Here is a 57,671-nt window from a genome sequence, read left to right on the forward strand (position 1 = left end):
CGCGACGGCAGGCGCGACCAAGGCCGCCGCCGCGCCGTCCCGCGCGGGCCGGCCCGTCGATGCGCGCGTCAACGGCACGCTCACGGCGAGCGGCGCGCTCGCGCCGGCCCTCACCACGAAACTGCAGTTCCGGCTCGGCGACAGCGTCTACGACGGCGTGCCGATGACGGGGCAGGGCACCGTGCAGGTGGCCGGCACGCGCCTGTTGCCGAGCACGGCCGAACTCTCGGTGGCGGGCAACCAGGTCTCGCTGAACGGCAGCTTCGGCGCGCCGGGCGACCGGCTGCGCTTCGCGATCGACGCGCCGCAGCTCGACCGGCTCGGCTTCGGCCTGCAAGGGCTGGTCGCCGCGCACGGCGAGGTGACCGGCAGCATCGCGCATCCGAACCTCGCGGCCGACTACCGGGCCACCGGCGTGGTGGTCGGCAGCAACCGGATCGGCTCGGCCGAGGGCAGCGCCGAGATTCGCGACGGCGCGAATGGCGCGCTGTCGCTGACGGTCGATGCCAGCGACCTGGCGCTCGGCTCGCTCGACCTGAAATCGGTCAAGGCGAAACTGGCCGGCACCCGCGCGCGCCACACGCTGCAGGCCTCGGCGATCGGCAATGCCGAAGGGCGCGTGATCAACCTGCAACTGGCCGCGGCGGGCGGCCTGGTCGAGACGGGTGGCGGCAGTCGCTGGGACGGCACCGTCTCGCAACTGGTCAATCGCGGCACGCCGGCCGTTTCGCTCGACGCGCCGCTGACGGTTTCGGCCGGCGCCGATCGCGTGATCCTGGGCGCCAGCAAGCTGACCGTCGAGGGCGCGGTGCTCACGCTGCGCAGCTTCGCGCTCGACCACGGCACGATCCGCACCGCCGGCACGCTCAACAACCTGTCGATCGCGCGTGCCCTGCAGGTGCGCGAGTTCCTGACCGGCGAACGCGCGCCGGTGCGCACCGACCTCGTGCTCGACGGCGACTGGGACCTGACGCTGGCCGCCAACGCCAGCGGCCACGTGCAGATCCGCCGCCGTGCCGGCGACGTGACGATCGAGGCCGGGCGCGGGATCGCCTCGCTCGGCATCACGGCGCTGGAGGCGCGCGCCGAGTTCGGCGCGGGCAACCGGCTCAATGCCACCGTGCATGCCAAGGCGAGCCGGATCGGCACCGCCGACGCGACGCTCGGCATCCCGTTCGCGATGCGCGACGGGGTGATCGGCGTGGCCGAGAACGGTCCGCTGTCGGGCAAGATCGACGTCGACGTGCCGGCGCTGCGCACCACCGGCGGCCTGCTCGGGCCGAGCTACCTGTTCGACGGGCGCGCCGCGCTCAAGCTGAGCGTGGACGGCACGCCGGCCAAGCCGGACCTGTCGGGCATGCTGACCGGCGACAATCTCTCGGTGACGGTGGTCGACCAGGGCGTGCAACTGAAGGACGGCATCGTGCGCGTGAAGCTGACCGACAACCTGGTCGATTTCCAGCAGGTGGAGTTCCACGGCGCCGACGGCACGTTGCGCGCGCTGGGCCGCGTGCGGCTCGACGGCAGCGCGCCGGATCTCGCCGCCAGCGTGGTGGCCGACAAGCTCGAGCTGTTCGCCTCGCCCGATCGCAAGCTCTCGCTGTCGGGCAGCGCCAGCGTGAAGAACGACGGCCCGCGCGGCCAGCTCGCGATCGACGGCAAGTTCACGGTCGATCGCGCGCTGTTCGACCTGCCGGAATCCTCGGCGCCCTCGCTGTCGGACGACGTGGTGATCGTGCGCCCGGACGGCACCGTGCCGGGCGAGGTCAAGACCGTGGCCGGCGTGCCGAAGTCGATCGGCGAGAAACCGGCGCCGGCGCTCGGGCCGCGCGCCAACGTCGATATCGACCTGGGCAACCAGTTCCGCTTCAAGGGGCACGGCGCCGACCTCGGCCTGCGCGGCACCATCACCGTGATGAGCGCGCCGGGCACGCCGCTGCGCGCGGTCGGCAATGTGCGCGTGACCGAGGGCTCCACTTACTCGACCTTCGGCCGCAAGCTGTCGATCGAGAACGGCTTCTTCACCTTCAACGGGCCGATCGCGAACCCCGGCATCAACATCCTCGCGATGCGCCGCAACCAGGAGGTCGAGGCCGGCGTGCAGGTCACCGGCACGGTGCAGTCGCCGACCGCCAAGCTGGTATCCGAGCCGAACGTGGCCGACAACGAGAAGCTGTCCTGGCTGCTGTTCGGGCACGGCACCGACCAGGGCAACAACCTGGGCCAGCAGAACACCATGACCACCGCGCTGGCCCTGCTCGGCAGCGCCACCGGCAAGCGCGTGGCGCAGACGGTCGGCCTCGACGAGTTCACCATCGGCCGCAGCGACGTGGGCCTGACCGATCCGCAGGTGGTGCAGCTCTCGAAGGCGATCAACGAGCGCTTCGTGCTCGGCTACGAACAGGGCCTGCAGTCGGCCAGCAATGCCTTCAAGGCGACCCTCAACCTGTCGCGCTTCTGGGCCGTGTCGGCCTATGGCGGCACCTTCCAGGGCGTCGACCTGAACTACACGCGGCGCTTCGATCGCTGGTGGTGGGCGCGGCGACGCTGAAGCGCGGCCTCGATCCGGCAAGCCCGCAAACCCGCAAACCCGACCCGCTCGCTCGCGAGCGGGTTTTTTGTTGGCTGCCTGTGGGCCTTCCGTGGCGTATTGGTAAGGAATTCGAAAAAACGATCCGAGGCGGAAATATTGCGTAAATTTGCGCCGGCCGCGCGGCCGCGGCGTGTAACGAATGTGTCACGGCAGCAGGAGAAGAATCGCGGTTTTCCATCGGGAGATCGAGAACAACATGCCGCTTCAGCCAACCCGCCACCACCTGCTCGGCCTGACGACGATCGCCGCGGCCTGCCTGCTGGCCGCCTGCAACGGCTCCGACGATTCGTCCGCGCCCGCGGCTTCCGCGCCGCCGTCTTCCCCAAGCTCGCCGTCCACGCCCGCGACGCCGGCCGCGGCCGCCTTCGCCGCCGGCAACCTGGTGGTGGCGCGCACGGTCTACGACCCGGCCCTGGTGGTGAGCGGCGCGCTGCCCTTCGACGCCACGCCCGAGGCGAGCAATCCGCCGGTCTCGACGGTCAACGCGGTGACGCCCGGCACCTTCCCGAATGTCTTCACCAACGACAGCAACGACGCCGACTTCGGCGTCACCACCAGCATGTACCTGGACCAGTGGGTGCCCGCCGCCGCGAGCCCGGCCCAGACCACCAACGTGACGGCCGCGGCCGCCGCGCTGCCCGCGCCGGAGAATTTCTCGGTGAGCTTCGCCTCGCAATCGGGCATGGGCCTGAACGTCTCGCAGGACGGCAAGTCGCTGGTCTTCATGGGCTACAACGCGGCGACCGACCGGCTCGACGTCTCCAATTCGAACACGCCCGGCGTGGTGGATCCGAGCAACAACGACATCCAGGCCGCGACCTACCGCAGCGTCGGCCAGCTCGCCTTCGCCACCGGCCAGCTCGCGTTCACGCATACCAATGCCTACAGCGGCGACGATGCGCGCGCAGCGGTGCTGGCCAACGGCGTGTACTACATGGTGGGCGCGGCCGGCAACTCGGGTTCGAGCCCGAACCCGACCTACGGTGCGCTCGACACGCTGTCGATGGACACCGGCCTGCAGAGCATCGTGCCGGGCAGCGCCTGCGCCTTCACCCAGGTGATCGGCGCGTTCCAGACCGGCAACGGCAGCAGCTACGCGCCGGCCGCGGCGGGCAGTTGCGCGCTGGGCACCGTCACCGACGCGCTGGCGAGCCAGACCTACGCCAAGAAGACCAGCATGGGCGGCAACCAGTTCGGCTTCACGCTGGCCTCGCTGAGCGGCCAGAGCTTCGACAAGACCAGCAAGGACGACAACCTGCGCGGCCTGTTCGTCGACGCGAACGGCACGATGTACGTGTCGAAGGACAGCGGCAGCAACGGCGTGGACACGGTCTACCAGGTCGGCGCTGCGGGCGCGCTGGCCGGCGGCAACACGCTGGCGCAGAACACCGCGATCACGATCGCGCCGGGTTTCCCGACCTCGACGCTGAGCGCCGCGCAGGGCGAATCCTCGTTCCCGAATCCCTGGCCGCTGGCCAACGGCGTGGGCTTCCCGTCAGGCATCTGGGTGCCGTCGAACAATACCGGTCTGATGTTCGTGGCCGACGAGGGCGACTACGACGACAGCGGCACCCAGTCCTACGCGGCGCTCGGCAGCGGCGGCCTGTGGGTCTATCGCAACCAGGGCGGCACCTGGAGCCCGATCGCGCATCTCACGGCCGGCCTGAACCTCGGCACGCCCTATACGGTCACCGATACCGCGGGCACCTACGGCACGCCGGGCGCCAGCTATACCACCGCGCCCGACGGCCTGCGCCACGTCACGGGCCGCATCAACGCCGACGGTTCGTACACGCTCTACGCCACCACCTCGACGATCGGCAACAGCCTCGGCAAGGCCTTCGATCCGGGCGCGGACTCGAACCAGCTGGTCGCCGTCACGGTATCGGTCAGCGGCTCGACCGTCACCGCCACGGGCGGCGGCTTCGCCGTGATGCAGACGGCGCCGTTCGGGCAACTGCTGCGCGGCGTGGCCGTGGTGCCGGGCGCGGCCTCGTAGCCAGGGCGCGCGCCATCCCGCCGGGCCGCTCGCGGCCGGGCGGGGCGCGATGGCGGCGCGGCATGAAAAAAGCCCGCTCACGAGGAGCGGGCCTTGCGTTTCGACCAGCCTGGCGGCGTGTCGATCAGCTCACGCGCATGCCGGGCTTGGCGCCGCTGTGCGGCTCGAGGATGTAGAGACCCGGTTCGGCGTTCTCGTCCTTCGACGAGGCGGCCAGCACCATGCCTTCCGACATGCCGAACTTCATCTTGCGCGGCGCGAGGTTGGCGACCATCACCGTCAGCTTGCCGACCAGGTCTTCCGGCTTGTAGGCCGACTTGATGCCCGAGAACACGTTGCGGGTCTTGTCCTCGCCGACGTCGAGCGTCAGTTGCAGCAGCTTGTCCGAGCCCTCGACGGCCTGGCAGGCGACGATCTTCGCGATGCGCAGGTCGATCCTGGTGAAATCGTCGATCGAGATGGTGCCGTCGCCGGCCGGCGCGGCGGCTTCCTTGGCAGGCTTCTTCTTCGCGTCCTTGGCGTCCTTCGAGGCCTTGGCCGCGCCCTCGGCGCCGGCGGCCGCGTCGGTGGCGCCCAGCGAGTCGCGGTTGGCGGCCAGCAGTGCGTCGATCTGCTTCGGGTCGACGCGCGTCATCAGGTGCTGGTAGGCGTTGATCGGCTGCGTCGAGGACAGCGGCGTGGCCGCGCTGGCCCAGCTGAGCGGCGCGATGCCGAGGAAGGCCTCGACGGCCTCCACCAGCGTCGGCAGCACCGGCTTGAGCGCGAGCGACAGCAGGCGGAACGCCTCCAGGCTGACGCTGCAGGTCTCGTGCAGGGCCACCGCGTTGGCCGGGTCCTTGGCCTGCTCCCAGGGCTTGGCGGTATCGACGTAGCCGTTCACCGCGTCGGCCAGCTCCATGGTCTGGCGCAGCGCGCGGCTATACTCGCGCGCCTCGTAGTGCGCGGCGATCTGCGGGATCGCCTCGCGCAGCGAGGCCAGCAGCGGGTGGTTCATCGCGCTGTCCTGCACGCGGCCCTCGAAGCGCTTGATCAGGAAGCCCGCCGCGCGGCTCGCGATGTTCACGTACTTGCCGACCAGGTCGCTGTTCACGCGCGCCTGGAAGTCCGCGAGGTTCAGGTCGAGGTCTTCCATGGTCGCGTTCAGCTTGGCCGCGTAGTAGTAGCGCAGCCATTCCGGGTTCATGCCGGTGTCGATCACGCTCTTGGCGGTAATGAAGGTGCCGCGCGACTTCGACATCTTCGCGCCGTCCACCGTCAGGAAGCCGTGCGCGAACACGTTGGTCGGCGTGCGATGGCCCGAGAACTCGAGCATCGCCGGCCAGAACAGCGTGTGGAAGTAGAGGATGTCCTTGCCGATGAAGTGGTACTGCTCGGCGGTCGAGCCGGGGCGCGTCCAGGCCTCGAAATCGAGGCCGAGCTTGTCGGCGAGGTTCTTGAAGCTCGCGTAGTAGCCGACCGGCGCGTCGAGCCAGACGTAGAAGTACTTGCCGGGCGCGCCGGGGATCTCGAAGCCGAAGTAGGGCGCGTCGCGCGAGATGTCCCAGTCGGCCAGCCTGGCCTCGCCTTCGTCGCCGAGCCATTCGCGCATCTTGTTGGTGGCCTCGGGCTGCGCCAGGCCGCCCACCCAGCCGCGCAGGAAGTTCTCGCAGCGCGGGTCGGACAGCTTGAAGAAGTGGTGCGTCGAGGTCTTGCGCACCGGCGTGGCGCCGGACACCACCGAGTAGGGATTGATCAGCTCGGTGGGCTGGTAGGTCGAGCCGCAGACCTCGCAACTGTCGCCGTATTGATCCTTGGCGTGGCACTTCGGGCACTCGCCCTTGATGAAGCGGTCCGGCAGGAACATCTCCTTGACCGGGTCGTAGGCCTGCTCGATGTCGCGCTCGGCGATCAGGCCCGCTTCCTTCAGCGCGAGATAGATGTTCTCGCTGAGGACGCGGTTCTCCTCGGAATCGGTGGTGTAGAAATTGTCGAAGGAGATCCCGTAGCTGTCGAAGTCGCGCTTGTGCTCGCCCCAGACGCGCTCGATCAGCTGCTTCGGGCTCAGGCCTTCCTGCTCCGCGCGCAGCATGACCGGCGTGCCGTGCGTGTCGTCGGCACCGATGTAGTAGACCTCGTGGCCGTGCATTCGCAGCGTCCGCACCCAGATGTCGGTCTGGATGTACTCGACCAGGTGGCCGATGTGGATTTGCCCGTTCGCATAGGGCAGTGCGGAGGTGACGAGGATCTGGCGGCGGCTCGAAGGCGCGCCGGCCTGCACGGTATTGAGGTCGGATGCGGACATAGGGTCGTCTGGAAAGCCGCGAGGTGCGCGGCGGTACGGGGAAACGCGTAGGAATCTGCGATTCTAGCAGGCGGGCGGGAATCGATCGCCGCCTCGCGCGCGGGCCGCCGGAATGGGCCGTTTTCGTGCTGTTTTCAGCCCGGAAACGCGGCAAAGCGCGGATTCTTCCGCGACGGCCGTGACAGTCTTACGACGTGCTTTCGTCGATGCCGGGCTCGACGGCGGCAGTGGTTCGCCGGCACCTGGCAGCCAGTTCGGGAAGGGAAAAGCCTGGAGGGAATCGATGCGCCATCGCCCGAATTGCTGCATTGCAGCAGGCGAGCGGCAGGCAAAAAAAACCGGGGCGACTTTTGCCCCGGAGCAACAACGACAAGAGGAGAATGGTGACGCGTCTGCAAAGCAACAGTCGCGTACCGTAAGGAAAGACCCGGCGCTTTCGAATAAGTTCGAAAAAATTTGCGAATCTTCACAGACAGCCGCGAAAGCCTTGCCGGGCGGGCCTGTGTGCATCGCGCACGGCGGCCCGCCCGTCCTCCCGTGAGTCGTCCTCGCTTACTGCTGCTGCTGTTGCGGCGCGCGCAGGTAGATCTCGACGCGACGGTTCTGCGCGCGGCCAGCCTCGGTGGCGTTGTCGGCCACCGGGTTCGAGGCGCCCATGCCTTGCGCGCCCAGGCGGCCGCCCGCGACGCCGCGCTGCACCAGCGCGGTCACCACGCTGGTCGCGCGGTTCTGCGACAGCGACTGGTTATGCGCGGCCGAACCGGTGCTGTCGGTGTAGCCGACCACCGAGGCGGTGACCTGCGGGTTCTGGTTCAGCGTCGAGGCCAGGTCGTTGAGCAGCGGGGCGAAGGCCGGCGTGATCGCGTACTGGTCGGTCGCGAATGTCACCGAGCTCGGCACGTTCAGCTTCAGCGAGCCGTCCGGCTGTTCCGTCACCTGGGTGCCGGTCTTCTGGGCCGACGGTGCCAGGCGGTTCTTGATCGCCTGCCAGTTGTAGCCGGTCACGCCGCCGACCAGGGCGCCCACGCCGGCGCCGATCGCCGCGCCCTTGCCGCCGCCCGCGAGAGCGCCGATGCCTGCGCCGAGTGCCGCGCCGGCACCCGTGCCGACGGCGGTGTTGTTGCCTTGCGGCGAGGCGCAGCCAGCCAGCAGGGCGCCTGCGAGGGCGAAGACGGACAGGCGCGTCGCGATTTTGGTATTCATGTCGAGTTCCTCTCTGAAGTGAACGAGTCGGTCACTACGCGGTGGAGCGCCTCGCGTTGACGAGGCGCCTCAGGCGGGCCGCATGCCCCGTTCGGGACCAAGGCTGTTCGGACGGAGCGGCGTCCAGCCTCTACAATATAGGCGCTGCGGGGCCGATGTGGCCCCGACCTGCGCCGCTCGCGATCATTGCGCCGCGGCCGGTTTCGCGCAATGTCGTGCAATAAATTCTTTCACTTTTCCCGCCCGCCGCGCCGCAATCTGACGATTGATGACGTTTCGTCGGCAGAATCGTCGGTATCGAGGCGATTTCGTGACATGCGGGCGAGGTGGTACCCACGGAGTTTCGATGAGTATTGAACGGGCCACTGTCGACGCCGCGCTCGCGGCGCTCGTCGACCCCAACACCGGCCGCCCCTATGCGGCCAACAAGGGCATTCGCGAGGTCTCGATCGACGGCGACACGGTTTCCGTCAGCGTGGTGCTCGGTTACCCGGCGCTCAGCCAGCACGAGGACGTGCGCCAGCGCGTGGCCACCGCGCTGGCCCAGGTGCCGGGCGTGCGCGCCGCGCGCGTGGCGGTGAGCCAGGACATCGTCGCCCATACCGTGCAGCGCGGCGTGAAGCTGCTGCCGAACGTGAAGAACATCGTGGCGGTGGCCTCGGGCAAGGGCGGCGTGGGCAAGAGCACCACCGCCGTCAACCTGGCCCTGGCGCTGTCGCAGGAAGGCACCTCGGTGGGCATCCTCGACGCCGACATCTACGGCCCCTCGCTGCCGACCATGCTCGGCGTGCACGGCCGCCCCGACTCGCCCGACGACAAGTCCATGAACCCGCTGGTGGGCCACGGCCTGCAGGCCAACTCGATCGGCTTCCTGATCGACGAGGACAATCCGATGGTCTGGCGCGGGCCGATGGCGACCTCGGCGCTGGAACAGTTGCTGCGACAGACCAACTGGCAGGACCTGGACTACCTGATCGTCGACATGCCGCCGGGCACCGGCGACATCCAGCTCACGCTGGCGCAGCGCGTGCCGGTGACCGGCGCGGTGATCGTCACCACGCCGCAGGACATCGCCCTGCTCGACGCCAAGAAGGGCCTCAAGATGTTCGAGAAGGTGGGCATCCCGATCCTCGGCATCGTCGAGAACATGAGCATCCACGTCTGCTCGAACTGCGGGCACGAGGAACACGTGTTCGGCGCGGGGGGCGCCGCGCGCATGGCGGCCGACTACGGCGTGCCGGTGCTCGGCAGCCTGCCGCTGGACATCGCGATCCGCGAGCAGGCCGACAGCGGCACGCCGACCGTGGCCGCCGCGCCCGATTCCGCGGTGGCGGCGCGCTATCGCGAGATCGCGCGGCAGGTGGCGATCGCGATCGCCGAGCGCGCGAAGGACATGAGCGCGAAATTCCCCTCGATCGTGGTTCAAAATACGTAAAACCAGGCGCGCGGCGATGTTTCACGCGGGGCAGCCGGGGTATGATGACGACTTTTCCCCTGGTCCCCTTTTTCTGTACGGCCAGCGCGGCTGCCTACCCGGCAAGCGCGCCGGCGTGAGGATCGCATGAAACAACGATTCGACGGGACGGCTGGCGTCACCGCGCTCGCCGTCCTGGCCGCGACGGTCCTGCTCAATGGCTGCACCTCCTTCGCGTCGACCCACGAGAAGCGCGCCGACGCGATGCTGCAGCCGACCGTCGGCAGCCAGACGCGCGGCGCGGTGAGCTTCGTCGAGCGCCCCGACGGGGTGCAGGTCACCTACAACATCGTCGGCCTGCCGCCCAACAGCGACCACGCGCTGCAGATCCACGAGCGCGGCGACTGCAACGCCGTGGACGGCTCCAGCGCCGGCCCGGTGTTCGCGCCCGCGGCCGACCGGCTGCGCGCCGGCGCGCGCGTGGCGGGCGACCTCGGCAACCTCCATGCCGATTCCACCGGCGTGGCGGCCGGCTTCATCGTGGCCCCCGACCTCGCGCTCGACGGCGTGCGCTCGGTGCTCAACCGCTCGGTCCTGATCCATCGCGACGCCAGCGACCCGGCCTTCCCCCAGCACGGCGCGGGGCCCGGCCTCGCCTGCGGCGTGGCGCGCCAATGACGCGCCGCCGCGCGGCGGCCGCGATCGCGTAAAATGTGCGCCTTTCCCAGCCGCCGGCCCGCCCGGCGGCGCGACCCCGATCTGTAGCCCTATCTGGCGCCTTTTTATGAGCATCAAGTCCGACAAGTGGATCCGGCGCATGGCCGAGCAACACAAGATGATCGAGCCCTTCGTGCCCGACCAGGTCCGCGCGTCCGAGGACGGCCGCAGGATCGTCAGCTACGGCACCTCGAGCTACGGCTACGACATCCGCTGCGCCGACGAATTCAAGATCTTCACCAACATCAATTCGACCATCGTCGATCCCAAGAACTTCGACGAAGGCTCCTTCGTCGACTTCAAGGGCGATGTCTGCATCATCCCGCCGAACTCGTTCGCGCTGGCGCGCACCGTCGAATACTTCCGGATCCCGCGCACCGTGCTGACGGTCTGCCTGGGCAAGTCCACCTACGCGCGCTGCGGCATCATCGTCAACGTCACGCCCTTCGAGCCCGAATGGGAAGGCTACGTGACGCTCGAGTTCTCGAACACCACGCCGCTGCCGGCCAAGATCTACGCGAACGAGGGCGTCGCGCAGGTGCTGTTCTTCGAGAGCGACGAGGTCTGCGACGTGTCCTACGCCGATCGCGGCGGAAAGTACCAGGGCCAGCGCGGTGTCACGCTGCCGAAAACCTGATCTGGTTGTTTACCCGCTACGCCAACCAGTGACCGGGTGACCGCTGTGCTTCGCGCGCCGCGGTCGTTCTTTTTGGAGATTCGCCCATGAAGTTTCGTTTTCCCGTCGTCATCATCGACGAAGATTTCCGCTCCGAGAACATCTCGGGCTCCGGCATCCGGGCACTTGCCGAAGCGATCGAGAAGGAAGGGGTGGAAGTCCTCGGCCTGACGAGCTACGGCGATCTGACCTCGTTCGCGCAGCAGTCGAGCCGCGCGTCGTGCTTCATCCTGTCGATCGACGACGACGAGCTGATGCTCGGGGAAACCGGCCCGGACGGCGAACTGCCCGAACTGGCCACCGCCATCCTGGAACTGCGCGCCTTCGTGACCGAAGTGCGCCGCCGCAACGCCGACATCCCGATCTTCCTGTACGGCGAGACGCGCACCTCGCGCCATATCCCGAACGACGTGCTGCGCGAGCTGCACGGCTTCATCCACATGTTCGAGGACACGCCGGAGTTCGTGGCGCGCCACATCATCCGCGAGACCAAGGTCTACCTCGATTCGCTGGCGCCGCCGTTCTTCAAGGAGCTGGTCAAGTACGCCGACGAGGGCTCCTATTCGTGGCATTGCCCGGGGCACTCGGGCGGGGTGGCTTTCCTGAAGAACCCGCTCGGCCAGATGTTCCACCAGTTCTTCGGCGAGAACATGCTGCGCGCCGACGTCTGCAACGCCGTCGACGAGCTCGGCCAGCTGCTCGACCATACCGGCCCGGTGGCCGCCTCGGAGCGCAATGCCGCGCGCATCTTCAGTGCCGACCACCTGTTCTTCGTCACCAACGGCACCTCGACCTCGAACAAGATCGTCTGGCACGCCAACGTGGCGCCGGGCGACATCGTGCTGGTCGACCGCAACTGCCACAAGTCGATCCTGCACGCGATCACCATGACGCATGCGATTCCCGTGTTCCTGACGCCGACGCGCAACCACTTCGGCATCATCGGGCCGATCCCGCGCGACGAGTTCAAGCCGGAGAACATCCGCAAGAAGATCGAGGCGAACCCGTTCGCGCGCGAGGCGCTGCAGAAGAACCCGAACGCCAAGCCGCGGATCCTGACGATCACCCAGAGCACCTACGACGGCGTGATCTACAACGTCGAGCACATCAAGGACCTGCTGGGCGACCTGCTCGACACGCTGCACTTCGACGAGGCCTGGCTGCCGCACGCGGAATTCCACGAGTTCTACCGCGACATGCACGCGATCGGCGCGGGCCGTCCGCGCACCGGCTCGCTGGTGTTCGCCACGCACTCCACCCACAAGCTGCTGGCCGGCATCTCGCAGGCCTCGCAGATCGTGGTGCAGGACTCGGAGAACCGCACCTTCGACAAGCACCGCTTCAACGAGGCCTACCTGATGCATACCTCGACCAGCCCGCAGTACGCCATCATCGCCTCGTGCGACGTGGCCGCCGCGATGATGGAGCCGCCCGGCGGCACCGCGCTGGTCGAGGAGTCGATCGCCGAGGCGATCGAGTTCCGCCGCGCGATGCGCAAGGTCGACGCCGAATACGGCGACGACTGGTTCTTCTCGGTGTGGGGCCCGGACACGCTGCCCGAGGAAGGGATCGGCTCGCGCGAGGACTGGATCCTGCGCCCGAACGACCGCTGGCACGGCTTCGGCCCGCTCGCGGAAGGCTTCAACATGCTGGACCCGATCAAGGCCACCATCATCACCCCGGGCCTGGACGTGGACGGCGAGTTCGGCGAGACCGGGATCCCGGCGGCGATCGTCACCAAGTACCTAGCCGAGCACGGCATCATCGTCGAGAAGACCGGCCTTTACTCGTTCTTCATCATGTTCACGATCGGCATCACCAAGGGCCGCTGGAACTCGATGGTCACCGAGCTGCAGCAGTTCAAGGACGACTACGACAACAACCAGCCGCTCTGGCGCGTGCTGCCCGAGTTCGTGGCGCAGTTCCCGATCTACGAGCGCGTCGGCCTGCGCGACCTCTGCACGCAGATCCACGACGTCTACCGCGCCAACGACATCGCGCGCCTGACCACCGAGATGTACCTCTCGGACATGGAGCCGGCGATGAAGGCCTCGGACGCGTTCGCCAAGCTCGCGCACCGCGAGATCGACCGCGTGCCGCTCGACGAGCTGGAAGGGCGCGTCACCAGCATCCTGCTCACGCCGTATCCGCCGGGCATTCCGCTGCTGATCCCGGGCGAGCGCTTCAATGCCACGATCGTCAACTACCTGCGTTTCGCCCGTGATTTCAACGAGCGTTTCCCGGGTTTCCATACCGACGTGCATGGCCTGGTGGCCGAGGAAGTGAACGGGCGCGTCGAGTACTACGTCGACTGCGTGCGCGACTGACGATGAGCAGGCTCGGGACCTCGGCCCAGGCGCGCGGCTGGCGCGCGCACGCTGCCTTCGCGTCGGCGGTGCTGGCCTTCGCGGGCTGGCTCGGCGCGGCCGCGCCGGTGCGGGCCGAGGTCGCGGCCGCCGATCCGGTCGACGTGGCGATGCGCCAGTGCCTGGCGCGGCGCGACCGCTCCTCGACGGTCGGCCAGATCCAGTGCATGGACGAGGCGCGCACCAAGTGGCTCGCGGCCGTCGACGAGGCCTTCCAGCAACTGACGAACGTGGCGCCGCCGGCCGCCAGGCGCGGCTGGCAGGAAAGCCAGCGGCGCTGGCTGCTGTGGCGCAAGGACGAGACCCTGCTGACGCAGGCCGTCTACGCCACCACCAGCGGCACCATGTACGCGATGGCGAGCGCGGACATGCGGATCCAGCCGGTGCGCGATCGCGCGCTGTCGCTGCGCGACGCGGCCGATCGTTATGCTCGGCCCAACGGCGGCGCCGATGCCGTGCATCGCGTGCGGGCCTGCTCGGACGACGCGGCCTGCGAGCACGCGCTGTTCGACCTGAACCGCTATTACGTGAAGCTGCAAAAGCGCATGCCGGCGCGTTCGCGGCCGATGCTGGTGCGCGCCCAGCGCGCCTGGGTGAGCTTCCGCGACGGCACCACGCCGATGATCAGCGAGGAGCAGCGCGTCGACCTGATCGGCGCGCGCGTGGCCACGCTCAAGCGGCTGTCGGAGACGGTCAACAACAAGTGAGCCTGGCCCTGCCGTCGGCGGGCGCCATGAAAAAAACGGACGCCGAGGCGTCCGTTTTCGTTTGGGCGGGTGCCCGCGCGCCGGGCTCAGTCGAGCGCCGCGCGGGCCGCCGCGATCGCGGCGCGCACCTGCTCGGGCGCGGTGCCGCCCGGGTGGTTGCGGCTCGCCACCGAGCCTTCCAGCGTCAGGTAGCCGAACACGTCGTCGCCGATCAGATGGGCGACGTTCGGCAGTTCCTGCTTCATTTCCTCGAGCGTCAGGTCGGCCAGGTCGATGCCGCGGTCGTCGCAGACCTTGACCGCGTGCGCGACCGCTTCGTGCGCGTCGCGGAACGGCAGGCCGCGCTTGACCAGGTAGTCGGCCAGGTCGGTCGCGGTCGAGAAGCCCTGCAGGGCGGCCGCGCGCATCGCCTCGGCCTTGACCGTGATGCCGGCCACCATCTCGGCGAAGATCCGCAGCGTGTCGGCCACCGTGTCGACGGTGTCGAACAGCGGCTCCTTGTCTTCCTGGTTGTCCTTGTTGTAGGCCAGCGGCTGGCCCTTCATCAGCGTCAGCAGGGCCATCAGGTGGCCGTTGACGCGGCCGGTCTTGCCGCGCGCGAGCTCGGGCACGTCCGGGTTCTTCTTCTGCGGCATGATCGACGAGCCGGTGCAGAAGCGGTCGGCGATGTCGATGAAGCCCACGCGCGGGCTCATCCACAGCACCAGCTCTTCCGAGAAGCGCGAGATGTGCGTCATCACCAGCGCGGCGGCGGCGGTGAATTCGATCGCGAAGTCGCGATCGGACACGGCGTCCAGCGAGTTGGCGCAGATCCCGTCGAAGCCGAGCGTGGCGGCCACCGCGTGGCGGTCGATCGGGTAGCTGGTGCCGGCCAGCGCGGCCGCGCCCAGCGGCAGGCGGTTGACGCGCGCGCGGCAGTCGCGCATGCGGCCCGCGTCGCGCGTGAACATCTCGACATAGGCCAGCAGGTGATGGCCGAAGGTGACCGGCTGCGCCACCTGCAGGTGGGTGAAGCCCGGCAGGATGGTGGCGGCGTGCTGCTCGGCCAGCGTCAGCAGCGCGCGGCGCAGCTCGACCAGCAGCTCGCCGATGCGGTCGATCTCGCCGCGCAGCCACAGGCGGATGTCGGTGGCGACCTGGTCGTTGCGCGAGCGGCCGGTGTGCAGGCGCTTGCCGGCATCGCCGATCAGCGCGGTCAGGCGCGCCTCGATGTTCAGGTGGACGTCCTCGAGGTCGAGCTGCCACTCGAATTCGCCGCGCTCGATCTCGCCCTGGATCTGCGCCATGCCGCGCTCGATCGCGGCCAGGTCGTCGGCGCTGATGATCTTCTGCGCGGCGAGCATCTTCGCGTGCGCGAGCGAGCCGGCGATGTCGACCAGGGCCAGGCGCTTGTCGAAGAACACCGACGAGGTATAGCGCTTGACCAGTTCCGACATCGGTTCCGAGAAGCGGGCCGACCAGGCCTCGCCCTTTTTGTGCAATTGGGACGTCATGGCGATTCGTAAGGAGGGTGGAGCGGCGCGAGCCGCAGAGCAGATGCGGATTCTAGCATTCGACGGCGCCCGGCCCGGCCGGCGGCGGGGACGGAACGGCGCGCGGCCCGGCGGCGGCGTGTGGTCAGCGCGGCGGGGCGGCTTCGGGTTCGAGCGCGGCGGCCTGGCCCGCCTCGGCCGGCGCGCCGGGGATCAGCACCACGAATTTCAGGTCCTCGCGATGCGCGGGCTTCAGCGTGGTCTGCTGGTAGACCAGGTGGCCGTCGCGCGGGTGCGTGAAGGCGCGTTCGCCGCCCTCGCGCTCGACCACGTCCTGCGAGGCCCAGTAATGCGCGAAGGCTTCGCTGCCGGCCAGCAGCGCGTCGATCAGGCCGCGGGTGGGCGCGTCGTTCAGGTGGCGGATCGAATCGGCGCGGAATTCGGCCACCAGCCGCCGCGCGCGCGTGTCCCAATCGACGATCAGCGCGCGCGCGGCCGGCGAGAGGAAGGTGAAGCGCAGCAGGTTGCGGTCGTGGTCGCCGTCCAGCCAGCCCGCGAACAGCGCGGCGGCCGGCGCGTTCCAGGCCAGCGCGTTCCATTGACGGTCGAGCACGTAGGCGGGCGCCGCCACCAGGTCGACCGCGGCCACCAGCGTGTCGGGCACGTCGGCGGTGGCCAGCTCCGGCTCGGCCGGGTCGCGCTGGGCGGCCAGCTCGAACAGGTAGGCGCGCTCGGCGCGCGACAGGCGCAGCGCCACGGCGATCCGAGCCAGCGCGTCGGCCGAGGCCGAGACTTGCCGGCCCTGTTCGATCCAGGTGTACCAGGTCGGGCTCACGCCGCAGAGCTGGGCCACTTCCTCGCGGCGCAGGCCCGGCGTGCGCCGGCGCGGGCCCGGCGGCAGGCCGAGCGCCTCGGGCGTGAGGCGCTCGCGGTGGGCGCGGATGAAATCGCCGAGCGCGCGCGCCGGGGTGGCGTCGAGCGGGGGCGGAGCGGGGCGGGACGGGCTCATGGGCGGGGCAGGGCGGGTCAGGACGAACGCTGGGGCGGAACGGGGCGGGCGCGAGGTGCGCCGCCTTGGTGGCGGGTAGTGCAGATACCGGGATACATCCCGGATCGATACTGGTACCCGCGCGTTCGCCATTGTAGCGGGTCGTCGCGCGCGGCGTGCCGGCACTGGGCGGGACGGGGCGATGGACACGAGGGCGCGCAGCGGCGCTCGGGGCGTGGATCGTCGGCCGGGCCGCCCGCGTGAACGGCGGCCCCTGAAACGACGAGGCGCGGACGCCGTTGCCGATGTCCGCGCCTCGTCAGTGAGTACCCTGACAGCCGGCCGCGCGAGAGCGCCGCCGGCCATCGAGCTCCGTCTTCCGCCTCAGCCGGTATTGCGCAGGCCCGCCGCGATGCCGTTGATGGTCAGATGGATCCCGCGCCGCACGCGCGCATTGGTGTCGCCCGCGCGGTGCCGCTTGATCAGCTCGACCTGCAGGTGGTTGAGCGGATCGAGGTAGGGGAAGCGATTCTTGATCGAACGCGCCAGCAGCGGGTTGGCCGCCAGCCGCGCCTGGTGGCCGGTGATCTCGGCCAGCGCGGCGGCGGTGCGCTCCCATTCGGCGACGATGCGCGCGAACACGTGCTTGCGCAGCTTCTTGTCGGCCACCAGCTCGGCGTAGCGCGAGGCCACGGCCAGGTCGGTCTTGGCCAGCACCATGTCCATGTTCGACAGCAGGTGCGAGAAGAACGGCCAGCTGCGGTTCATCTTCTGCAGCAGGGCCAGGCGCTTGGCGCGCTCGGCCGCGGGGTTGGCCGAGTTCGCCGCGCCGTCGAGGTAGGCCGCGAAGGCGCTGCCGAAGCCGTACCAGCCGGTCAGCAGCAGCCGGCACTGGCCCCACGAGAAGCCCCAGGGAATTGCGCGCAGGTCCTCGATCTTGCGGTTCTTCGGGTCCTGCAGCTTGCGCGAGGCCGGGCGGCTGCCGATGTTGAGCTCGGCGATCTCGCTGATCGGCGTCGAGGAGAAGAAGTAGTCCTTGAAGCCGGGCGTCTCGTAGACCAGCGCGCGATAGGCGCCCATCGCCGCGTCCGACAGCGTCTGCATGGTCGCCTCGAAGGCCGGCAGTTGCGCGGGCGCGTTGTTGCGCGGCAGCAGCGAGGCCTCCAGCGTGGCGGCCACCACGGTTTCCAGGTTGCGCCGGCCGATCTCGGGGTTCGAGAACTTGCTGGCGATCACCTCGCCCTGCTCGGTCAGGCGGATCTGGCCGTTCACGGTGCCCGGCGGCTGCGAGAGGATCGCCTGGTAGGTCGGGCCGCCGCCGCGGCCGACCGTGCCGCCGCGGCCGTGGAACAGGCGCAGCTTGATGCCCTGGGCGCTGAACAGCTCCACCAGGGACAGCTCGGCGCGATACAGCTCCCAGTTCGAGGTCAGGAAGCCGCCGTCCTTGTTGCTGTCCGAGTAGCCGAGCATGACTTCCTGCTCGCCGCCCTGGTGGGCGACCAGCGCCTGCATGCCGGGCAGCGCGAAGTAGTCGCGCATGATCTCGGGCGCGTTCTGCAGGTCGGCGATGGTCTCGAACAGCGGGATCACCATCAGGCCGTGCCGGGCATGGCCGTGCGCGCCGAAGCTGCCTTCCAGCAAGCCGGTTTCCTTCTGCAGCAGCAGCACCTCGACCAGGTCCGACACCGTTTCGGTGTGCGAGATGATGTAGTTGCGCACCGCGCGCGGGCCGAACTGGGCACGCACGTCGCGGGCCTTCTCGAGCACGCCGAGTTCGCTCTTCGCGAGATCGGAATAGTCGAGGTAGGGGATGCGCAGCGGGCGCGGGTCGGCCAGCGCGGCCAGCAGCACGCGCAGCTTGTCGGCTTCGGCGAGCGCCGCGTAGTCGGCCTCGACGCCGGCGCGCGCGAACAGCTCGGCGATCACCGCCTCGTGGATGTCCGAGCTCTGGCGCAGGTCGATGCTGGCCAGGTGGAAGCCGAACACCTCGGCGGCGCGCACCAGCGGTGCCAGGCGCGGCGTGGTCAGCGAGGCGCCGTGATGCGCGACCAGCGATTCCTGCAGCACGCGCAAATCGCGCGCGAAGGCCTCGGAGTCGGCATAGGGCGTGGCGCGCACCGGCGGCGCGCCGCGGCCGGCGCTGCGCACCGCCACCACGCCCTCGCCCAGGCGCACCCGGGCGCTGGCGGCGATGCGCGTGTAGATGCCGATCAGCGCGCGCCGGTAGGGCTCGTCGACGCGATGCGGCGACTGGTCGGGCGAGGCCGCGGCCAGCGCCTTCACTTCGTCGCTGGCGCCCACCAGCAGGTGCGAGACCGACAGCTCGGCGCCGAGCTTGTGGACCTGCTCCAGGTAGTGCTCGAGGATCACCGTGCCCTGCCGATGGATCGCCTCCTCCAGGGTGGCGGCGGTCACGTTCGGGTTGCCGTCGCGGTCGCCGCCGATCCAGCTGCCCATCTGGAAGAAGGCCGGCACGCGCGCGTCCAGGCCGTGCTCGGCCAGCGCCTCCTCGATGTCGGCGTAGAGCGCCGGCAGCTCGTCGAGGAAGGTGGCGCGGTAATAGGACAGCGCGTTGTCGATCTCGTCGCCGACCGTCAGGCGCGCGTCGCGCAGCATGCGGGTCTGCCACAGCGAGGTCACGCGCGCGCGCAGCAGCGATTCGTTGTGCGAGCGCTCGCGCGTGGTCAGTTGCTGGTCGCGCTCGGCGAGCAGGCGGGCGATGTCGTGCTGGGCGTCGAGGATGCTCTTGCGCTGCACCTCGGTCGGGTGGGCGGTCAGCACCGGCACGATCAGGGCCTCGTCGAAGAAGCGGCGGATCACCTCGGCCGAGGCGTCGCCGGCGTCCTTCAGCGTCTGCAGCGCGAAGCCGACCGTGCCGGCCTGCGGCGTCGAGCCGGCCAGCGCGTGGATGCGGCGGCGGCGGTTGTGATGGCGGTCCTCGGCGATATTGGCCAGGTGCGAGAAGTAGCTGAAGGCGCGCACCACGCTGACGGTCTGCTCGGGCGTGAGCTTGCGCAGCATGCGGTCGAGCGTCTGCGCGGCCTCGCGGTCGTCCTCGCGGCGGAATTTCACGGCGTGCTGGCGGATCGTCTCGACCACCTGGAACACCGCGTCGCCTTCCTGCTCGCGCACCACGTCGCCGAGCAGGCGTCCCAGGTAGCGGATGTCCTCGAACAGCGGCTGGTCCTTGTCCTCGCGCGTACGGCCGTTCGTTTTCGGCGCGGCGGCGCGCTTGGGCGAGGTGGTCGAGCGGGCCGAGGTGGCCGAGGTGGCCGGGGCGGCGGGTTTCGTGGTCGCGGCGCTTGCCTGCTTGGTTTCCGGCTTGGCGGCCGCCTTGCTGGCGGTCTTGCGGGCCGGTTTCGTCGTGGCTGGGCCGGCCGGGCTGGCGGCCTGCTTGCCGCGCGCTTGCGCGGGCGCTTCGGCGGGTGCCGGCGCGGTGACGTTGGACGAGGCAGTATTGCGGCGCGCGGCGCGCGCCGATCCGGAGGACTTCACGATGGGTTTCCTTGGGAAAGCACGAGTGAACGGGAGACTTCGGGCACTGACTGCGATACGGGAAACAGCGGCGGCGGACCGCCGCGCACCACGCCGGCCGCCGGCGGGCGGCCTCGCTCGCGCGCCGCGCCGCCCGGGAAAAGGGGACGGGCGTGCGTGCTACCATTGTCCGATCCTGATTCCCGTCCTTCGATGCCGCTGCAATGAATTCCGAGACTCTTACGGCCGACGCTCCGGCGACGCTCACCATCGCTTCGCGGGAAAGCCGCCTGGCGATGTGGCAGGCTGAACATGTGCGTGATGCGCTGCGCAAATTATATCCAGCTTGCGACGTGAAAATCCTCGGGATGACCACGCGCGGTGACCAGATTCTCGACCGTACCTTGTCAAAGGTCGGCGGCAAGGGTCTATTCGTGAAGGAACTGGAGAATGCGCTGGCCGACGGCCGGGCCGACCTGGCGGTGCATTCGCTCAAGGACGTGCCGATGTCGCTGCCCGAGGGCTTCGTGCTGAGCACCGTGATGAGCCGCGAGGATCCGCGCGACGCCTTCGTCTCCAATGATTACGCCTCGCTCGACGATCTGCCCACCGGCGCGATCGTCGGCACCTCCAGCCTGCGCCGCGAGGCGATGCTGCGCGCCCACTATCTGGACTTCGACGTCCGCCCGCTGCGCGGCAATCTCGATACGCGCCTGGCCAAGCTCGATCGCGGCGACTACGCGGCGATCATCCTGGCCGCGGCCGGGCTCAAGCGGCTCGGGCTCGGCGATCGGATCCGCGCGCTGATCGACGTCGAGACCAGCCCGCCGGCCGCCGGCCAGGGCGCGCTCGGCATCGAGATCGCGGCCGCGCGCACCGACGTGGCGCGCTGGCTCGCGCCGCTGCACGACAGCGCCACCGCGCTGGCCGCCGAGGCCGAGCGGATGGTGTCGCGCGCGCTGGGCGGCAGTTGCTCGGTGCCGCTGGCCGCGCATGCGATCTGGCACGGCGAGCGGCTCGAGCTGACGGGGCGCGTGTCGAACACCAGCGGCACGCGCGTGCTGACGGTGCGCCAGGACGCGGCCGTGACCACCCCCGACGAGGCGCTCGCGCTCGGCAAACAGGTGTCCGACGAACTCGAACGGCAGGGCGCCTTCGAGATCATCGAGGCGCTGCTCGGAGACCAGACCCGATGACCCGGACCCGCGCGTTCACGGCAGTGCTGACGAAGCCCGAGGGGCAATCGGCTGCGCTCGCCGCGCAACTCGCGGCGGCCGGCATCGAGGCCTTCGACTTCCCGCTCATCGACATCGCGCCGGTGGCCGATCCGGCGCCGCTCGACGCGGCCTTCGCGCGGCTCGATGCCTATGCGCTGGTGGTGTTCGTCTCGCCGAACGCGATCGACCGGGCGCTGGCGCGTTTCAACGCGATCTGGCCGCATTCGCTGCCGGTCGGCGTGGTCGGTCCCGGCAGCGTGGCCGCGCTGGCGCGCCACGGCATCGCGGCGCCCGCGCATCGCGTGATCGCGCCCGGCACGCAGCCCGAGGACAAGGGCGGCGACGAACCGCGCTACGACTCGGAAAGCCTTTACGCGCAGATCGAGCGCGCCTTCGTTCCTGTCGTGCCGCGTGCTTCGTCGGGCGCCGGCGCGGGCGTCGCCACCGACGACCATGGTCGTCATGGCGGCGATGAATGCAGCAGCGAGGGCGCGAAGCCCGTCGTTCCCGGCGATCCAGCCGGCGCCGCGGCCCAGCCTCTCGCGAACCCGGGCCCCGATTCCTCCCCTTCGTCCGATTCCCCCGCAGCGCCGGCCGCGGTTGGCCCGCTGGTCGGCCCGCTGGCCGGCAAGCGCGTGCTGATCGTGCGCGGCGACGGCGGCCGCGACTGGCTCTCGAACCGGCTGCGCGAGGCCGGCGCCGAGGTCGAGCTGGTGGCCGCCTACCGCCGCATCGTGCCGGAGCCCTCGATCGGTGCCTGGGAGCGCGTGCACGCGCTGCTGGCGGGCGAGCCGCATGCCTGGCTGGTGACCAGCTCGGAAGGCGTGCGCAACCTGCGCGAGCTGGCCGACGAGCACCTGACCGGCGCCGAGCGCGACGCGCTGCGGCACGCGCCGCTGGTCGCGCCCCATCCGCGCATCGCGGATACGGCGCGGGCCATGGGTTTTGATACGATTACGCAGTCCGGCGCGGGCGATGAGCGCATCGTCCACGCCTTCCGAACGTTGGCCGACTCGGCCGCTCACGCGGCGCAAGCCGCATCGGTGCCCTCTCGCATGACAGATACCAACGATTCCAGCAAGGCTTCCTCCCAGGCCGCCGCCGCGCCCCCGCGGCCCGCGACGCCGTCCAATGCCCCCTTCACGCCCTTCGAGGCGCAGCCGCCGCGCCGCTCGGGCGGTACCGCCGGCGTGCTGCTGTGGTGCGTGGTGGTGGTGCTGGCCTGCGCGGCTGGCGCGGGCGGCTTCGTGCTGAACCGCAAGATCGAGAAGCTCGACCAGCTCGCGGTGCAGCGGCAGAAGGCGCTCGACGCGGCGACCGCCGAGATCCGCAACAAGTCCGACCAGGCGCTGGCCAACGCGCACCAGGTGGACGGCCAGCTCTCGCAGCTCGCCGGCAAGCTGTCCGACGCGCAGGCGCAGCAGCAGGCGCTGCAGCAGCAATACCAGGATCTCTCGCGCAATCGCGACGCCTGGCTGCTCGACCAGGTCGAGCAGACCCTGTCCGGCGCGAGCCAGCAATTGCAGTTGACGGGCAACGTCCCGCTGGCCCTGGTCGCGCTGCAGAACGCCGATCAACAATTGGCGACCTCGCAGGGCGCGCAGGCGATCGCGGTGCGCAAGGCCATCGCGCAGGACATCGACAAGCTCAAGGGCGCGCCCTCGGTGGATCTCACCGGCCTGGCCATCAAGCTCGACGACGCGATCGGCCGGATCGACGCGCTGCCGCTGTCGGGCGAGGCGCCGATCGGGCAGGCGCGGCCGCGCGCCGCCCACCCGGGCGATATCGCCAGCGAGGCGGCCGCGACCGGCCAGCCGCGCTGGAAGGTCTGGTGGCACGAGGTGAGCACCGGCATCGGCGCGCAACTGACCAGCCTGGTGCAGGTGCGCCGCATCGACAATGCCGATGCGATGCTGACCTCGCCCGAGCAGGGCTACTTCGTGCGCGAGAACGTCAAGCTGCGGCTGCTGACGGCGCGCCTGTCGCTGCTCGCGCGCAACGATTCGGCGATGAAGTCGGACCTGCACGCGGCGCAGGCGGCGCTCGCCCATTACTTCGACGCCTCGTCGAAGGACACCCGGACCGTCGAGGATCTGTTGAAGCAGGTCGATGCCGCGTCGCTGTCGGTGGCGGTGCCGAACCTGAGCACCAGCCTCAACGCCATCCAACAGTTCAAGAGCCGGGGTTGACGATGACGCTGCGAGGAATCCTCTGGCTGGCCGTGCTGTTCGCGATCGCCGTGGCGCTCGCGACGGTCGGCCGCTTCGACGGCGGGCAGGTGCTGATCGTCTACCCGCCGTATCGCGTCGACGTATCGCTGAACCTGTTCATCGTCTCGATCGTGGTGCTGTTCGTGGTGATCTACGCGCTGTTGCGCATCGTGCGCAACATCTGGCGCATGCCGCAGCGGGTGGCCGCCTATCGCAAGCGGATGCGCCACGAGAAGGCGCATGCCTCGCTGCGCGACGCGATCGCCAATCTCTACGCGGGCCGTTTCTCGCGCGCCGAGAAGGCCGCGCGCGACGCGCTGTCGGTCGACGACAACCAGAGCGCGGCGGGCCTGGTGGGCGCGGTCGCCGCGCATCGCATGCACGAGTACGCGCGCCGCGACGAATGGCTGGCCCGCGTCGATGCCAACGAATGGCAGGAGGCGCGCCTGCTGGCCACCGCCGACATGCGCGCCGAGGCGCGCGACGCCGAGGGCGCGCTGGCCGCGCTGGCCGAGATGCAGGCTTCGGGCGGCAAGCGCATCCATGCGCAGCAGGTCGCGCTGCGCGCCCAGCAGCAGTTGAAGAACTGGGCCGAGGTGCTGAAGCTGGCCAAGGCGCTGGAGAAGCGCGAGGCGCTGCATCCGGCCGCCGCGGTGCGGATGCGCCAGCAGGCCGCCGAGCATCTGCTGCGCGACCGTCGCCACGACGCCGATGCGCTGCTGGAAGTGTGGCAGTCGCTGTCGGCCGCCGAGCGGCAATCGCCGCGCCTGGCCGACCTGGCCGCCGAGCTGCTGGTCGCGCTGGAGCGCCAGCCCGAGGCGCGCCGCATCGTCGAGGACGCGCTGGCCCACAACTGGGATGCGCGCCTGCTGCGTCGTTATCCCGACACGGCTGGCAGCGATGCGCTGCCGCTGATCCAGAAGGCCGAAGGCTGGAAGCGCGATCATCCCGACGACGCCGAGCTGCTGGTGGCCCTGGGCCGGCTCTGCCAGAAGCAGCAGCTGTGGGGCAAGGCGCAATCCTTCCTGGAATCGGCGCTGAAGCTGTCCGACAGCGAGGCGCTGAAGGTTCGCGCGCATCGCGCGCTGGCCAGCCTGTTCGAGCATCTCGGCGACCAGGAGAAGGCCGCGCGCCATTACCGCGAAAGCGCGCTGGCGGCACAGCTCGGCTGAGGCAGGCGCTTCGCGCGCCGCAAACGCAAACGGCAGCCCTGGAGGCTGCCGTTTTGCATTGTCGGCCTCGGCCGGCCTCAGCGGTTCACCAGCGCCTTCGGCACCGACAGCGCCAGCAGGCCGCCCAGCACGCAGAACGCGGCCAGCATCACCATCCCCGCGTCGTTGCTGCCGGTGGCCTGCTTGAGCCAGCCGATCATGTAGGGGCTCAGGAAACCGGCCAGGTTGCCGATCGAGTTGACCAGGGCGATGCCGGCCGCCGCCGCGGTGCCGCCCAGGAAGGCGGTGGGCAGGCTCCAGAACAGCGGCAGGGTGGTGAGGATGCCGATCGTGGCGAGCGTGAGGCCGACCATCGCCAGCGCGGTCTGGTGCGCCCAGACCACCGACAGCAGCAAGCCGATCGCGCCCAGCGCGGCGGGCAGCGCGACGTGCCAGCGGCGCTCGCGGCGGCGGTCGGCGCTGCGCGCGATCAGGATCATGCCGACCACGGCGGCCGCGTAGGGGATCGCCGAGAGCAGGCCGATCGTGAACGAGTCGGTCACGCCGGTCGACTTGATGATGGTCGGCAGCCAGAAGCCCACGCCGTACAGCCCCATCACGAAGGAGAAGTAGATCAGCGCCATCAGCCACACGCGCGGGCTGGCCAGCACGCGGCCGATCGAATGGTCGTCCTTGAGCGCCTCCTCGGCCTGCACGTTGCGCGTGAGCAGCGCCTTTTCCTCGTCGCTCAGCCAGGCGGCCTTGGCGATGCGGTCCTCGAGCGCGGCCAGCACCAGCAGGCCGACCAGGATCGAGGGAATCCCCTCCAGCAGGAACAGCCACTGCCAGCCGGCCCAGCCGTTGCTGCCGTGGAAGGTCTTGAGGATATAGCCCGACACGGGGCCGCCGATCACGCCCGACAGCGCGATCGCGGTCATGAAGAAGGTGGTCATGCGCCCGCGCCGGTTGGCCGGGTACCAGTAGGTCAGGTAGAGGATCACGCCGGGGAAGAAGCCGGCCTCGGCCACCCCGAGCAGGAAGCGCATCACGTAGAACATCGCCGGCGTGGTGACGAACATCATCAGCGCCGAGATCAGCCCCCAGGTGATCATGATCCGCGCGATCCAGACGCGCGCGCCCACCTTGTGCAGGATGATGTTGCTGGGCACCTCGAACAGGAAGTAGCCGAAGAAGAAGATGCCGGCGCCCAGGCCGTAGACGGTGTCCGACAGGTTCAGGTCGGCGGCCATCTGCAGCTTGGCGAAACCGACGTTGACGCGGTCGAGGTAGGCGACCACGTAGCAGAGCATCAGGAGCGGCGCGAGCCGCCAGGTGACCTTCCTGTAGGTGGCCGTCTCGAACGCGGACGGCTGGCCGGGATAGGCCGGTGCGGTGCTTGCCATGGGTCGTCTCCTTGCGTTGTCTTGATTTTTGAGGTCCTGCCGGTGCTGCCGGTACCGCTTTGCCGGAAGGGCCGGGCGCATCGCGGCGCCGCGGTCTCCGCGCCGCTCAGATGCAGCGGCCGCCGTCCACCTCGAGGCAGGTGCCAGTGATGAACTCGGCTTCGTCCGAAGCCAGGTAGAGCGCCGCGTTGGCGATGTCCTGCGGGGTCGAGAGGCGGCCCAGCGGGATCGTCGCGAGAAAGCGCTGGCGGTTCTCGGGGGTGTCCTCGACGCCCATGAACTCGGTCATCAGGCCGGTCTCGCCGAGCACCGGGTTGATGCAGTTGACGCGGATCCGGTCGGCGCCGAGCTCGGCGGCGAGCGCCTTGCTGGCGGTGATCATCGCGCCCTTGGTGCTGTTGTACCAGACCAGTCCCGGGCGCGGCCGGATGCCGGCGGTGGAGGCGATGTTGACGAACACGCCGCCGCCGGCCTGGCGGAAATACGGCACCAGGGTCTGCACGCTCCAGAACAGGCTCTTCATGTTGACCGCGTAGACGCGGTCGTACTCGGCCTCGCCGACCTCCAGCACCGGCTTGTTGCGATGCGTGGTGCCGGCGTTGTTGACCAGGATGTGGACCTGGCGGAAATCCTCCAGCGTGGCGGCCAGCAGGGCGCGCCAGTCCTCGCCGCGCGAGACGTCGCCGGGCACCGCGATCGCCTTGCCGCCCGCCACCGCGATCTCGCTGGCCACGCGCTCGGCGGCCGCGCCGTTCAGGTCGTTGACCACCACGTTCGCGCCCTCGCGCGCGTAGGTTTTGGCGATGCCCTCGCCGAATCCCGAGCCGCCGCCCGTGACGATGGCTGTCTTGCCCGCAAGCCGCATGAATCGTCTCCTGTCTCGTGTCGATGATCGGAAGGCGCGCCGGCCTCGCCGCCGGGCGCCGCTTGAAACGTGCCGCGCCGCGTGCCGACTAGCCGTGCTTCAGCGCGATGGTCTTGAGCACGGTGAAGCCGTAGAGCGCCTCGAAGCCCTTCTCGCGCCCGTGGCCCGAGCGCCCGCTGCCGCCGAAGGGCAGCTCGACGCCGCCGCCCGCGCCGTAGTTGTTGACGAACACCTGGCCGGCGCGCACGCGCCGCGCGAGGCGCATCTGGCGCGCGCCGTCGCGGGTCCAGATGCCGGCCACCAGGCTGTAGGCGGTGCCGTTGGCGAGCGCCAGCGCTTCGTCTTCGTCGCGAAAGCGCATCGCGGCCAGCACCGGGCCGAACACCTCTTCCTGCGCGAGACGATGCCCGGGCGGCACGTCGCGCAGCAGGGTGGGCGCCTGGTAGAAGCCGCTTTCGGGCGCCTCCGGCACCACCTCGCCGTGCGCGGCCATGGCGATGCCGTCGTGCTGCGCGTCGGACAGGAAATCCCAGACGCGCTGCTGCTGTTTCGCGTTGATCAGCGGGCCGCAGTCGAGGTCGGCCAGGCCCGGGCCCACACGCAGCGCGTTGAAGGCGGTCGCGAGCCGGTCCAGCAGCGGCTCGTAGACGCCGTGCTCGATCAGCACGCGGCTGCCGGCCGAGCAGGTCTGCCCGCCGTTCTGCACGATCGCCGAGACCAGCACCGGCAGCGCCGCGTCGAGGTCGGCATCGGCGAACACGATCTGCGGGGACTTGCCGCCCAACTCCAGCGTGACCGGCACGTGGCGCTCGGCGGCGGCCTGCGCGACCAGCCGTCCGGTGTCGGGCGAGCCGGTGAAGGAGATGTGGTCGATGCCCGGATGCGCGGACAGCGCGGCGCCGGCCTCGTGGCCGTAGCCGGTCACGATGTTGAGCGCGCCGCCCGGCAGGCCCGCCTCGGCCGCCAGGCGCGCCACCAGCAGCAGCGACAGGCAGGCGTCCTCGGCCGGCTTGACCACGCAGGCATTGCCGGTGGCCAGCGCCGCGCCGACGCTGCGGCCGAAGATCTGCATCGGGTAGTTCCAGGGCACGATATGGCCGGTGACGCCGTGGGCTTCGCGGATCGTCAGCACGGTATAGCCGTTCTGGTAGGGCAGGGTCTCGCCGTGCAGCTTGTCGGCCGCGCCGGCGTAGAACTCGAAGTAGCGCGCCAGCGCCGCGGCGTCGGCGCGCGCCTGCTTGAGCGGCTTGCCGGTATCGCGGCATTCGAGCTGGGCGAGCGCCTCCTGCTGCTCGGCCACGCGCTGCGAGAGCCGGAACAGCAGGCGGCCGCGTTCGGCCGCGCTGGTGGCGCCCCAGGCGCCCTCGAAGGCACCGCGCGCCGCGCGCACGGCGGCGTCGATGTCGGCGGCGCTGCCGCGTGCCAGGCGCGCGAACGGCGCACCGTCGGACGGGTCGATCACGGCGATCGTCTCGCCGTTCGCGGGCGCGACCCATTCGCCCGCGATGAAGTGCCTTGCCTCTTCCATGCCTGCTCCTGGCTCCTGGGTATCGAGGTACGACCGAAGCTGCTGCGGATGCTGGGGCGGTGATGCATGGCAGGCCAGGCGCGGCGATCACGGCAGCCGCGGGGCCTGCATTTTGTTCGCGCCGCGGGCAAGTGTGCACCTAACTTCGCCGGAGCGCCATCGGGTGATTGGCTATAATGGCGGCTCTTCGCGGGGGCGAGATCGTTTGCGCCCCGTCCCGTTTTCCCATCGTCATGCAGAGAGCGCTCATGAGCTTCAGCAATGTTCCGGCCGGCAAGGATCTGCCGCACGATTTCAACGTCATCATCGAAATTCCGGCGCAAAGCGACCCGGTCAAGTACGAGGCCGACAAGGATCTCGGCCTGCTGGTGGTCGATCGCTTCGTCGGCACCGGCATGCGTTATCCGGTCAACTACGGCTTCATCCCGCAGACGCTGTCGGGCGACGGCGATCCGGTCGACGTGCTGGTGATCACCCCGTTCCCGCTGCTGGCCGGCTCGGTGGTGCGTTCGCGCGCGCTCGGCATGCTGCAGATGACCGACGAGTCGGGCGTCGACGCCAAGCTGATCGCCGTGCCGCACGACAAGGTGTGCCCGATGACGGCCAACCTCAAGTCGCTGGACGACGTGCCCGAGTACCTGAAGGACCAGATCAAGCACTTCTTCGAGCAATACAAGGCGCTCGAGAAGGGCAAGTGGGTGAAGGTCGACGGCTGGGCCGGCATCGAGGCCGCCCACAAGGAAATCTCGGAAGGCGTGGCCAACGCCCAGAAGTAAGCCCGCGTCGCGGCGCCGGGCCGGCGTGCCGAGAGGCCGCGCCGGGCTGCTGCCGCCGGCTTGCGCGAAACCGCGCGTGTCCCGTCTCGGGGCCGCGCGGTTTTTTCATGGGCGCGTGCCCGGTTAGCGGGTTCAGGCGGGTTCAGGCGGGTTCAGGCGCGCGGGGAGCGGGTGGTGCGGGAGCGGCGGGCGCGTTTGGGTGGGGTTGCGTCGAGTGCCGGTTCGGCCTGGACCTCGATGCCGACTTCGATCGCGGCCGGGCCGGCTTCGGGTGCGGTTGCAGCGAGGGGAGCCTGGGCGAGCGCTGCGTCGATGGCCATGTCGAGCGGCGTGACGGCGGGCTCGATTGCCTCGATTGCCTCGATCGCCTCGATCGCCTCGTCATCATCGACCGCGATCACGGCCGGCAGCACCGAATCCAGCGAACGCCGGCCGCCGGCCAGTTCGCGTTTCTGCGCGGGCGTCAGGCGCTTGACCCAGTATTCGGCGCGCGAGGCGCTGGAGCGGTCGGCCAGCTCGAACGAGGCCAGCACCGCGCGCGGCTTGCGCGAGCGCGTGTAGCGCGCGCCGGTGCCGTTGGCGTGCTGGGCGAAGCGGGCGTCGACGTCGGTGGTGATGCCGGTGTAGACGCTGCCGTCCTCGCATTCGATCAGATACAGGTACCAGGACATGGCGCGGCCGGGGAAGCGAAGCCGTCAGTGTCTCAGAAAAACCGCGCCGCGCGCCGGCGGCCTCATCGCGTGCCGCCGTCCTTGAAGGGATTGTGCTCGCGCAGCTCGTCCACGTAGGCGTGGATCTGCCCGGTCTCGCGCTTGAGGAAATCGCCCACCGCGTCCGAGAAGGCCGGGTGCGCTAGCCAGTGCGCCGAGTGCGTGACGGTCGGCATGAAGCCGCGCGCGAGCTTGTGCTCGCCTTGCGCGCCGCCCTCGAAGGCGCCGAGCTTCTCCTCGATGCAGAACTCGAGCAGCTGGTAGTAGGCGGTCTCGAAGTGCAGGCAGGGCACGTGTTCGAGCGCGCCCCAGTAGCGCCCGTAGAGCGTGCCGCCGCCGTCCTCGCCGCGCGCGTAGACGGCCAGCGCGCTGGCGATCGGCTTGCCTTCGGCCTCGGCGATCACCAGCAGCAGGTTCTCGGGCATGGTCTCGCCGATCCGGCGGAAGAAATCGAGGTTCAGGTACGGGCTCGAATGGTGCTCGCGATAGGTTTGCCGGTAGCAGCGCGAGAAGAAGCGCCAGTCGGCGTCGCTGGCGTCCTCGCCGCGCACGCGGCGGAAGCTGACACCGGCCTCGGCCACCTTGCGCCGTTCGGCGCGGATGTTCTTGCGCTTCTTCTGTTCGAGCGTGGCGAGGAAATCGTCGAAATGGCGATAGCCGTCGTTGAGCCAGTGGAACTGCACGCCCTCGCGCAGCATCATGCCCATCTCGGCCAGCAGGCCGGCTTCCTCGCCGGTCGGGAACAGCACGTGCAGCGAGGACACCTCGCTCTGCTCGGCCAGCGCCACCAGGGTGGCGGCGAGTTGGCGCCGCGCGCGCTCGTTGGCGGCGATCAGGCGCGTGCCCTGCACCGGCGTGAAGGGCACCGCGCAGAGCAGCTTCGGGTAATAGGGCACGCCATTGCGCTGGTAGGCGTCGGCCCAGGCCCAGTCGAACACGTACTCGCCGTACGAATGCTGCTTGGCATAGACGGGCGAGGCCGCCACCAGCGCGCCCGTGTCGGCCTCGCTCAGGGTGAGGAAATTCGGCGACCAGCCGGTCTCGCCGACCGCGCAGCCGGTGGCGTGCAGCGCGGCGAGGAATTCGTGGCGCAGGAAGGGCGTGGGATGCGCCTGTCGAGCCAGCAGGGCGTTCCACTCGCCGGCATCCACTTCCAGCGGAGAGCTCAGGAGCCCCATGCGATAATCGATGCGTTCGTGTTTCAACCGTCTGAGATCCGTTTCGATCGGCATGCGCGCGACAGGCGCGGCGCGCCGTTGATGCGCCCGGAGGCATTCGTCACGCGGCCCGCCCGGCCGCGCAGGTTCCGTCATGAAAACCCGTATCGCTCTTGCCCAACTGAACGTCACCGTCGGCGATTTCGCCGGTAACGTCGTCCGCCTCGTCGAGGCCGCGCGTGCCGCGCACAAGGATGGTGCGCAGCTGCTGGTCGCGCCGGAGCTGGCCTTGTCGGGCTACCCGCCCGAGGACCTGCTGCTGCGTCCGGCCTTCTTCGCGGCCGCTGCCGAGGCGCTGGCCGAGCTGGCGGCGCGCCTGGCGCCGCTGGAAGGCCTGGCGGTGCTGGTCGGCCATCCGCTGCGCGAGTCCAGCGCCGATGGTAATGCAAACCGCCCGATCGAGCGCGGCGCCGCCCCCGTCGGCACCTACAACGCCGCCTCGCTGATCGTCGGCGGCAAGGTGGTGGCGACCTATCGCAAGCAGGACCTGCCCAATACCGAGGTGTTCGACGAGAAGCGCTATTTCGCGACGGATCCGCAACCCTGCGTGTTCGAGCTGAACGGCACCCGGTTCGGCATCGTGATCTGCGAGGACGTCTGGCACGCCTCGGCCGCCCAGCTCGCCAAGGCGGCCGGCGCCGAGGTGCTGCTGGTGCCGAACGGCTCGCCGTATCACATGAACAAGGACGCGGTGCGCGTCGACATCCTGCGCGCGCGGATTCGCGAGACCGGCCTGCCGATGGTCTATGTGAACCTGGTCGGCGGCCAGGACGAACTGGTGTTCGACGGCGGCTCCTTCGTGCTCGACGGCGCGGGCGAGCTGGTGGCGCGCATGGCGCAGTTCGAGGAAGGGCACGCGATCGTCGAGTTCGAGGGCGCGCGGCCGCTGCCCGGCGAGATCGCGCCGGCGCTGTCGACCGAGGCCCAGGTCTATCGCGCGCTGGTGCTCGGGGTGCGCGACTACATCGGCAAGAACGGTTTCCCCGGCGCGCTGATTGGCCTGTCGGGCGGCGTCGATTCGGCCCTGGTGCTGGCGGTGGCCTGCGACGCGCTCGGGCCCGATCGGGTGCGCGCGGTGATGATGCCCTCGCGCTACACGGCCGATATCTCGACCACCGACGCGGCCGACATGGCGCGTCGCGTCGGCGTGCGCTACGACGAGATCGCGATCGCGCCGATGTTCGACGCGTTCCGCGCCTCGCTGGCCGCCGAGTTCGCCGGCCGCGAGGAAGACGCGACCGAGGAGAACATCCAGGCGCGGATTCGCGGCACGCTGCTGATGGCGCTGTCGAACAAGTTCGGCTCGATCGTGCTGACCACCGGCAACAAGAGCGAGATGGCGGTCGGCTACTGCACGCTTTACGGCGACATGGCGGGCGGCTTCGCGGTGATCAAGGACATCGCCAAGACCCTGGTCTATCGTCTCTGCCACTACCGCAACGCGGCCGCCGAGTTCGGCAGGCTGGCGGTGATCCCGGAGCGGATCCTCACGCGCGCCCCCTCGGCCGAGCTGCGCGAGAACCAGACCGACCAGGACAGCCTGCCGTCCTACGACGCGCTCGACGCGATCATGCGCATGTACATGGAGGAGGACCGGCCGCTGGCCGAGATCGTCGCGGCCGGTTACGACGAAGCCGACGTGACGCGCGTCACGCGCCTCATCAAGATCAACGAATACAAGCGGCGCCAGGCGCCGATCGGGATCCGCGTCACGCACCGCGCGTTCGGCCGCGACTGGCGCTACCCGATCACCTCGCGCTTCACGGAACGCATCGACTGATGGGGCGTCGCGCGTAGAATCCGTCCAGGACGTCCCCTTACCCGGAGCATCATCATGAAACGCATTACCGCCATCATCAAACCGTTCAAGCTCGACGAAGTGCGCGAGGCGCTCGCCGAGGTCGGCCTGACGGGCCTCACCGTGACGGAAGTGAAGGGCTTCGGCCGCCAGAAGGGTCATACCGAGCTCTATCGCGGCGCCGAATACGTGGTCGACTTCCTGCCCAAGATGAAGATCGAGGTGGTGGTGGCGGCCGACCAGGTCGACCAGGTGATCGACGCAGTGATCGGCGCGGCGCGCACCGGCAAGATCGGCGACGGCAAGATCTTCGTGTCCGACGTCGAGCGCGTGATCCGCATCCGCACCGGCGAGGAGAACGAAGCGGCGGTCTGAGCGCCGTTTTCGTGACGGCTCGCGCGCTGCCGCGCGGCGAGCCGGTTTCGGCATGGCCCGGGTTCGCCGGGCCATTGTCGTTTACGGCGACGGCCGGCGCGAGGCCGGTGTTCGTCGTCGGGGATTCCATCAAGTTGCGCGCGCACCAAATAAAAAACGGTGCGATACCCCTTCGGGTACCGCACCGATACGCGCCTCTCGCAGCAGCGTGAAACTCGATGTCTTGTAATGCCTGATGCGTCTCGCGACGATCAGAACAGGTGCTGGATACCTGCGTAGACGCCGGTCTGCGAACCGCCAGCCTTCGGGTTGCCGGTCGAAACCGCCGTGCCCGCCGGGTTGGCGTTCAGGCCGAAGTTGGCCGTCTTGCTGTTGCGCAGCGTGGCAGCCTGCAGGTCGAGCAGGGTGCGCTTGGACAGGTTGTACGAACCGCCGATCGTGTAGATCGTGGCATTGCCGCCGCCGTTGTTGGCGTTCACGTGGTAGACCGCCGCGATCAGCGCTGCCGCCGGCGTGGCTTGCCACGTCACGCCGCCCCAGACCTGCTGCGTCGTCGTGATGCCGTTGTTGGCGGCCGGTGCGCCGTCAGCGTGCGACGACTGGTACGAAGCCTGCAGCTTGAACGGGCCGAGGAACACGTTCGCACCCGCGAAGTATTCGCGCGAGTAGTTGAACACGTCGTCGAGCTTGCCGTTGGCCGGATCGCGCGCTTCGTCGTACAGGCCGCGCAACTGGAACAGCGAGTTCGTGTAGGTCAACTGCAGACCGGCGCTGCGGCCCTGGTTGGTGGTGCCGTTGCCGTTGAAGTTGGTGGCGTTCGACAGCGCGTACTGGCCGTAGGCGTCGAAGCCGTAGATGTTCGGCGACTGATACGAAATGTTGTTGCTGGTCTTGTTCCAGTTACGGCCACGCACCAGCGAGGCGGTCGACCAGTTCGACTGACCGAACGGATCGAAGTCCCACACGCCGTTGGCGATCGCGAGTTCGCGACCCAGCAGCAGGGTACCGTAGGCGTCGTTCGAGATACCGACCGTCGCGAAACGATCCCAGATCGTGCCGCTCGAGCCCATGCCGCCGGTCATGGTGTTGAACGCACCTTCGAGGTGGAACAGCACCTTGTAGCCGCCGCCGAGGTCCTCGACACCCTTGATGCCCCACAGGCTGGTGCCCCAGTCACCGCTTTCCGCGCGGATCGTGTGGCCGGCCTGGCCGCCGTTCAGGTATTCGAGCCCTGCGTCCAGGCGACCGTACAGCGTCACGCTGCTTTGCGCCTGCGCTGCCACCCCGGCAGTCATCAATGCTGCCGCGAGCAATGCTTTCTTCATCATCTCCTCCATACCCTGTCAAAAAGTCAACCCACCAACTGCGCAAGATGCCGGATGCGCAATGCATCCGGTCAACATGGGATAACCAGGGAGACCACCTGCGGCTGCCGGGTAGGCTGGCGCGTTTCTTGTGCGGACGAACCGTTTTGCAGGCCGTTTTGCCGATCGGGCAAGCCGGGGGTCTCCTGTGTCATGAAGTCAAACTACATTTCATGACTTTCGTTTTGCTACTTTGGTTACTAATTTAGCAAAAATACACTTTCGTGGCGACGAAAATCGTTGTTTGACTAGCTGGTGTCGCCAAATTGCCATAATGACGGGGCGCGACCGTTCCGGGAGGGGTCGGAAACATGCCGCAAAGGCTTGCTGCACAAGGCGTTCACGGTTTCCGGGAGGGGGGGTCAAGGATTGCCACTATTGACGCGATGACACGACCGGCGTACCTCGGCGAGAGGCCGAATTCGTTAGCTATCCGTAAAAGAATGACCGGATAGTGGGAGTGTCGGGCTCGTTTGTTTACTTCGTTTTTCTAAACAAATGCGATGCCGCGGCGGTTTGCGCGAGGCAAGCGCGGAGAAGGGGGAGGTGGAGGTCGGGAAGCGCGATGCGTCGATCGCATCGGTAACGAAAAGAAGGGCGGGAGACTGCCGGCACCGCGCCATGCGATGCCGGCCAGGGAAAGGGGCGATTACTTCAGGCTGCCCGACAGGAACTGCTTGAGGCGTTCGCTGCGGGTATTGCCGAACACCTCGGCCGGCGCGCCTTCTTCCTCGACGCGGCCCTGGTGCAGGAACATCACGTGGTTCGAGACGTTGCGCGCGAAGCCCATCTCGTGCGTCACCACGATCATGGTCCGGCCTTCCTCGGCCAGCTTCTGCATCACCTTCAGCACCTCGCCCACCAGCTCCGGATCGAGCGCCGAGGTGGGCTCGTCGAACAGCATCACGTCGGGCTGCATGGCCAGCGCGCGGGCGATCGCCACGCGCTGCTGCTGGCCGCCGGAAAGATGCGAGGGATACTGCTTCTCGAGGCGCGGCGCGAGGCCCACCTTCTCGAGATATTCGCGGGCGCGTTCCTCGGCCTCGCGGCGCGACAGCTTCAGCACGTTCACCGGCGCCTCGATCACGTTCTCGAGCACGTTCATGTGCGACCACAGGTTGAAGTGCTGGAACACCATCGCCAGCTTGGTGCGCACGCGCTGCAGTTGCCTGGTGTCGGCCGCCTTCAGCGCGCCGCCCTTGTCCTTCGCGGTGCGCACCTCTTCGCCGTCGACGAAGATGCGCCCGGCGTTCGGTTGTTCGAGGAAGTTGATACAGCGCAGCATGGTGCTCTTGCCCGAGCCGGACGAGCCGATCACGCTGATCACGTCGCCGGCGTGGGCCTTCAGCGACACGCCCTTGAGAACTTCGTTGCTGCCGTACTGCTTGTGGAGATCGTCGACGAAAAGCTTGTGCATCTGGGAATTCATCAGGAGTCCTCGCGCCGTTTATTTGCCTTGCGGGCGCAGGTAGGCGAGCCAGCGTCGCTCGGCCTGGCGGAACAGCCACACGAGCGTAAACGAGATCGCGAGATAGAGGAGCGCGGCGATGCCGAACGCGTGGAACGACATGTAGGTCGCCGAATTGACGTCGCGCGCGATCTTGAGAATGTCGGGCACGGTGGCCGTGAACGCCACCGTGGTGGCGTGCAGCATCAGGATCACTTCGTTGCTGTAGAGCGGCAGCGCGCGGCGCAGCGCCGAAGGCAGGATCACGCGGCGATACAGCGTGAAGGTCGACATGCCGTAGGCGCGCGCGGCCTCGATCTCGCCATAGGCCGTCGACTTGATCGCGCCGGCGAAGATCTCGGTGGTGTATGCGCAGGTGTTCAGCGTGAAGGCCAGCAGCGTGCAGTGCATGCCGTCGCGGAAGAACTGGTTGAGCATGGTGGTGTCGCGCACCACCTGCAGGCTGTAGAGGCCGGTGTAGCAGAGCAGCAGCTGCACGTAGAGCGGCGTGCCGCGGAACACGTAGGTGTAGAGCCACACCGAGCCCGACAGCCAGCGCCGCTTGGACACGCGCGCGCAGGCGAGCGGCACCGACAGGCAGAAGCCCAGCCCGATCGACACCACCAGCAGCCACAGCGTGATCGCCACGCCGGTGAAGCGGTACCCGTCCGTATACAGGTAGTTGCGCCAGTATTCCTGAATCAGCTCGATCATAGTTCCGCCTTGCGCACACCCGTGGAGTAGCGCTTTTCCAGCCACATCAGCACGAAGTTCGAGATCGTCGTGATCGCGAGGTAGATGGCCCCCGCGAGCAGCGTGAAGAAGAAGAAACGCAGCGTGCCCTTGCCGGCGTCCTGCGAGGCCTTGACCACGTCGGCCAGGCCGATGATCGACACCAGCGCGGTGGACTTGACCAACACCTGCCAGTTGTTGCCGATGCCGGGCAGCGCGAAGCGCATCATCTGCGGGAACATCACGCGCGTGAACACCTGCCAGCTGCTCATGCCGTAGGCGGCGCCGGCTTCCAGCTGGCCGCGCGGCACCGACAGGAAGGCGCCGCGGAAGGTTTCGGTGAAGTAGGCGCCGTAGATGAAGCCCAGCACCAGCACGCCGGCGGCGAACGGGTCGATGTCGATCTGGTCCCAGCTCATCAGGTCGGTGAGCTGGTTCAGCCAGATCTGGATGCTGTAGAACAGCAGCAGCATCAGCACCAGGTCGGGCACGCCGCGGATCAGCGTGGTGTAGAGCGTGCCGATGCCGTTCGAGAAGCGGTTGCGCGAGAGCTTCGCGCCGGCGCCGAGCAGGCCCAGGATGAACGACAGGATCAACGACAGCACCGCGAGCTTGACGGTCTGCCAGGTGCCGGAAAGTATCAGCGGGCCGTAGCCTTGGAGAAACATATGTGGTCCTCGGCGGCGCGTCGTATGCGCCGCGAAAGACGCGTGCCGCGTATCGGGCGGCACGCCCCGTGCGTGTGGGTCGGGCCGTCCGGTGATTCCGCCGGGCGGCGTGCGACTTCTTCCTGCCAGGGCGGCCGCCGTGCACGCTCGGCGCGCGGCGGCCGCCCTGGCCGAAACGTGGTTACTTCGCCGAATACACGCTGAACGAGAAGTACTTGTGCGACAGCCTGTCGTACGTCCCGTCCTGGTGCATCGTGGCGAGGGCGGCGTTGATCTTCGCCTTCAGGTCCGTGTCCTCCTTGCGCAGGCCGATCGCGGTGCCGTCCCCGATGGTCTTCGGGTCCTTCACCTCGGGGCCTGCCCAGGCAAAGCCCTTGCCGCGCGGCGTGCGCAGGAAGCCGTAGTCGGCCTGCAGCTCGTCCTGCAGCGCGGCGTCGAGCCGGCCGGTGCCCAGGTCGGCATAGACCTGGTCCTGGTTCTGGTACGGCACGATCGTCACGCCCTGGGTTTCCCAGTAGGTCTTCGCGTAGGTTTCCTGCGTCGAACCCTGCTCGACGCCGACCGTCTTGCCCTTGAGCGAGGCCACCGTCGGCAGCAGCGGCGAGCCGGCCTTGGCGATCATGCGCGCGGGCGCGTCGTACAGCTTGTCCGAGAAGTCGATCTGCTCGCGGCGCTTGTCGGTGACGGTGAGCGACGAGACGATCACGTCGAACTTGCGGGCCTTCAGCGCCGGGATGATGCCGTCGAGATCCTGGGCCACCCAGGTGCAGCGCACGGCGATCCGGGTACAGATCTCGCGAGTCAGGTCGACGTCGAAGCCGACGATGTCGCCGTTCTTCGCGACCGACTCGAACGGCGGATAGCTGGCATCGACACCGATCCGGACCGTTTTCCATTCCTTCGCGAAGGCGCCGCCCGCCATCAGGGCGAGCGCTGCGCACAGGGCGAGCTTGTTCATCAGTTTCCTCTTGCGGCTGCTGCTTGCCGGCCCGTTCGTCTCGCGCGCCGGCCCTATTCTAGGTAGCCAAAATTCGGCCTCGGCGGCTTCGGCGAACGGTCGGGCGGGGCCCGGCCGGCCAAAAGCGCGGTATTTTACCCGAGCCGGCGGCGCGCAAGCTCGAATTACGGCTCGGATCGTTGCGCATCCCGTCGCGAGGCGCAATCGGGGGCGACACGGGCAGGCGGCGCGGTGCCGGTGGGCGCCGCGCGGGACAGGCAGGCTCGGGCGATGGCGATCGTACCGCGGCGCGGGCGGCGGCAACTGTCAACAATGATGTCGGGGGAGGGCAGCGAGGGGCGGGGCAACGCAGGGGGGACGACGAGCCCGCGCGGGACGCGGACGTGTGAAGCGGGCGCGCAAGGCGCCGTGAGGCAAGGCAGGACCGGGGCCCGGCGAGCAGGCCCCGGCGAATGGCTCGCGATGCCGGCGGCACCGCGAGCCGGCCACGCCGGCGCTTATTGCGCGGCGGCCGAAGCGGCTGCCGGCTTGGCGGCCTGGTGATGGCCCCAATGCGCCTTCATCTTGTCGTGGCGCGCCTTCATCTTCGCGAACTGCTGCTTGAGCGCGGTGCTGACCTGGGTCTTCTGCTGGTCGTTCAGGCCGTCGTAGAAGGCCAGCCAGGCCTTCTCGGTCTGCTCGTGCAACTGGCGGTTCTGTTCGCCGATCTGGTGGCGAGCGGCCGCCAGCGCGTCGAGGTCGAGGATCGGCTGGTTCTGCGCGGCCTCGAACTGCGAGCGGCCCTGTTCGAAGTTCTGGCGCATCGCCTCGCGGTTCTGCTTGGCGGTGGCCTCGGCGGCCTGGTATTGCTGCTCCTGTGCCGGCGTCAGCTTGAGCTGGTCGTGCAGGCGCTTGAACACCTCCATCGGGCCGCCGTGGTGCCAGTGGTGATGCATGCCCGGGCCGCCTTGCGGGCCGGCCGGGTCGGCCGCGCGGGCGGCGGCGCCGAACGAAAGGGCCAGTACGGTAGCGGCAGCGATAGCCACGAGAGACGTCTTCTTATACATTGCGATGACTCCTGGTCGAATGAGTGGAGCGACCGGCGGGGCGGGCCTTCGGGCCGCCGCCGTCCGTATCGGTAAGACGCAGCGTAGCCAAGCGCCCCGCCCGTCGTGTTACCTCCACCCTGCCCGCGGTTACCATGCATTACATCCGGCTTGCGCGGTAATTCCCAGTAACCCATTCGCGCCTTTGTTTCAGTCGGCTTCCTCAACCCGCACGATAAAATCCACGCCATGACTACCCAGATCCTCATCGTCGACGACGACCAAGAACTGCGCGACCTGCTGCGCGACTATCTCGTGCGCCAGGGCATGGAAGTATCGGTGCTGCACGACGCGGCCACCCTGGAGAAGCGCCTGGAGCGCGAGCGTCCCGACCTGATCGTGCTCGACCTGATGATGCCGGGCGTCGATGGCCTGACCGCGCTGCGCCAGTTGCGCGCGGCCGGCGACGACATCCCGGTGATCATGCTGACCGCGCGCGCCGACGACGTCGACCGCATCGTCGGCCTCGAGCTCGGCGCCGACGACTACCTCGGCAAGCCCTTCAACCCGCGCGAGCTGCTGGCCCGCGCCCAGGCGGTGCTGCGCCGGCGCCGCGCCACGCCCTCGGCGGCCGCGCCCGAGCAGCGCGAACCCTATGCGTTCGGCCGCTTCGTGCTCGACTTCCAGGCGCGCACGCTGTCGGTCGACGGCAAGCCGGCCACGCTGTCGAGCAGCGAATTCGCGCTGCTGAAGATCTTCGTCAACAACGCGCTGCGCACGCTGACGCGCGAGCGCCTGCTCGAACTGCTGCACGGCCCGGAATACGACGGCACCGACCGCGGCATCGACGTGCAGGTGTGGCGCCTGCGGCGGATCCTCGAAAGCGATCCGTCCACGCCGCGCTTCATCCAGACGGTGCGCGGACGCGGCTACGTGTTCGTGCCCAACGGCGAGGCCCATGCGCAGACCCATTGATTCGCTGTTCGGGCGGCTCGCGCTGCTGGTGGTGGGCGTGCTGCTGCTGTCCCACTTCGCGTGGTACCTGGCGATCCGCTTCGACCGCAACGAGACGCAGATGCGCTACGCGGTGGAGGAGGCGGCCTTCCTGGTGGACGCGGTGCGCCAGCACGAGGAACGCACGCCCGACCAGCCGCTGCCCTCGCGCGTGCGGATCGTGCCGCCGGACAGCGCGGACGTGCCGCGCGAGGAGCCGGACCTGCCGCCGCCGCCCAAGCGTTTCCTGGAGGATCTGCGCGATCGCATGCCGCCCGGCACCGAGGTGCGCTTCGGCACGCCCGGCAGGCCGCCCGTGCTGTGGGTGAAGGAGCCTCACGACGCCAACTGGATCGTGGTGCCGGCGCAGCCGCTGCATGCGCGCCGCTCGCGCGACCGCATGCTGCTGTGGCTGGCGATGATCTTCTCGGCCGCCGTGATGGCGGCCCTGTTCGCCGCCTGGCAACTGCAGCAGCCGCTGCGCTCGCTGGCGCGCGCGGTCGGCCGCTTCGGCCGCGGCATGACGGTGCCGCCGGTGCGCGAGAAGGGGCCGCGCGAGCTGCGCCAGCTCACCCGCGGCTTCAACCAGATGGTGGAGCAGGTGTCGCGCGCCGAGAACGATCGCGCCGTGATGCTGGCCGGCGTCGCGCACGACCTGCGCACGCCGCTGGCGCGCATGCGCCTGCGCGCCGAGATGATGGACGACGCGCGCCTGCGCGACGGCGTGGTGCGCGACGTGGACTCGATGTCCCACATCGTCGACCAGTTCCTGGTGTTCGCCAACGGCGGGGCCGATCGCAGCGAGGTGGTCGAGGTCGATCCGACCTGCGAGCGGATCGCGCGCACCTATCGCGCGGTCGCGCCGAACGCGCAGCCGGTCGAGATCGCGCTGGCGGCCGGGCCGGGCTTCCGCCTGCCGACCGCCACGCTCGACCGGATCCTCTCCAACCTGCTCGACAACGCCCATGCCTACGGCGCGCCGCCGGTGCGCATCGCCACCGAGCGCGGCGCCGAGGGTTACGTGCTGACGGTCAGCGACGGCGGCAAGGGCATCGCGCAGCGCGACCTGGCCGACGCGACGCGGCCCTTCGTGCGGCTCGACCCGGCGCGCGGCGGCAATGGCCACAGCGGGCTGGGCCTGGCGATCGTCGAGCGGCTGGTGCAGCGCACCGGCGGCCAGTGCCGGATCGGCAACCAGGAGCAGGGCGGGCTGCGCGTCGAGATGGTGTTTCCGTTCGACGTGGTGCCGAAGCCGGAGCGCGAGCACGTGGGCGCATGAGCGGCGCCCGGCCGGCCCCGGCGGCGTGATGCCGTTGCGGCAAGCCAAATAAAAACCCCGGCGATGCCGGGGTTGTCCTGCCGCGCCACGCGCGCGGCAGGAGATCGAATCACGCCGCCGACGGCGCGGCCGAAGCCGCGCGCCGTGCCGCGCTCACTCGCCGAACAGCGAGCCGAGCGTCTCGGCCGCGTGGCTGTCGATCGTGTTGTAGGTGACGCTGGTCGCCTCGAAGATATACAGCGTGGTGTACTTGCCGAGCCGCTCGAGGATCTCGTCCTGCAGCGACTCCGGCACCACGTTCATGTTCAGATACCACGCGGTCGACGACAGCCGCGCCTGGAATGTGCCGTATTCCTGCATCAGCGTATAGAAAGCATCCGCGTCCTGATCCCGGCACACGATAACCAGATTTCCTGCCATTCAGCCCTCCTGCCTGTGACGTTCGTTCTTGCGTAGCAGCCTTGATCATACCTGCTTAGTCGCCGCCGCTCGCCGGCGGTTCGTTTTGTATTCGCGCGGCGCGACGGCGGCGGCCGGCGCCCGCGCGTGTTGCGTTCGCGCCCCGGCGGGTTTCCCCGCATCCCGGATCGCGGCATAATTCGCCCTTGCGCCGTGTCACGCGCGTTGCATCCCGCTTGCGACTTCTTTCAAATTCCCCGCATTCCACCCGTGAATTCCTTCGATTTGGGTGATGTTTGCCTGCGATTGGCGGGGGATGCCTTCATGTTGCGTACCGGAAGCTTGTGCCTGTCACAGGGGTTGTAGTAGTGTCGTGCCGTCGTCGCGCCCGGCCCTTTTTGGGCGGGCCCGGGATGGGTGAGCGAGCGGGGCTGCGGTAGCCGACGCTCGGGATTGTCCAGTCATAAGCAAACACCGCAATGCGCCTTACCATGAGTCACGAACGCATGCTGGCCTCAAATTTCGCTTCGAACGGCCATGCCGGGGAGGGTGCCTGATGGATTTTGGTTTCAATCCGAACCGGATCGCGAACGCCTCGGCGTGGCGCGTGCTGCCCAATCGCTGGGACTTCATCGCCTTTCCGCTGATCCTCTGCGTGATCGCGATGGCGGCGGTGGGCTTCCACGAGACCATGGCGCCGATCGGCACGCTCAGCACCCAGAAGATCTCGCTCGATCCCGCCAACCTGCCCGAATACGCGCTGCGCACCACGCTGCGCATGCTCGCGGCGATGGTCGCCTCGCTGGTGTTCACGCTGGTCTACGGCACGCTGGCGGCCAAGAGCCGCCGCGCCGGCATGGTGCTGGTGCCGATCCTCGACATCCTGCAGTCGGTGCCGGTGCTCGGCTACATCTCGTTTACGGTGACCTTCTTCCTGGCGCTGATCCCGAGCCGCGTGGCCGGCGCCGAGCTGGCCGCGATCTTCGCGATCTTCACCAGCCAGGCCTGGAACATGACCTTCAGCTTCTACCAGTCGCTGCGCACGGTGCCGCGCGACCTGGACGAGGTCTCGCGCGGTTTCCACCTGACCACCTGGCAGCGCTTCTGGAAGCTCGAGGTGCCGTTCTCGATGCCGGGCCTGATCTGGAACATGATGATGTCGATGTCGGGCGGCTGGTTCTTCGTGGTGGCCTCCGAAGCCATCACGGTGGGCAACCACTCCATCATCCTGCCGGGCATCGGCGCCTACCTGGCGCAGGCGATCTCGGACAAGAACGTCGGCGCGATCGGCTGGGTGATCCTGGCCATGACGGTGGTGATCCTGGCCTACGACCAGTTGCTGTTCCGCCCGCTGGTGGCCTGGGCCGACAAGTTCCGCATGGAGAACACCAGCTCGGGCGACGCGCCCGAATCCTGGCTGCTCGACCTGGTGCGCCGCACGCGCCTGATCCACCAGTTGCTGGTGCCGGCCGGCTGGCTGCTGGCGCGCGCCGCGCGGTTGCCGTTCCGGCTGCCCTCGTTCGACGCCTCGCGCTTCGCGCTGCCGCGCGTCGAGAAGCAGGCCTCGCGCGCGGCCGACATCGGCTGGGCGATCCTGGTGCTGATCGGCACCGCCTACGTGGTGTGGCGCGTGGTGAGCTTCGTGGCCACCGGCGTGACGCTGGCCGAGGTCGGCCATGTGTTCCTGCTGGGCCTGGCCACGCTGCTGCGCGTGCTGGTGCTGATCGCGATCGCCTCGCTGGTGTGGGTGCCGATCGGCGTGTGGATCGGCCTGCGCCCGGCGCTGGCCGAGAAGGCCCAGCCGATCGCGCAGTTCCTCGCCGCGTTCCCGGCCAACCTGCTGTTCCCGGTGTTCGTGATCGTGATCGCGCGCTTCCACCTGAACCCGGACATCTGGCTGTCGCCGCTGATCGTGCTCGGCACCCAGTGGTATATCCTGTTCAACGTGATCGCCGGGGCGACCTCCTATCCCAACGACTATCGCGAGGCCGCCACCAACTTCCGCATCCGCGGCTGGCAATGGTGGCGCCAGGCGATCCTGCCCGGCATCTTCCCCTACTACGTGACCGGTGCGATCACCGCCTCGGGCGGCGCCTGGAACGCCAGCATCGTCTCCGAGCTGGTGCAGTGGGGCGACACCAAGATCCAGGCGCACGGCCTCGGCGCCTATATCTCCGAGATGACCGCCGCCGGCGACTATCCGAAGATCATCATGGGCATCACGGTCATGTCGCTGTTCGTGACCCTGTTCAACCGCCTGTTGTGGCGCCCGCTGTACGCCTACGCCGAAGCGAAGCTGCGGCTCGACTGAGACTCATTGAGAGCGAAACGCGATGCAAAACCAGAATGCTGTCCAGACGCCGCCGGCGCCGCCGCGCCTGGGTGACGAGATCCTGAACGTCAAGGACGTCAGCCGCGGCTTCAACAAGACGCAGGGCGAGCTGCTCGTGCTCGACGGGGCCAACCTGTCGCTGCGCGAGGGCGAGATCGTCGGCCTGCTGGGCCGTTCGGGCTCGGGCAAGTCGACCCTGCTGCGCATCATCGCCGGGCTGATCGAGCCGACCGGCGGCGAGGTCACCTACCTCGGCAAGCCGCTGAGCGGCCCCGCCGAGGGCGTGGCGATGGTGTTCCAGACCTTCGCGCTGTTCCCCTGGCTGACCGTGCTGCAGAACGTGGAAGCGGGCCTGGAGGCGCTCGGCGTGGCCGCTCGCGAGCGGCGCGAGCGCGCGCTCGCGGCGATCGACCTGATCGGCCTGGACGGTTTCGAGAACGCCTATCCGCGCGAGCTGTCGGGCGGCATGCGCCAGCGCGTCGGCTTCGCGCGCGCGCTGGTGGTCGACCCGACCATCCTGCTGATGGACGAGCCGTTCTCGGCGCTCGACGTGCTGACCGCCGAGACGCTGCGTACCGACCTGCTCGACCTGTGGACGCAGGGCAGGATGCCGATCAAGTCGGTGCTGATCGTCACGCACAACATCGAGGAAGCGGTGTTCATGTGCGACCGGATCCTGGTGCTGTCGTCGAACCCGGGGCGTGTGATCGCCGAGATCAAGGTGCCGTTCAAGCATCCGCGCAATCGCCTGGACCCGGCCTTCCGCAAGCTGGTGGACGACATCTACGCGAAGATGACGGCGCGCCAGACCGGCGAGGCCACCAAGAAGGGTCTCGATTCGGGCAGCTGGCTGCCGCGCGTGTCGACCAACCTGATGGCCGGCCTGATCGAGACGCTGGCCGCGCCGCCGTACCACGGCCGCGCCGACATGCCGGAAATCGCGCGCTCGCTGCATCTCGAGGTGGATGATCTGTTCCCGATCGCCGAAGTGCTGCAGCACCTGGGCTTCGCCGACGTGCGCGAGGGCGACGTGTTCCTGACGCCGCCGGCGCGCGTGTTCGCCGAGTTCGGCACGCAGGAGCGCAAGATGATGTTCGCCGATCACCTGCTGCGTCACGTGCCGCTGGCGGCGCGGATCAAGAAGGTGCTCAACGAGCGGCCCGGCCATCGCGCGCCGCGCGTGCGCTTCGAGCAGGAGCTGGAGGATTTCCTGTCGGACAGCGCGGCCGAGGAGACGCTCGACGCGGTGATCGACTGGGGGCGTTATGGGGAGATCTTCTCGTATAACGACCAGACGGAGATCTTCAGTCTGGAGGATGTGGAGTCTTGAGGGTGGTGGGTGGGTGCCGGGGATGGGCATCCATCGTGAAGCCGAGGTGTGAGGGGTAGTGAGAAAGGCGCGATCGATCATCGCGCCTTTTTTGTTTTGTTGAATCAGGTCAAAAAAATTTCGACCCGAAGAGTGACGGCATCAAAGTGGAACAACCCGCTTGATGGCATTTTCACGAAGGGCTTCGATGGTGCGGCAGCGGGCTGTTGCCGATGTCCTCCTAGCGTGTTGCGACGCCGCTGCGCGTCTATCGCGCAATCCTTTCCAATGCCTTTCGGGCGGGGATTTCCTTGATCTCCCGATGTCATTAGAATCCTCAGACAAGTGAAGCCGGGGAGCCGTCCCCGCGAGAGAGCAGGCCGTGATGAGGCCGACAACAAGATGGGTAACGAATGAACGTGACCGATTTGACTCAGGCCATTCAGGGCGGACTGATTCAGCAAGATCGGCTGGTCAAGACGGACATTCCGTCGCTGCCGGCCAACACCATGGTGCCGTGTCGTGTCCTGGCCGCGTCGGAACTCGGGCGTGACTTCAGCGTGACGCTCGACATGATCTCGACGGCTGGTGACGTCGAACTCAAGGCGGTGATCGCGCAGCCGATGAGCTTGTGGATCCAGCAGGCGGACAAATCCTATTTACCGATCAACGGCTATGTGCATACCGCGCGACGCCTCGGTGCAGACGGCAGTTTTACTGCCTATCAGTTGGTTTTCGCGTCGTGGATGCATTTCCTGCGATTCCGCAGCGACATGCGCTATTGGCAAGATCGGAGCGTCGACGCAATCATCACCGACGTATTCAATCAGCATCCGCAAGCCCAAGGCAATTTCCAGTTTGCCTTGTCGAAAGCGTTGCCATCGCGGTCGTATTGCCGCCAGAGCGAATCCGACTGGAATTTCGTCCATCGACTGATGGAAGAGGAAGGGTTGTTCGGGGCTTGGCGGCAAAGTAAAGACGGTAAGTCGCATATGCTCGTCGTGACGGACGATATTCATTCGCTCGAACCAGTATCGTCGAGTCCGGTCCAGTTCTATCGATCGGGCACCGGCAGCGAGGTCGACGCGTTCACTCAGTGGAGCGGCTCCCGGACCTTGCAGAGCACGACCCATACGACGCGCACGTTCGACTACAAGACACCATCGACCGCTGCCAATCCGAAAGAAACGACATTGCCGACGATGGCCGGCCAAGGAGCACTACCCGAGCAAGCCGAAGTCTACGAATACACGGGAGCCTATACCTATCCCCAGCAGGATCGAGGCGAGCACCTGTCGAAGATCCATCTGGAGGAGTGGGAGTCGCAAGCGAAACGTTTCTTCGGCGTGGGCGGCGTTCGAGGGGTCGATGCGGGCCTGCGGTTCGAACTGACCGGTCATCCGGAGCACGATCGGGATTCGGCGACTCAACGTGAATTCGCTGCGATCAAGGTTCGACGGTACATCGAGAACAATCTGCCGCTGTCGAATCAGGAGGCGAGCTTTCCACATAGTTTGCAACGCGCACTGGCGCTGGCCAAGACGGGCTATGCGGGGGAATCGGTTCCCCATGATGATGGTTCGGCTGGTTTTTTTCTGGTCGAGGTGGAGGCGCAGCGCACGACGGTCCCGTATCGCAGCCCGTTCGAGCACAAGAAGCCGAAAATGCATCTCGAGACGGCGATCGTCGTAGGGCCTCAGGGTGAAGAGGTGTACACGGACGAATTGAACCGTGCGAAGGTGATGTTCGTCTGGGATCGGCAAAACCAGGGCGATGCCGGTGCGTCGTGCTGGGTGCGGGTCGCGCAATCGGATACGGGTGGCGGCTACGGTGGCGTGCACATGCCGCGCATTGGCGAGGAAGTCGTCATCGGTTACGTCGGTGGTGACTGCGATCGCCCGATCGTGCTGCACCGCGTGTACAACGGAAAGGTCAAGCCTCAGTGGCATAGCAACGGCATCCTGTCGGGATACCGATCGAAGGAGTATTCGGGAGCCGGCTATAACCAGATGGTGATGGACGACGCAACCGGCCAGAACCGGGTCCAACTGATGAGCAGCAGCGCGAATAGCATGCTGCACCTTGGCTATCTGATCGATCAAAGTGGCAACTCGCGCGGTGCTTACCTCGGCAGTGGCTTCGATCTGCGTACCGACGACTACGGCGCGGTGCGCGCTAGCCGTGGCCTGTATGTCACTACCTATCCCAAGACGATCAGTAGCCAACCGCTCGATGTGAAGGAGACGCAGCAACAGCTCGTCAATGCCGAGAGCATCGTCGAGTCGCTTTCGGAAGCGAGCGTGCAGCATCAGGCCGAAAGCCTGCAGGATGCGCACGATGCGATGCGGGCGCTGACCGATGCGACTCAGAACAGCGCGAGCGGCGCGCTCGGCGCGGGGGGCAATACAGCAGGCGGGGGGACCGGCAGCGCCAATACGTTCCAGCAGCCGGTGATGGTGTTCGGCAGCCCGGCTTCGATCGGCTTGTCGTCGCAGCAATCGGTGCATGTGGCGGCGAACCAGCATGTGAACCTCGTAAGTGGGCAGAGCGTCAACGTCGCGGCGGGCAAGTCACTGGTCGCAAGCGTTGCCGAAAAGCTGAGCCTGTTCGTCCAGAACGCCGGCATGAAGCTGTTCGCGGGGAAGGGCAAGGTGGAGATTCAGGCGCAGTCGGACACCATCGAGTTGGTGGCGCAGAAGACGGTAAAGGTGCTGTCGGCGACAGACACGGTCAACTTCACCGCCAAGCAGGAAGTTTTGCTGACCAGTGGCGGTGCCTACATCCGAATCTCGGACGGGAACATCGAAATTCATGCACCCGGAAAGATCGACGTGAAGGGCGGCTCGCATAACTTTTCGGGGCCAACCCGCCTGGATCCGGCATTTCCTTCGTGGGTGGCGTCTGACGGCAAGCCGAAGCGCTCGACGCCCTTTTCCGGATAGCGCCTGGGCGCTCGACAAGGCGTGCGTAGCGCGCTACGACACCGCGAATACAATCAGGAAACACAGAGCATGGCAGCTGATACTGGTGACACCTTGACCGCGATTTCGCAATGGGCTTATCCATTCCCACAAAAGGATGCTAGCGCGGCAATCGATCCGGACGCTTACCTGGCGGCGCTGCAAGGCAGCGATGGTCCGTTTCCCCTGGGTTTGAATGGCCTCTGGCACGGTGGAATTCACTTCGATCAAGAGGGTGGTTCGTCCGCCTCCGGTGACCTCGATCACAGCGGTGGCGTGCGCTGCATTGCAGATGGCGAGGTGGTGGCGTATTGCCTCGATAGTGACTACCAGCGGCTGACTTATCCGGACCAGTCGACAGCGCTGTATTCGCGCAGCTTCACCTTGGTCAAGCACAAGCTGACCTTGCCCCCGGTGCCGGCGGGTACCTCCAACGGCGCATCGAATACGCCGGATTCGTCGAACAAGCCGAGCACCGATCCGGCCGACTCTCTGGTGTTTTTCAGCTTGTACATGCACTTGGCGCCCTGCAAGGTGTACAAGCATTCGGAGCAGGACAAGAACAAGAAGACCTGGCCCGGATACTACAACGCCGAATCGATTTACACGGTCAAGTCCACGTATACGGTCAATGCGAAAGACGCGCTAGATCAGCAGGAAAACGTCAAATCTGGCGAGCCGATCAAAGGCATTCACGTGCATCGCGACAAACGCGGGCATCCCGAGAAGAATCTCGGCATCTTGCCGTCCGGCAGCAAGGTCAAGGTTCAGCGCCCCGCGCGTGCGCCGAAGGGCTGGGGACGTATCGAAGCGATCGTGTCCGGTGAAATCGCGCCGATCACGCCGGGCGGGACCGTGGAAGCCGATGCATCGAAAGGCTGGGTCTATCTCGCGGCGTTCGATGACGAGATCAATCCGGCTGCGCTCGACAAGGCCTACGTGCTGCCCAAGCCGATCCGCATCGGTGCGGGCGAAGTGATCGGCTATCTGGGCGAGTATCAGAACGTGCAACATGCGTCGACGTTGCCGCCCAGCCCGCAGCGCGCCTTGCTGCATGTCGAGGTGTTTGCCGGCGACGACCTGCCGGCGTTCATGACTCGCAGCGTGGCACGCGCGGCTCAATTGACGCAGGAGCCGAAAACTCAACTGGTATTGGAGAAGGGCGCTGTTCTGTACGGCTATAAGGCGGAAGGTGATCTGACCTTGCCGGAGAAAACCGTCGTCACACCTACCAAGGATTCACCTGAACGCGGTGCGTGGACGAAGGTGCAGATCAAGGGGAGTGCAGACACGACCCCGTACTGGATTCAGCGCAGCGAGTTGGATGGCAAGGGCACGCGCAAGGCGTGGCGTGAGTTTCCTCTGTCGACGGCGAATACTCCCGCTGGCACGAATGATTACTTGCGCGTGGTCAATATCGGCGGGCTTGTGGAGTTCGTCGACGATAAGAAGCACAGCTGGTATCAAGTCGATGCAGGCGATGCTGGGCAAAAGACCGTAAACGGCTTCGTCTGTGCCTCGGGGCAAGCGCATGTGTCGTTGCAGAATAAATGGGCTTGGGCAGGCTTCAAGTTGCTGTCTTCGAACCTGAGCACGGCTGATCTCTACAAACGCTTTTTGCATCTGAAAAACGACAACGGCACCGCCGAGGAAAAGACCGCGTTCGAGGCCAGCTTCAATAGCGCCAAAAGCGATGCGTTGGTCACTCAACTCGATGAGGCCTTGATGTCGGCTGAGCACCGTCAAGGCAAGGTTCTCGGCGAGGATGTACTGAGCGCCCTGCGAGACAAGTGGCGTGCCAATCGCGTCGATCACTTGGTGGTGAAGTACGAGAGCGAATGGGGCGGGCAGATGAGCAAGTGGGATGCGCTCGATCCGCTGATGCACGACGGTTTGCCTTATTGGAAGGTTGAGAAGGATCGGATCAAGCAGTTGCAAGTGTGGGATGCATGCAAGGGAGCGCTGAAGCCTTTGTCGGGGCCGAGCGTCTATCATCTGCATCCGGTTGGTTTGGTGAGTAATTTTTTCGACCCGGACACGTGTGCGTGTGGGTGTTGTCTGACGGTTAAGGGAACTCGATTCGCTCACACTAAAACAGATATTTGGTGGGGGCCCATTCACGATGGTTCTGTCCCATTGGGGGATTGTTTGGCACTAAAATCGATGCGAGCCAGTGGGGAGTTGAGTGATGTAGAGGAAAAGGTTTTGCGCGCTATGTCGAGTAATGAAGGATGCATAGATACAGTGCATGCTTATGATACGGCAATCATAACGGCTGGGGCGATGCAAAAAATAATTATCGGGGATGCAAGTACGGGTGAGTTGGCTACGCAGATTTCTGATTTTAGAAGTGAACATCCTTTGGAGTATGCGAGATTTTTCGAAAACTGTGGCTGGACAGTTGTCGGTAGTGGGAGAGATGCATCGCTAGGATATGCTCATCCGACCTTTACTAATGGTGTTCGGCTTATCGGGAAGGCTCTTTTTAATGCTTTGCGGCGTGATTGCTCGGCTGATACTTTTCGTAAGCCCGTTGACTGCCCTCCTATCGCTTCCATGGCACATGCAGTGTCGTCACCGTTATATCAAAGGTTGCAAGTAAAGGATTTTTTGATTCGATTTAATAAGGCAATAGATCAGAGTCCGAGGGGTTATGATTTTTCGATAAAGGATTATTTCCATTCGCCATTGGGACGTGCTACTGCTTTGGATCAAAGCGTCAATGCGCCTTCGCTTGTGTCGCGTGATGTCGGGGCTGCATTGGATCGATTTTTTAAAAAAAATCCGAATATTTCACGTAATCCTGAGGAGTGGGGCGCTGGTAGGGCTGAGTATGAATCCAGTATTTTACAGGACTACGGAAACTCTAGAGCCATGGCGGTGGCCAATGGAAAATCGGTCGGCCCGGATCGATATGCACACTTGGTTGCGGTGCTAGGAGCTCCATCATGATCAATATTTTATTTGATATGAGAAATTTAGTTCAGAAATATCGCGGTTTGTCGATGAGCCGTTCTTTGCATGCCACTATATTGGCTTTCGTGACGTTGTTTTTTACTAACGCTGCCACTTCGTGGGCACTTGGTTCGCCATCGTCGAACACATTTAAATTTTCCCTGCCCAACGGGGCATCGATTGTATACAGCGATCCATTGCCTACAGGAAACCAACCTTCCGATCCTTTGTGGAAGAGAGAAGTGTTTCATTTTTCTGATGGTTCATCTTTTAATATAATTCCGAGGAATAATGATCCGGTCGGTTTTTCTCAAACCTGGGCCGCGAGCAAAGAGGATGTTTCCCCTTCCGGTCAATTTGTTTTGATTGGGAGGTTTGAGGTGGGCGTCGTTGGTGGTGGGGGGGCAAGCACCAACTCAGCCACCCAGTATTGTTCTGTATTGGAAATCCCATCTGGATGTGTCTATGAAGATCAAGCCGGGGAAATATGCGGAGCAGGTTGGAAACGCGGTCATCCAGCCCAGTGGGGGGGCGAGGATGAGTCGAAGGCAATGTTGCAAGATAGTCGGCCATCGGCCAAAAAGTTAATTAAATTTATTAATTCCGGGCAACCAGCCAAAGGTTCGCTTGAGTTCGATATTTCCGGCGCCGAAAATCTAATGCGTTGCGATCCTTTATCTCTTGATAACCGCGAAGCCTATCAAAAAATTTCGGCAGCCCTCCATGCTTCGGGCTCGCAGTTCGCTGCGCACTCGATCGATACTGCGCTTTCCAAGATGAATGCAACATCGACGCCCTCAGTCGATGGGAATAAAGGATCTAAGACAGCTGGTATCTCGACGGCGCGTGCCACCCTGTATTCTGCGCCGAATGAAGCCAGCGCGACCCATGCTTATCTGATTAAGAATGACAGAGTGACAGTGTTGCAACAGTCACCTGTCGGCTGGGTTTATGTGGACTACATAAACGCTTCCGGTAAGCATCTGCTTCGATGGATTAAAGCCGACGACCTAGCTATCACACCATGACGTGATAGGTGGCGAAAAACAGGTTGTGACTTCTCAGGACGTGACGCGCTTTAGATTTCGTCGTATTAAATAAGATTTGGCCATCGTTGAGCGCTTGTGTGTACGCCGAATGTAGACGGCCTTGACTGAACATATCGATGCTAGGCTTACACCGATGTCACTGTGGCTGCGGCATCTGCTTACCGATGTGGCTGGCGGCGTTAGCGAAGTCGTGATGGAGAATGGGCTGTGAGCAAGAAAATATGCTTGATATTTTTATGTTGCTTTATTTTTGAGGCTGATGCTCTGGCTGCGTCTGAAGAAAACAAGATTGTTGATGATTTTGAAGGTATTGGGAAGCCTGGTTATCTTCGCTCGGAATTGGTGTCCAATGGCTTGGTCATTCGATATTCATCTTCTTCGTTGCGAAAGACACTCTCGTATCGCGTAAAAAATTTTGATGAGTGCAGTATGATGGGCATGTATTTGATTCCTCATTCGAAATTATTGACCATTGATGGAAGTTGCTCGGGGAGCGGAGGGCAAATATATCGTTACATTTATAGATGGGATGAGGGGTATAAAAATTGGTGTTTGATTAGACAGGTAAACGGAGAAAAATCTGATGTTGCTTCGGGAAAGGTGGTGCCGACGGAAGAGGTGTTGCGGGTGAGCGGCTGCGCGCACATAGGGGAGATCGATGGGCTGACATACGAGTCGAAAAGCCAAGTAGAGAGGGGAATTCTTGATGAAATGAAGAGTTTCGAAGAGGCTAGTCAAACACGGTCGTCACTCGAAGAGTACATTTCTAGTATTCCGGATTTTCAAGTGGCAGAGCTTGCGGAAAATATTGACTCGGTTAGTGTTGAAGTTATTAATAATTTGGCTTTTTATCTTGGGAGATATAAGCGATCTGGTGATGCGGTAGAAATTCTGCAGTCACTGGTGAAGAGGTTTCCAGATCGAATCGTGGCTCGGCTGAATTTGGCGGATGCTTATTGGGATATCGATGCTAAAGATTTGGCTGTTCCGCAGTATCAGGAATATAACAGGCAAATGAATGCGAAAGGTCTATCTGCGAAAATTCCTCCTCGATCATTGGATAGAGTGAAGTAGTTTTTTGGGAGTCATTGTCGGAATGCACACCGCTCGCATCGGCGCGACGATCGCCACCGCCTTGTTACTGAGCAATGTGGCTGGCAAGCCAGTAAGCGCCGCCGCGCCATCGACAACGCTCCGGTTCGCCCTGCCTGGCGGAGCAGCGATTCTCTATAGCAAGGCTTTGGATCCTCAAACACCCTTGTCCCAGCGTTCGTGGCAGCAGGCCGTATTCCATCTCCCGAACGGCACGAAGTTCCGCCTGCAGCCGAGATCGGGTGAATCGGACTCAGACGGTACACAAATGGAGCCGCCGAGCGACAGCAATATCTCGCCATCTGGCCAATACGTCATCATTGGACGCATCGAATCCGGAACGGTCTCATTGGGGCCAGGGCAAGCAGAATCTGTTATGAGCAGAGAATACTGTACTGCCGTCGAGATTCGCACCGGTTGCATCACTGCGGACCAAACCGGTGAGATATGCGGGGCGGGTTGGCAAACAGGGCAACCCGCACAGTGGGGAACCGATGATCAGACGAGTGTGATGCTGAAAGATGACCGTCCGTCGGCAAGCCGATTGCTGCGGTTCATCAGCTCCGGTCAGCCGCCGCGATCAGTAATCGACGACTCCGGCGCTGATAATGTGTTGCGTTGTGATCCACCATCCTCTACCAATCGTGTTGCCTATGAGCGGATTGTGAGTGCCATGCGAGCGGCAGGTATGCGAAACGATGCGGGGCTACTCGACGCCGCTTTGTCAAATAAAGGGGAGGCTCCGGTGAGCACATCGGGGCCGGCAGCAACGGTAAGCGAGCATCGTGCGGCGACCATATCGGTACAGAAAGCAATCCTTTACGATGCACCTGATGAGGCTCGTGTGAGCCGAGCCTATCTGGTCAGAAACGATACAGTGATAGTGCTTAAGCAATTTCCGACCAGCTGGGCTTATGTGGATTACATCAATTCCTCCGGAAAGCACTTGCTTCGATGGATCAAGGCCGATGACCTTGCGATCAAACCGTGATGTGAGGAGGCGGGCACGATGGGGCTCGACATGCACTGAATGACTCCGTCAGGCCTGCTGTGCAGATGGCTCGCTCGAACAGATCGAGCCATAAGCCGATATGCAAATCGCATGGGAGCCGTTGATGCCAACGAACGGATGATAAGCATGAAAAACACATTTCTTATGCTTATCTCCACGGCCCTTATGCTTTTCTCGGTGAAGGTATTTGCCGATGGCGATATGACTCTATCGGCAAAGCAGATTCGTCCCGGCTGTTCCGTTGTCGTACACAAGGAATATCCGTCCGGGGGCGATCCAAACATCAACTCAGTCGCGTTTGATCAGCAACTGCGCTGGAAGTGTGATGGTGCTTCGACAGTCAAGATCGGGACGATCGAGGCGGAAGGTGTTGGGCCGGAAATCGTCACGGTCTTCTATCGGCCCAGCGAGGTTGTCGTTTTGGCTCGTTGGCGTTCGATCTCAACCAGCGCGGACTTTCAGGGTGATTTTTATCAGGTCAGTGCATTTCGTCTTGAGGAGACTGGAGCGCAGCCGATGTTCAGGGCTTTGCCAGTTTTCACCAAGGCGTTTGGAGACGGCTACGATGGCGTGCTTGATGGAAGACGTGTGACGTTTCCCTACAAGAATGCTGAATCGATTCGTGCACGTTTGCAAGCACTCGGTCTGTGATTGGTTCTACTGCCTTTGCCTTGATTTGCAGAGCCGTTCAAGGCAGCGTTTCGGCACGCTGGGCTGAAGTTATCCCAAAGGTGCGCACGTGGTCGTGGTCATGTCACGTGCGTACATCGCGATGGATCATCGACTGTCGAGAAATTTGACCAAGAGGGTGGTGTCAAGTGCATTGCCGAATGTTTACGCACAAACCTGGCCAATCGATCAAAATGGGATACATGGGCGACATCTCTGATAGGCGAAATAATTTTTTCCGATTAATACATGGGAAGGCTCTCAGTGAGCGCATAGCAGGAATCTTCATGATCGGGCTTGTGTCGCTTTTCTATTATGGTGTTGCTCATGCACAGGGCGAGCAGGGCAGGCCCGTGCAAGATGAGAAGACGCTATGCAGCGAAGGCGAAGAGGCGTACTTCAGTTGTTCGCTTGAAAATGGGAAAACTATTTCTGTTTGTGCCAAGGGCAATGCGAGCCCCGATCGAGGTTATGTGCAGTATCGTTATGGTACGGAGGCCGATGCTTTCGCGTTTCCTGCCAAAAGCGTTGCGCCGGCCAAAGTAATGGGAATCACAGATGTGTCCGAAGGGAGCATTCGAGGTCTGCATCTGAAATTCTTCAGGGAACCGTACATATATGTGGTGTCTTCGGTCTCGCCGGGTGGCGTGTACGTATCGAAGAACGGTAAAGTCATCTTCGATAAGGCATGTCAAGCTTCTCAGTACAAGAGCTTTTCGAACAGGGTGTTCGATGGCATCAATCAGGCACCGGTGTTGGAGCTCGACATGTATTGAGTGCTGCTCATATTGGCCTTTTCTGATGTCCGAAATGACGGTGCCGTTATCGTATACAAGCCGGGGTTTATCCAAACGTCAATTCGAGCGCATTTGATCAGCAACTGCTCTGAACGTGTGATGGTGCCCCGACAGTCAAGATCGGGACGATCAAAGCGAAAGGTGGCGGGCCCGGGCCCGTCAAACGAGGTTGTTAGCACGCTGGCTCAAGATGCCCCAACGATGCGCGCGTGGTCGCACGACCCGCGCGCGTCGTCGTTTCCAGATCTCGCCTACTGCAAACTCCCCCAACGCGCCACGGCCGGCTCTGCCGAAGCCCAGGTCCAAGCACCACCCTGCGGCGCCTCGCAGGCACTGGCGATATACCAATCCGCCTTGTCGCCATCCTTCACCGAGAACGCGAATTCCTTGCACAGCGCCAGCGGCGTCGAAAACGCGCGCGTCACGCGCACCTCGCCCTCGCCGTTGTCGATCGGGATGCGGTTCTTGACCTTCCACGCTGCCACCTGACCCACCGCGAGCCCGCCCGCGGTGCTGGCGATCACATCCTGCTGGCCCGCCTGGAACGCCTTCATGGTGCGATTGACGGCTTCGTCTGTCGCGGCCTGCACGGCGATGCCCACGCCGATGCCGATCGCCGGATTGGCGGTGACAAGGCCGGTGGCCGCGCCTGCCAGCGCGCCGCTGGCCGCGCCCGCCGAGCCGCAGCCGGGCAGCGTCGCGACGCCCGTCGCGAGCGCGCAGACGATCGCGACGGTGCGCAGCGCGATCATTGCAGCGCTCCCCAGCGGCCGGTGGCCGGCTCGGCCGAAGCCCACTTCCATTTCGGTCCGTCGCGGCAGATGGTGGCGACGTAGAACGACGCGCCGCTCGGGGCAGGGGCCGTGGCGGCCGCCGGCGCCGATGCTGCCACAGCCCCGGAAGCCGCCGCGGCCGACGAGGCGCCGGCTGCTGCCGCGGCCGCCTTCTTCGCATCGCTGTCGACCGAGAACACGATCTCCTTGCAGTCGAGCGGGCCCACGCTGATCAGGCGGCTGACGGTCACGCGGCCGAATTCGTCGTCCTCGATCGGCACGGTGTGATGGGTGGACCAGCGCGCCACGCCGCCCACCTCGAGCGGGCCGGCCGCGTCGGCGATCTGGCCTTGCGAATAGGTGTGCGCGACGCGCTGCGTGTACTGCACGCCGGCGCGCGCGGCGGCCACCACGCCCAGGCCGATGCCGGTCGCCACTGCCGCGTTGTTGGTCACCTTGGCGGCCACGGCCGCGCCGGCGATACCGGCGCCCGTGGTGGCGCCTTCGCTGTAGAGGGAGTTGCAGCCGGAGAGCAGCGTCGACAGCAGCGCCGCGCCGGCGAGCGTCAGGCTCGCCGCGCGACGTGCCGGCCGCCCGGGCCTTGCAGTGCGTGAATTCATGCTGGATGCGGTCCTGTCTGGTAACCGCCGCGCCCGCTCCTGACGGCGCGGCACCGGCCGCCATTGTGGTGCAGATATCCGACCCGAATTGCAAAAGA

At 66.2% G+C, this 57,671-nt stretch carries 44 protein-coding genes; 25 read left to right on the forward strand and 19 right to left on the reverse strand.

From position 1 onward, the window contains the following. The coding region (locus F3J10_RS09105) for a translocation/assembly module TamB domain-containing protein (RefSeq protein WP_205200226.1) at positions 1–2,551 on the forward strand (2,551 nt) is incomplete at its 5' end. Positions 2,552–2,789: 238 nt separating this feature from the next. Next, on the forward strand, positions 2,790–4,592 hold the full coding sequence (locus F3J10_RS09110; RefSeq protein WP_167241923.1) for a hypothetical protein: 1,803 nt from the start codon (positions 2,790–2,792) through the stop codon (positions 4,590–4,592). A 124-nt stretch (positions 4,593–4,716) separates the two neighbouring features. On the opposite strand, the gene metG is transcribed toward F3J10_RS09110, so the two are convergent. Beyond that, the gene (gene metG, locus F3J10_RS09115; protein WP_167241924.1) at positions 4,717–6,873 is read right to left on the reverse strand and encodes a methionine--tRNA ligase; all 2,157 of its coding nucleotides are present in this window, start codon (positions 6,871–6,873) and stop codon (positions 4,717–4,719) included. A 112-nt stretch (positions 6,874–6,985) separates the two neighbouring features. On the opposite strand from metG, the gene F3J10_RS09120 reads away from it, so the two are divergent. Beyond that, the gene (locus tag F3J10_RS09120; RefSeq protein ID WP_167241925.1) at positions 6,986–7,414 is read left to right on the forward strand and encodes a hypothetical protein; all 429 of its coding nucleotides are present in this window, start codon (positions 6,986–6,988) and stop codon (positions 7,412–7,414) included. Positions 7,415–7,425: 11 nt separating this feature from the next. Here the strand turns inward: F3J10_RS09120 and F3J10_RS09125 are convergent, their stop codons facing one another. Further along, positions 7,426–8,076, reverse strand: coding sequence for an OmpA family protein (locus F3J10_RS09125; RefSeq protein WP_025096615.1), 651 nt, complete (start codon positions 8,074–8,076; stop codon positions 7,426–7,428). A gap of 346 nt (positions 8,077–8,422) precedes the next feature. Here F3J10_RS09125 and apbC point away from each other — a divergent pair, with 346 nt between their 5' ends. From apbC to F3J10_RS09150, 5 genes are all read left to right on the forward strand, one after another. Beyond that, positions 8,423–9,511, forward strand: a complete 1,089-nt coding sequence (gene apbC / locus F3J10_RS09130; protein ID WP_167241926.1) for an iron-sulfur cluster carrier protein ApbC — start codon at positions 8,423–8,425, stop codon at positions 9,509–9,511. 126 nt (positions 9,512–9,637) lie between these two features. Further along, complete coding sequence (locus F3J10_RS09135) at positions 9,638–10,168, forward strand: superoxide dismutase family protein (RefSeq protein WP_013699056.1); 531 nt, start codon at positions 9,638–9,640, stop codon at positions 10,166–10,168. A gap of 106 nt (positions 10,169–10,274) precedes the next feature. After that, a complete protein-coding gene (gene dcd, locus F3J10_RS09140) occupies positions 10,275–10,844 on the forward strand; it encodes a dCTP deaminase (RefSeq protein WP_013699055.1) in 570 nt (189 codons plus the stop codon). Between the two features lie 86 nt (positions 10,845–10,930). After that, positions 10,931–13,210: an arginine/lysine/ornithine decarboxylase gene (locus F3J10_RS09145; RefSeq protein ID WP_013699054.1), complete on the forward strand. Its 2,280-nt coding sequence runs from the start codon at positions 10,931–10,933 to the stop codon at positions 13,208–13,210. 2 nt (positions 13,211–13,212) lie between these two features. Next, positions 13,213–13,956 (forward strand): lysozyme inhibitor LprI family protein, encoded by a 744-nt coding sequence (locus F3J10_RS09150; RefSeq protein WP_167241927.1) that lies wholly within the window; start codon positions 13,213–13,215, stop codon positions 13,954–13,956. A gap of 86 nt (positions 13,957–14,042) precedes the next feature. Here F3J10_RS09150 and argH read toward each other — a convergent pair whose 3' ends face one another. The 3 genes from argH to ppc form a co-directional block, all read right to left on the reverse strand. Further along, complete coding sequence (argH, locus tag F3J10_RS09155) at positions 14,043–15,449, reverse strand: argininosuccinate lyase (protein ID WP_167234799.1); 1,407 nt, start codon at positions 15,447–15,449, stop codon at positions 14,043–14,045. A gap of 124 nt (positions 15,450–15,573) precedes the next feature. Continuing rightward, entirely contained in the window at positions 15,574–16,437 is an 864-nt protein-coding gene (locus F3J10_RS09160) for a helix-turn-helix transcriptional regulator (protein WP_025096611.1), read from the reverse strand. Positions 16,438–16,800: 363 nt separating this feature from the next. Beyond that, complete coding sequence (gene ppc / locus F3J10_RS09165; protein WP_167241928.1) at positions 16,801–19,911, reverse strand: phosphoenolpyruvate carboxylase; 3,111 nt, start codon at positions 19,909–19,911, stop codon at positions 16,801–16,803. 203 nt (positions 19,912–20,114) lie between these two features. Here ppc and hemC point away from each other — a divergent pair, with 203 nt between their 5' ends. The 3 genes from hemC to F3J10_RS09180 are packed head-to-tail and all read left to right on the forward strand — an operon-like array spanning position 20,115 to position 24,489. After that, positions 20,115–21,086 (forward strand): hydroxymethylbilane synthase, encoded by a 972-nt coding sequence (hemC, locus tag F3J10_RS09170; protein WP_025096609.1) that lies wholly within the window; start codon positions 20,115–20,117, stop codon positions 21,084–21,086. Next, positions 21,083–23,296 (forward strand): fused uroporphyrinogen-III synthase HemD/membrane protein HemX, encoded by a 2,214-nt coding sequence (gene hemDX / locus F3J10_RS09175; protein ID WP_167241929.1) that lies wholly within the window; start codon positions 21,083–21,085, stop codon positions 23,294–23,296. The genes hemC and hemDX overlap by 4 nt, the downstream gene beginning before the upstream one ends. 2 nt (positions 23,297–23,298) lie before the next feature. Next, a complete protein-coding gene (locus F3J10_RS09180; protein ID WP_167231851.1) occupies positions 23,299–24,489 on the forward strand; it encodes a heme biosynthesis protein HemY in 1,191 nt (396 codons plus the stop codon). A gap of 77 nt (positions 24,490–24,566) precedes the next feature. Here F3J10_RS09180 and F3J10_RS09185 read toward each other — a convergent pair whose 3' ends face one another. The 3 genes from F3J10_RS09185 to F3J10_RS09195 all read right to left on the reverse strand — a co-directional run bounded on the left by F3J10_RS09185 (position 24,567) and on the right by F3J10_RS09195 (position 28,264). Further along, a complete protein-coding gene (locus F3J10_RS09185) occupies positions 24,567–25,871 on the reverse strand; it encodes an MFS transporter (RefSeq protein WP_017920073.1) in 1,305 nt (434 codons plus the stop codon). A 106-nt stretch (positions 25,872–25,977) separates the two neighbouring features. Beyond that, positions 25,978–26,736 carry an SDR family oxidoreductase gene (locus F3J10_RS09190; RefSeq protein WP_166912916.1) on the reverse strand — a complete coding sequence of 253 codons (759 nt, stop codon included), beginning with the start codon at positions 26,734–26,736 and terminating at the stop codon, positions 25,978–25,980. Positions 26,737–26,824: 88 nt separating this feature from the next. Then, positions 26,825–28,264: an aldehyde dehydrogenase family protein gene (locus F3J10_RS09195; protein WP_025096604.1), complete on the reverse strand. Its 1,440-nt coding sequence runs from the start codon at positions 28,262–28,264 to the stop codon at positions 26,825–26,827. A 248-nt stretch (positions 28,265–28,512) separates the two neighbouring features. Between F3J10_RS09195 and ppa the strand changes: the two genes are divergently transcribed. After that, positions 28,513–29,040, forward strand: coding sequence for an inorganic diphosphatase (gene ppa / locus F3J10_RS09200; protein WP_013699041.1), 528 nt, complete (start codon positions 28,513–28,515; stop codon positions 29,038–29,040). Between the two features lie 152 nt (positions 29,041–29,192). Here ppa and F3J10_RS09205 read toward each other — a convergent pair whose 3' ends face one another. Beyond that, on the reverse strand, positions 29,193–29,711 hold the full coding sequence (locus tag F3J10_RS09205; protein ID WP_167241930.1) for a GIY-YIG nuclease family protein: 519 nt from the start codon (positions 29,709–29,711) through the stop codon (positions 29,193–29,195). A gap of 62 nt (positions 29,712–29,773) precedes the next feature. After that, on the reverse strand, positions 29,774–30,955 hold the full coding sequence (locus F3J10_RS09210; protein WP_166912918.1) for a GNAT family N-acetyltransferase: 1,182 nt from the start codon (positions 30,953–30,955) through the stop codon (positions 29,774–29,776). 106 nt (positions 30,956–31,061) lie between these two features. On the opposite strand from F3J10_RS09210, the gene F3J10_RS09215 reads away from it, so the two are divergent. Beyond that, the gene (locus F3J10_RS09215) at positions 31,062–32,747 is read left to right on the forward strand and encodes an NAD+ synthase (RefSeq protein ID WP_025096601.1); all 1,686 of its coding nucleotides are present in this window, start codon (positions 31,062–31,064) and stop codon (positions 32,745–32,747) included. Between the two features lie 54 nt (positions 32,748–32,801). Then, positions 32,802–33,140 (forward strand): P-II family nitrogen regulator, encoded by a 339-nt coding sequence (locus F3J10_RS09220; protein WP_013699037.1) that lies wholly within the window; start codon positions 32,802–32,804, stop codon positions 33,138–33,140. 251 nt (positions 33,141–33,391) lie between these two features. Here the strand turns inward: F3J10_RS09220 and F3J10_RS09225 are convergent, their stop codons facing one another. The 6 genes from F3J10_RS09225 to F3J10_RS09250 form a co-directional block, all read right to left on the reverse strand. Further along, positions 33,392–34,465, reverse strand: coding sequence for a porin (locus tag F3J10_RS09225; protein ID WP_025096600.1), 1,074 nt, complete (start codon positions 34,463–34,465; stop codon positions 33,392–33,394). A gap of 688 nt (positions 34,466–35,153) precedes the next feature. After that, complete coding sequence (locus F3J10_RS09230; RefSeq protein ID WP_025096599.1) at positions 35,154–35,933, reverse strand: ATP-binding cassette domain-containing protein; 780 nt, start codon at positions 35,931–35,933, stop codon at positions 35,154–35,156. A gap of 18 nt (positions 35,934–35,951) precedes the next feature. After that, complete coding sequence (locus F3J10_RS09235) at positions 35,952–36,665, reverse strand: ABC transporter permease (protein ID WP_013699034.1); 714 nt, start codon at positions 36,663–36,665, stop codon at positions 35,952–35,954. After that, positions 36,662–37,351 carry a histidine ABC transporter permease HisQ gene (hisQ, locus tag F3J10_RS09240; RefSeq protein ID WP_025096598.1) on the reverse strand — a complete coding sequence of 230 codons (690 nt, stop codon included), beginning with the start codon at positions 37,349–37,351 and terminating at the stop codon, positions 36,662–36,664. Before hisQ ends, F3J10_RS09235 begins: the two co-directional genes overlap by 4 nt. A gap of 181 nt (positions 37,352–37,532) precedes the next feature. After that, positions 37,533–38,309, reverse strand: coding sequence for an ABC transporter substrate-binding protein (locus tag F3J10_RS09245; RefSeq protein WP_167241931.1), 777 nt, complete (start codon positions 38,307–38,309; stop codon positions 37,533–37,535). Between the two features lie 497 nt (positions 38,310–38,806). Next, positions 38,807–39,355 (reverse strand): periplasmic heavy metal sensor, encoded by a 549-nt coding sequence (locus F3J10_RS09250; protein ID WP_046577271.1) that lies wholly within the window; start codon positions 39,353–39,355, stop codon positions 38,807–38,809. Positions 39,356–39,583: 228 nt separating this feature from the next. On the opposite strand from F3J10_RS09250, the gene F3J10_RS09255 reads away from it, so the two are divergent. Then, positions 39,584–40,309 carry a response regulator gene (locus F3J10_RS09255; RefSeq protein ID WP_013699030.1) on the forward strand — a complete coding sequence of 242 codons (726 nt, stop codon included), beginning with the start codon at positions 39,584–39,586 and terminating at the stop codon, positions 40,307–40,309. Beyond that, positions 40,293–41,606 (forward strand): ATP-binding protein, encoded by a 1,314-nt coding sequence (locus tag F3J10_RS09260; RefSeq protein WP_025096596.1) that lies wholly within the window; start codon positions 40,293–40,295, stop codon positions 41,604–41,606. The genes F3J10_RS09255 and F3J10_RS09260 overlap by 17 nt, the downstream gene beginning before the upstream one ends. A 153-nt stretch (positions 41,607–41,759) precedes the next feature. Here the strand turns inward: F3J10_RS09260 and F3J10_RS09265 are convergent, their stop codons facing one another. Next, positions 41,760–42,026: a hypothetical protein gene (locus F3J10_RS09265; protein ID WP_013699028.1), complete on the reverse strand. Its 267-nt coding sequence runs from the start codon at positions 42,024–42,026 to the stop codon at positions 41,760–41,762. Between the two features lie 535 nt (positions 42,027–42,561). Here F3J10_RS09265 and F3J10_RS09270 point away from each other — a divergent pair. The 9 genes from F3J10_RS09270 to F3J10_RS09310 all read left to right on the forward strand — a co-directional run bounded on the left by F3J10_RS09270 (position 42,562) and on the right by F3J10_RS09310 (position 56,159). Then, on the forward strand, positions 42,562–44,316 hold the full coding sequence (locus F3J10_RS09270; protein WP_025096595.1) for an ABC transporter permease subunit: 1,755 nt from the start codon (positions 42,562–42,564) through the stop codon (positions 44,314–44,316). 22 nt (positions 44,317–44,338) lie between these two features. Then, positions 44,339–45,667: a nitrate/sulfonate/bicarbonate ABC transporter ATP-binding protein gene (locus F3J10_RS09275; protein WP_025096594.1), complete on the forward strand. Its 1,329-nt coding sequence runs from the start codon at positions 44,339–44,341 to the stop codon at positions 45,665–45,667. A 392-nt stretch (positions 45,668–46,059) separates the two neighbouring features. Then, complete coding sequence (locus F3J10_RS09280) at positions 46,060–48,588, forward strand: type VI secretion system Vgr family protein (RefSeq protein WP_167241932.1); 2,529 nt, start codon at positions 46,060–46,062, stop codon at positions 48,586–48,588. Positions 48,589–48,657: 69 nt separating this feature from the next. Next, positions 48,658–51,558: a hypothetical protein gene (locus tag F3J10_RS09285; protein ID WP_167241933.1), complete on the forward strand. Its 2,901-nt coding sequence runs from the start codon at positions 48,658–48,660 to the stop codon at positions 51,556–51,558. Next, a complete protein-coding gene (locus tag F3J10_RS09290; RefSeq protein ID WP_167241934.1) occupies positions 51,555–52,589 on the forward strand; it encodes a hypothetical protein in 1,035 nt (344 codons plus the stop codon). Before F3J10_RS09285 ends, F3J10_RS09290 begins: the two co-directional genes overlap by 4 nt. Before the next feature lie 228 nt (positions 52,590–52,817). After that, positions 52,818–53,684 (forward strand): tetratricopeptide repeat protein, encoded by an 867-nt coding sequence (locus F3J10_RS09295; protein WP_167241935.1) that lies wholly within the window; start codon positions 52,818–52,820, stop codon positions 53,682–53,684. Positions 53,685–53,706: 22 nt separating this feature from the next. After that, positions 53,707–54,693: a hypothetical protein gene (locus F3J10_RS09300; RefSeq protein WP_167241936.1), complete on the forward strand. Its 987-nt coding sequence runs from the start codon at positions 53,707–53,709 to the stop codon at positions 54,691–54,693. A 147-nt stretch (positions 54,694–54,840) separates the two neighbouring features. Continuing rightward, the gene (locus tag F3J10_RS09305; protein ID WP_167241937.1) at positions 54,841–55,365 is read left to right on the forward strand and encodes a hypothetical protein; all 525 of its coding nucleotides are present in this window, start codon (positions 54,841–54,843) and stop codon (positions 55,363–55,365) included. Between the two features lie 305 nt (positions 55,366–55,670). After that, positions 55,671–56,159: a hypothetical protein gene (locus F3J10_RS09310; RefSeq protein ID WP_167241938.1), complete on the forward strand. Its 489-nt coding sequence runs from the start codon at positions 55,671–55,673 to the stop codon at positions 56,157–56,159. A 272-nt stretch (positions 56,160–56,431) separates the two neighbouring features. Here the strand turns inward: F3J10_RS09310 and F3J10_RS09315 are convergent, their stop codons facing one another. Both F3J10_RS09315 and F3J10_RS09320 read right to left on the reverse strand, forming a co-directional pair. Beyond that, the gene (locus tag F3J10_RS09315; RefSeq protein ID WP_167241939.1) at positions 56,432–56,932 is read right to left on the reverse strand and encodes a hypothetical protein; all 501 of its coding nucleotides are present in this window, start codon (positions 56,930–56,932) and stop codon (positions 56,432–56,434) included. Then, positions 56,929–57,573 (reverse strand): hypothetical protein, encoded by a 645-nt coding sequence (locus F3J10_RS09320; RefSeq protein WP_167241940.1) that lies wholly within the window; start codon positions 57,571–57,573, stop codon positions 56,929–56,931. The genes F3J10_RS09315 and F3J10_RS09320 overlap by 4 nt, the downstream gene beginning before the upstream one ends. Positions 57,574–57,671 lie beyond the last annotated feature (98 nt).

It is taken from the genome of Burkholderia sp. Cy-637 (assembly GCF_011753175.1).
Lineage (GTDB): Bacteria > Pseudomonadota > Gammaproteobacteria > Burkholderiales > Burkholderiaceae > Burkholderia > Burkholderia gladioli.

Coding starts and splice junctions, on each gene's coding strand:
- F3J10_RS09230 (WP_025096599.1), bottom strand. CDS start 35,933: ATGAATTCCCAGATGCACAAGCTTTTCGTCGACGATCTCCACAAGCAG.
- F3J10_RS09125 (WP_025096615.1), bottom strand. CDS start 8,076: ATGAATACCAAAATCGCGACGCGCCTGTCCGTCTTCGCCCTCGCAGGC.
- apbC (WP_167241926.1), top strand. CDS start 8,423: ATGAGTATTGAACGGGCCACTGTCGACGCCGCGCTCGCGGCGCTCGTC.
- argH (WP_167234799.1), bottom strand. CDS start 15,449: ATGACGTCCCAATTGCACAAAAAGGGCGAGGCCTGGTCGGCCCGCTTC.
- F3J10_RS09275 (WP_025096594.1), top strand. CDS start 44,339: ATGCAAAACCAGAATGCTGTCCAGACGCCGCCGGCGCCGCCGCGCCTG.
- F3J10_RS09160 (WP_025096611.1), bottom strand. CDS start 16,437: ATGAGCCCGTCCCGCCCCGCTCCGCCCCCGCTCGACGCCACCCCGGCG.
- hemDX (WP_167241929.1), top strand. CDS start 21,083: ATGACCCGGACCCGCGCGTTCACGGCAGTGCTGACGAAGCCCGAGGGG.
- F3J10_RS09110 (WP_167241923.1), top strand. CDS start 2,790: ATGCCGCTTCAGCCAACCCGCCACCACCTGCTCGGCCTGACGACGATC.
- F3J10_RS09300 (WP_167241936.1), top strand. CDS start 53,707: ATGCACACCGCTCGCATCGGCGCGACGATCGCCACCGCCTTGTTACTG.
- F3J10_RS09280 (WP_167241932.1), top strand. CDS start 46,060: ATGAACGTGACCGATTTGACTCAGGCCATTCAGGGCGGACTGATTCAG.
- F3J10_RS09215 (WP_025096601.1), top strand. CDS start 31,062: ATGAAAACCCGTATCGCTCTTGCCCAACTGAACGTCACCGTCGGCGAT.
- F3J10_RS09120 (WP_167241925.1), top strand. CDS start 6,986: ATGGGCCGTTTTCGTGCTGTTTTCAGCCCGGAAACGCGGCAAAGCGCG.
- F3J10_RS09250 (WP_046577271.1), bottom strand. CDS start 39,355: ATGTATAAGAAGACGTCTCTCGTGGCTATCGCTGCCGCTACCGTACTG.
- F3J10_RS09235 (WP_013699034.1), bottom strand. CDS start 36,665: ATGATCGAGCTGATTCAGGAATACTGGCGCAACTACCTGTATACGGAC.
- F3J10_RS09150 (WP_167241927.1), top strand. CDS start 13,213: ATGAGCAGGCTCGGGACCTCGGCCCAGGCGCGCGGCTGGCGCGCGCAC.
- F3J10_RS09205 (WP_167241930.1), bottom strand. CDS start 29,711: ATGTCCTGGTACCTGTATCTGATCGAATGCGAGGACGGCAGCGTCTAC.
- F3J10_RS09255 (WP_013699030.1), top strand. CDS start 39,584: ATGACTACCCAGATCCTCATCGTCGACGACGACCAAGAACTGCGCGAC.
- hisQ (WP_025096598.1), bottom strand. CDS start 37,351: ATGTTTCTCCAAGGCTACGGCCCGCTGATACTTTCCGGCACCTGGCAG.
- F3J10_RS09270 (WP_025096595.1), top strand. CDS start 42,562: ATGGATTTTGGTTTCAATCCGAACCGGATCGCGAACGCCTCGGCGTGG.
- F3J10_RS09185 (WP_017920073.1), bottom strand. CDS start 25,871: ATGGCAAGCACCGCACCGGCCTATCCCGGCCAGCCGTCCGCGTTCGAG.
- F3J10_RS09290 (WP_167241934.1), top strand. CDS start 51,555: ATGATCAATATTTTATTTGATATGAGAAATTTAGTTCAGAAATATCGC.
- F3J10_RS09315 (WP_167241939.1), bottom strand. CDS start 56,932: ATGATCGCGCTGCGCACCGTCGCGATCGTCTGCGCGCTCGCGACGGGC.
- metG (WP_167241924.1), bottom strand. CDS start 6,873: ATGTCCGCATCCGACCTCAATACCGTGCAGGCCGGCGCGCCTTCGAGC.
- ppa (WP_013699041.1), top strand. CDS start 28,513: ATGAGCTTCAGCAATGTTCCGGCCGGCAAGGATCTGCCGCACGATTTC.
- F3J10_RS09285 (WP_167241933.1), top strand. CDS start 48,658: ATGGCAGCTGATACTGGTGACACCTTGACCGCGATTTCGCAATGGGCT.
- hemC (WP_025096609.1), top strand. CDS start 20,115: ATGAATTCCGAGACTCTTACGGCCGACGCTCCGGCGACGCTCACCATC.
- F3J10_RS09195 (WP_025096604.1), bottom strand. CDS start 28,264: ATGGAAGAGGCAAGGCACTTCATCGCGGGCGAATGGGTCGCGCCCGCG.
- F3J10_RS09180 (WP_167231851.1), top strand. CDS start 23,299: ATGACGCTGCGAGGAATCCTCTGGCTGGCCGTGCTGTTCGCGATCGCC.
- F3J10_RS09260 (WP_025096596.1), top strand. CDS start 40,293: ATGCGCAGACCCATTGATTCGCTGTTCGGGCGGCTCGCGCTGCTGGTG.
- F3J10_RS09310 (WP_167241938.1), top strand. CDS start 55,671: ATGATCGGGCTTGTGTCGCTTTTCTATTATGGTGTTGCTCATGCACAG.
- F3J10_RS09305 (WP_167241937.1), top strand. CDS start 54,841: ATGAAAAACACATTTCTTATGCTTATCTCCACGGCCCTTATGCTTTTC.
- F3J10_RS09320 (WP_167241940.1), bottom strand. CDS start 57,573: ATGAATTCACGCACTGCAAGGCCCGGGCGGCCGGCACGTCGCGCGGCG.
- F3J10_RS09135 (WP_013699056.1), top strand. CDS start 9,638: ATGAAACAACGATTCGACGGGACGGCTGGCGTCACCGCGCTCGCCGTC.
- F3J10_RS09225 (WP_025096600.1), bottom strand. CDS start 34,465: ATGAAGAAAGCATTGCTCGCGGCAGCATTGATGACTGCCGGGGTGGCA.
- F3J10_RS09265 (WP_013699028.1), bottom strand. CDS start 42,026: ATGGCAGGAAATCTGGTTATCGTGTGCCGGGATCAGGACGCGGATGCT.
- F3J10_RS09220 (WP_013699037.1), top strand. CDS start 32,802: ATGAAACGCATTACCGCCATCATCAAACCGTTCAAGCTCGACGAAGTG.
- F3J10_RS09245 (WP_167241931.1), bottom strand. CDS start 38,309: ATGAACAAGCTCGCCCTGTGCGCAGCGCTCGCCCTGATGGCGGGCGGC.
- dcd (WP_013699055.1), top strand. CDS start 10,275: ATGAGCATCAAGTCCGACAAGTGGATCCGGCGCATGGCCGAGCAACAC.
- F3J10_RS09145 (WP_013699054.1), top strand. CDS start 10,931: ATGAAGTTTCGTTTTCCCGTCGTCATCATCGACGAAGATTTCCGCTCC.
- F3J10_RS09190 (WP_166912916.1), bottom strand. CDS start 26,736: ATGCGGCTTGCGGGCAAGACAGCCATCGTCACGGGCGGCGGCTCGGGA.